This window comes from Mobiluncus holmesii ATCC 35242 (genome assembly GCF_000185445.1).
Lineage (GTDB): Bacteria > Actinomycetota > Actinomycetes > Actinomycetales > Actinomycetaceae > Mobiluncus > Mobiluncus curtisii.
Map to the genome: position 1 here is coordinate 1,195,026 of NZ_GL622346.1, position 57,671 is coordinate 1,252,696.

Below are 57,671 nucleotides of genomic sequence, written 5' to 3' on the forward strand. Positions count from 1 at the left end.
TCCCATCAATATTTTCCTTTCATCTCGCCGATTCAGACATAGAATCGACCTATTCAGGCTATCAGCTCGCTCCATAAACCGCAGAACAGCGATTTTGCACGCACCTTCCAACCCAGCACGATGGCAAGACCTCCGCTCACCCCAGCCAATCCCGAGACGGCAGAAATTCCCTGTTTCACCACCCTTTCGACTACGATAAGGAAAAACCTTGGCATAATCACGCCTCACCGGATTTTGAGCTAGATAAGGAAACCTCGTGACAACTCCTCACTCCTCTTCCGAGTCAACCGCGCCCAGCAGCACCGTACCGCCTGTGCCCGGTCACCACGGCGCTCAGACTGTGCACCGCTTCGCTACCCACTGGGGATTCATCCTGGCTTCGGTCGGTTCCGCTGTGGGTATGGCTAATGTGTGGGGCTTCCCCTATAAGCTCGGCAATAATGGCGGGGGCGCTTTCCTGCTTATCTATATTTTCTTTGTCTTGCTGTTCACCTACGTGGGTCTGCCCGCTGAGTTTGCTAACGGGAGGCGTGCTCGTACCGGAACGTTGGGTACTTACCGGTCCGCTTGGGCCACTCGTGGGGATCGGGCAGCCAAGGTCGGAAGTGCGTTGGGCTGGTTACCTTTGGTTGGCTCGCTGTGTATTGCAATCGGTTACGCCGTCATTGTGGCATACGTGTGCAAAGCTCTGTTTGATTCCCTGACCGGAAATCTGATGCAGACTAATACCGAAAAATGGTTTGAAAGTTTTTCAGGAACTGGCTTTTCGGTCGTGCCGTTCCACATCATCGTTGTGGTAGGTACACTGGTTACCCTGTTTCTCGGCGCGAAAAGCATCGAGAAAACCAACCGCATTATGATGCCAGTTTTCTTTGTAATCTTTGTGATTCTGGCGATTCGTGTGGCGCTGATGCCTGGCGTTGTCGAAGGGTATATCTTTATGTTCACCCCGCGCTGGGAGGCACTCATTAACCCTATCGTGTGGGTGTGGGCGATGGGACAAGCGTTCTTTTCCCTCTCCATTACCGGTAGCGGCATGATTGTTTACGGCGCCTACCTGCCTGATGACGAGGACGTGGTGAAAGTTTCGCAGCGTACCGGTTTCTTTGATACTCTCGCGGCTGTAGTGGCAGCACTGGTCATCATTCCCGCATGTTTTGCCTTTAACACCGACGTGGGTGCCGGACCAGGGCTGCTGTTCGTGACCCTGCCCGCCATCATGCAAGATATTCCGCTCGGTCAATTGTTCGCTGTGATTCTGTATGTTGCCATGATTTTTGCCGGGGTTAGCTCACTGCAGAATATGTTTGAAGTCGTGGGTGAATCACTGCTGCACCGTTTCCCACGCCTGAACCGCGTGGCGGTACTGGTTGTCTTGTGCGTGCTCGCTCTCGGGGTGGGCTTGGGCATGGAGGCGATTAGCTCCTGGGGTCCGTGGATGGATTTGGTGTCGATTTACATCATTCCCCTCGGGGCAACCTTGGGCGCAATCACCTGGTTCTGGGTCATGAAAAAGGACGAATTGTTGGAAGCGATTAATCGAGGCGCCGCGCGACCTCGAGGGACTTTCTGGCTATCGGTGGGGCGCTTCATCTACGTACCGGTGGCAGTGATTTTGTGCGCCATCGCTCTCATCGGCAAAGTCGCGTTCTAGAGATGTTAGCTTTTGGGGATATTCTGTCCGCCGCGTTCGCGATGGACAGAATATCGCTCTCACCAATTTAGACGCCACATTTTATTGATTGTCGTAGCCCTAAATTTAGGTTTATAAGCGCCACAAGTTTGGGGTTATAGCGTTCAAATTTTCTCTATTAAGCCAGGTGGGGCGGGATTTAGTGCCAGTTATCGCGGTGCAGTTGGGCGCGTGACGCCGGTTCCAACTGGACGGTGGTGTGGAAAATCGAGATGCCGTGATGATTCTGCAGGCAGTTCTCAATTTCGCTCAAAATCTCGAGACTATGTCCATCATGGAAACATTCATCAGCCAACACTACGTGAGCGCTCAACACCGGCAAATCCGAGGAAACTGCAGAAGCGTGCAGGTCATGTACGGCTAAGACATGCGGCAGCTCCAACAGGTGTGCCCGGACCTGATCCAAATCCAAATCCGGAGGAGTGGATTCCAACAAGATTGCCCCCGCCGGACGCAAAATCATGATGGCACGAGGCACGATAAGCGCAGCAATTACCAGCGCCGTCACGGAATCAATCTGAATCCACCCGGTCAAGCGCATCACCACTGCGCTGATGATAACCGCTACGGAACCGAGGGAATCATTCAAGACCTCCAGGAACGCAGCACGCAGATTCAGGTTATTTTGTCGAGAACTCAACAGGATAGTCAGGCTGATGAGGTTGCCCAGCAGACCAATAATACCCACTGCCAGCAGCGCCTGAGCTTCGATGGTTTCGGGGTGTATCAGGCGTTTAATGGCTTCGATAGACGCAAACACACCGATGCAAATCAGCAGCAGAGACTGCAATGCCGCAGAAATAACTTCCGCGCGCCGCCACCCCCACGTGAGACGATCCGTCGCTGGACGATGCTGCAAACTGGCTGCCACCAGCGCAAAAGTCAGACCCGCACAGTCGGTAAGCATATGCCCCAAATCCACCAGCAGGGTCAAGCTGCCGGTCAGGGCTGCGCCGACAATCTCTGCCAGCAACACCGTGAAAGTCACCGCCAGAGCTGCCCGGAGCTGTCCGCGACCGGCCTCGTGAGAGTGTGTATGAGTGTGAGCGTGAGAGTGGGCATGAGGGTGGGAATGCCCCGCTGAATGCCCGTTAGAACCGCACAACTCGTGAGGATTGCGAGAATCCTGACCTTCTTGATGATGACTCATGAACTACCGTCCTGTGTGTATCTGCGTGAGCAATAACTGCTTACTTAGTCTAACCTAAGTCACAGCGTGTGCTTTTCCCCAATCGGTTGTTTCAGTTCGGAAATCTCAGCGCTGGTGACCCCCCGGTCCTGCTCATTGTTTTCATTCACCATGTCAACACCCCACGAAGCCATGGTCACTGTCACGACACCATTAAGTGCCAAGCTGTAATATACTCCCGCATCTGCAGGTTTTTAGATTCATTCATGAGAACATCTCAACGCCGTAACGGATACAGATTTCGTGACCTCTGGAGAATCTGCCAGACTCATGACCCCTACCCAGATTTCCAAATCCAAAGCGGATGTGGGCGAAATCCGGCAATCGGGGCATGGTTCTTTGGTAAAGTGTTGCTCGTTAGGGGTAGCTAAGTGAGCAAGAAATCTAAGATTTGGATTGCCAGCATCCTGGCAGTCATTTCTGTCGCCGTCGCGGTCGGCGGAATCACCATGTATCTGACTAACAAGTGGGAAGTCGTCATTGCTTTAAAAGGCGATTCCACCAGCACTGTTGAATACGGCAACGCCTGGAAAGACCCCGGCGCCACCGCTTATGGGACCAGCACCCTGTTCACGTTTACTCACGATGACCTCAAGCTACATCGCACCGGCAAAGTCGATACTTCCAAAATCGGCACTTATGAAATCACTTATGCAGCGAAATACCACGGAACCGAGGGCAAAAAGACTCGCAAAGTTATCGTCCGGGATTCCCAGCCACCCGACATCACAATCGACGGTGGGGAAGAAATCAAACTACCTTATGGCATTCCCTGGCAGGACTCCTATTCCGCAACAGATAATGTGGACGGCGATTTGACCGCAAAAGTCCAGGTAGGCGGTCAGGTCAATGTAAACGTGGCGGGGTCATACACACTGCACTATCAAGTCTCTGACTCCAGCGGAAACCTAGGCACGGCAACCCGTCAGGTCACCGTGATGCCGTCTGCTGCCCCTAACGCCGACCCGGCGGCAGGCTTGGACAAAGCTATCTATCTGACTTTCGACGATGGACCTGGTCCGGCGACGGCACACCTGTTGGATATTTTGGCTGATAAAGGCGTGAAAGCAACGTTCTTTGTGACCAATATGATGGGGCACTCCGACCTGATTGGACGCGCCTATCGAGAAGGTCACTCGATAGGAATCCACACCTATACTCACCAGTATTCCCAGATTTACTCTAGCGAAGCTGCTTATTGGGCAGACTTCGACCGCATAGCACAGCTGATTCGCGACCAGACCGGGCAGGACACCAAGATTATGCGGTTCCCCGGAGGCAGCTCCAACACCGTGAGCCGCAACTACACGCCCGGAATCATGAGCCGCCTGACCAAACTCATGGGTGTGAAAGGCTACACCTATTTTGATTGGAACGTAGATAGTGGGGACGCTTCGGGTCACACCAACAGCGCTTCGGTCTTTCAAAAAATTACTGCCGGAGTGCCAGGAAAATCGGTGTCAGTAGTCCTCTGCCACGACACCCATCCCACCACCGTCGACGCCATGCCCCAGGTCATCGACTGGGGCAAGCAAAACGGATATACCTTCCTGCCGCTCGCCCCTGGCAGCTATCCCGCGCACCATCGGGTTGCAAACTAAGGTCATTCGTGGTGTTCACCAGGGCGGTTCGTGGATGCACCAGGGTAGTCACGGGCGTTCACCAGGATGTTCGCGCGGCTATCAGGGGAAAACCTCAGTTAAGTAATCTGTTGCCCCAAAAGCGTTCTGTAGACTGGTTCACGCTTAAGCTGTTCATGGGTTCCTCGTGCGACAACCCGACCATCGTCTAGAACGATGATGTAATCAGCGATGCGGATAGAAGCGAGCCGATGTGCGATAACGATAGTCGTGCGGTCAGCTCTGGCACGTCTGATGTTGGCTGCAATAGATGCTTCCAGGAACGGATCGATGTTGGCTAACGGCTCATCGAGTATGAGCATGTCCGGGTGGCGGAGGAAAGCACGGGCGATGCCGATACGTTGACGTTCCCCGCCAGAGAGAGTGGTGCCTCGGTCGCCGATTCTTGCGTCCAGCCCACCTAGCGCAGTGATTAGCTCACTAATGTCAGCTTCGCTCAGGGCTGCCCAAATATCCTCATCAGAGGCGTGGGGATTAGCTAAAGCTAGGTTGTCGCGGACAGTTCCCGCAAATATGTGGCAGTCTTGTGGAACCAGAGCGAGCCTTTCGCGATATTGGTTTGGTTGATAGGCACGAAGGCTCTTTCCATCAAAACGCAACTCACCTTGCTGCGGGTCAAGGTAGCGCATTGCGAGATTCGCGAGCGTAGTTTTTCCGGCTCCGGATTTACCGACGATGGCGATTGAACGGCAGGGAGTCGCCGTCAGACTCACTTTATGAATGACCGGAGTCTCATCCTGATACGCAAACTCCGCATCGTCAACGACAAGGTGATTTGCTTCTGACTCATGAATAGGGTGATTCGTTTCCGGCAGGGAAGGGATGGGATCCACCGCGTCGAGAATGAGATTGATCCGACGGGCGCACGCGCTGATTTCCCCGACCCGTCCCAACATTCCTACCAGCGTTGTCGCGGGAGTGGGGATTAACCCTGCCAAAACTACCGCTACTGGCAGCAAGGCCGAGTCTATTTTTCCTACCAGCACCCATCCGGTCAGGACTACCAGCAGTATCGTCGAACCTATCGTGGTTACGGTGGTGGAAAAGGCTGATTCCCAAGACTTCCGCATCGTTTGGGAATTTTTCGTATCCTGCACTTGCCGCGTCAAGTCGAGGATAAATTCATTCTGTTTATCCACCATCCCTAAAGAACGTAACTCGCGCTGCCCTTGAATAGAATCCAGTACGGCTACGCGCAGCTGCGCCAGCTGGTTGCGCAGTCTTTTGCCTTGTCTACGCTGAATGGACATCAGAGCGAAAGGAAATGCAATCATGGCTGCGGTTACCACCAGCATTATCAGCCCCAGCGGACCAATCAAAGTCACCAGCACAGCAGTGAATAATGTAGGTGTAAAGATAGCGCAAATCGCGGTGGAAGCCGTGTGTGCGTAAAACCATTCCAGCTGTTCCGCATCGTTCATGGCTGCCGAGGCGACGTCACCGGTGCGCTTTCCCTGCAGTCCCAGGGGGGCGATGCGTTCTATGGCGTTATAAATATGTACCCGCAAAGTATGCAGAATTCGATACGCCACTTCATGCGACCACCAAATCTCAAAAAGCGTACTCGCCGCATGTACCACTACCAGGGTGAACATCACCACGAATAGCAGGTGCAGGGGGGTCGTTGAGTTTAGTATGAATTTCGTCGAAATCCACACTGAACTAACCGCCACGCCCACTACGCTAATTTGTGCAAGCGCGGTCACGATGGTGGCAGCGATGAAAAGCGGGACGCACTCGCGCAACCGCTTCATCAGGACGAGGAAATCACTAAACACCGAGTTCATCGCGGGTTACTCTCCTAACTGCGCACTAATCAATCGTGACCAGGCATTATCTTCCTGGGACAGGGTCCGGGGATTACCCGCGCAAAGCACTTGACCCTCCCCCATTACCACGACATGGTCTGTTTGTTTCGCCGCATCAATCCGATGCGTGACGAGAATTAAAGTTAGATCGGGATAGGCGCGACGGATATTTGCCAGCACAGTTGTTTCCGTCTGGGTGTCGAGTCCAGAGGTTGATTCATCCAGCACCAACAGGGGGCATTGGCGAATGAGAGCTCGGGCAATTGCCAGGCGCTGTTTTTGCCCTCCTGACAGGTTTTTAGCGTGTTCTTCAATATTGAGATTAAGGATGCTGGCGCTCTCCCCCTCCGCATCGTAATCGGGATGCAAGTTTGTGGCGCAAGCCAGGTCGAGTGCCGTCATCATCTCGGTTTCGTTTGCCTTTGGGTTAGCTTCAGAGAGGATTGACCTTACCGTGCCGGGGAAAATAATGGGGTCTTGTGGAACCAAAGTGACCGTGCGGGCAATGTCTAAGCCATCTGCCGGAACACCTCCAATGGTGATGGTGCCACTATCGGGACGGTCGAACCCCATCAATAACCCTAGTGCGGTGGACTTCCCGGCACCCGATAGCCCCACTAATGCGGTGGTTTTTCCCGGAGGGGCAGCGAACGTGACTTTCACAAGTGCCGGTTTTGTGGCGCCCCGATACGTGTAAGAGGTGTTGGTAAAGGCGACGGCGCTACTTTCCGGGACGATTTGGTCAGTGTGAACTTTGACGGGCTGGGCTGAGGTTTGGTCAAATAGCTCGCTCATAGCGGGCAGGGCGGAAATTCCAAAAAAAGCCTCATGCCAACACGAAGATAATGCGGTAAATGGACGAAATAGCTCAATGGATAACAACGTAATCACAAACAGGTTACTGATTGGCATCGCTTCTGAGCGAATCAAAGAGATTGCTATCACCAGTCCGAGGGCAGGACCGAGCACTTTCATCATTCCGGACAGACCTGTCTCTCCCAACGAGAGTCGCAGCTGACCCATGGTTGTCTTCAACAGCTGACTCGATTGCTTCTCTAATTGTTCGCCATGATTTTTCGCTGCCCCGAATGATTTCAAAGTAGGCATTCCCATCATGGCATCTACGAAATCAGCATTGAGATTTTCGTATGCTATCCAATGCGATTGCCCACGGTCAGCCAAGGCTTTATCCCACAACCGCGGAATAGCGACAATAGCAATCCCGCAAGCTAACAGTACTCCCGCGATTACAGGGCTAATACTGGCTATAGCTCCAGTTAGCGCTATCGCAGTTATCGTCGTGACTGCTAATTGGGTGAAATATTTGACAAAATAGGGTTCTATCGCCTCAACCCCGTCAGTGAGCACCGACTGGATTTGCCCCGAACGCCCCAGCCCGCCCCGCATCGGACCGCGCGCATCAAGTTCCTTTAGCAGAGCTTGGCGTAATCGACTTTTTACCACCAAACCGGCTCGATTTTGCAAAATCTGACCTGAGACTTCTAGCATCGGGCGAATTATCAAGAGGATTGCTATAGCAATAATCAATCCCACAATGGTGGGAACGCGTCGGGTATCGAGAAGTTCATTGAATAGCGTCGCGTTGCAAATCGCGGTTGAAATATATATTGCGGAAACCAGGACTCCGACCAAGACGGCAGGGGTCAGCAGCCACACGGACACTCCTGCGGCGCGCATCACTAAACGTTGCTTGGTAAACACGATTGCCTATCTCTCTCCAACTCTAACGATTCCGAGCGCATCCATTACGCTTGCCTTTCTATCAACCCAACCTTACCTTTAAGTATTGCTTAGGTTATGCTAACCTTAGCGTAGCTCACGCAGTTTCTCCTAGACCTCGAGAGACACCACAACGTTTAGAACCAGAGGAGGTTCGGTGGGAAAACCGTTTTCACACCACGCGAGGACAGACCTATTGCCCATCTCCCACTATCGTTTGGGCGTAAACCGCATGTAATCCCCCGACACCATCGGTTACCAGTGTGATTTGCGATGCTGACCAATCGCCTGCATTGCCAATAAATTCGAAGGATATCCACGCAACATGTTGACGAAACACAGGCAACGTCTGATTTTGGGGATTGCACTGATAGTCGCCTTGACCTGCTCCATCGTAGTTGCGGTCATCGTAGGCGCCACCGACGTTTCCTTATCTGCCGCCCTGGAGGGCATCAATGCTACGCTCACGGGACGTGCCACGGATGATGTTGATACTCAAATCATCGGACAAGTGAGGTTCCCCCGAGCGGTTCTCGGGGCAATCGTTGGCGCCGGGTTGGGTACCTGCGGCGTAATCACCCAGTCATTGCTGCGTAATCCCCTCGGGGATCCCTACATTCTGGGTATTTCTTCGGGGGCTTCCACCGGTGCGGCAACTGTGATTGTATTCGGGGCGTCAAGCAGCATCCTTTCCGCACTGGGGATCACCATTGGTGCTTTCTTGGGGGCGCTAATCTCTATCTTCCTGGTGACGCTGCTGGCTTCTGCCGGGGGGAGAATCACTCCTACCCGCATCATTTTTGCCGGTATGGCGGTGACCTATTTCTTTTCTGCGGCAACCAGCCTCATTACTCTCATGGCTAAGACTGCCGCGGGAACCAAATCCGTAATGTTCTGGACTTTAGGATCACTTTCTAACGCAAGCTGGCATGACGTCGCCCTTGCCGGCATTGTGGTAGCGGCTGCAATAACGAGTTTCATGATTTGGGGCAGACGAGTCGACATCCTCAATTTGGGAGACGACGCGGCAATCTCGCTGGGGACCAGTCCACGGATTTATCGAAACCTGTTGTTTCTCATAGTGGCCCTGAGCATCGCTGTATTAGTCTCGCTGACCGGCGCAATCGGGTTCGTCGGACTTGTGGTTCCCCATGTCGCTAAACAACTTGTCGGCTCCTCCACCAGGGCGGCGTTACCTATCGCGGCTCTCTGTGGTGCGTTACTCGTAGTTATTGCAGACACCTGTACCCGCATAGTCATTCGCCCTGCTGAAATACCTATCGGAATTTTGACCGCGCTGGTGGGAACCCCGATGCTGATGGCTTTAATCAAGAAATACTCTAAATAGAAAGGAATATCCATGAATAAAACACAAATCGTTGGTGGCGCACTCGGCGTATGCCTTGCTGCCAGCATGATGGCAGGCTGCTCGGGAGCTCATCACTCCGCCAGCGGTAGCTCTGACGATTCTATAACCATCAAAAATTGTGGTGTTGAAACAACTTTTAAGACTCACCCGCAGAAGGTCGTCTCGATGGGTGTGACCGGTCTCGCCTACCTGTATGCTGCCGGGGCAGAGAAATCCATCATTGGTCGGGCTAATGAATGGGGTGAGGAACCTCCCGCGTGGATTGGAAAGAAAGCCGACCAGATTAAAGTGCTGTCTACGGAATCAATCTCCTTGGAAGGACTTATGAAGCGAAAGCCAGACCTGGCTTACGGTGGCGGATTCAGCTCCGAAAACACTGCCCCGAAATCCGTAGCAGAAAAGGGAATCCCTGCCGTCGTGGACGCGAGCGAGTGCTCCTATTTCTATCCAGATCAGAAAGATGACGAGTCGTTCGACACCATCTTGGGTGAAATTACCCAGCTCGGAAAAGTCATGGGAACTTCCGAAAAAGCTGATGCGACAGTTTCTGAACTCAAATCAAAGCTGGCGCAAATTAGCAAAGAGAAAATTGGTGACGGTCGCAAGGTTTCCTACGCCTACTACTACGGCGAGGACGCTGACCTATTCAGCTACGGCAATAAAGGGGTCATGGGAGAAATCAATAAGACACTTGATTTAACTACTGCCATCGACCCGAACTATCACCCGCACCAAGGTCCAATCGCGCCTGAGGCATTTGTTAAATCCGATCCCGATGTCATTGTCTTGCTCACGGGTATGGGTGGCGCCACCAAAGAAAGTTCGCTGGCACGACTGGAAAAGATTCCCGGCTTCAAAGACATGAAAGCCGTCAAAAATGGCAACATTATCTACGCTGAATCAGCAGTCGCATACGCCTCTCCCACGGCAATTTACGGAACGTTCGAACTGGCTGACCAGTTGAAAAAACTAGAGAAGTAAACAGATGATTGATTTTCCCCTCAAGATAGAAAATGCGAGCGTTCGCTTCGGCGAGAAGTTCGTCCTCAACCAAGTGTCCTTTGATGTCCCGCCCGGACAAATCTTGGGCATTGCGGGACCTAATGGTTCTGGGAAAACTACCCTGATGAGGACCATGTTCGCAGCGCAAAAGCTATCTGAGGGGAGAATCGTCCTCAATGGTCAGGATCTGGACAAGCTCCGCCCCGGTCAAGTCGCCAGGCGTATCGCGGTCGTCTCCCAGTTCGAGCCTGACATGGAAAGAACTCGCGTCATCGACGTAGTGTTACTCGGGCGCGCCCCACATCTTCGTGATGTACAGGGCTATTGTGCAGCTGACCATGAGATTGCGCAGGAGTCGCTTAGTGCGGTCGGCATGAATTACGCACCAGACCGTTACATCGACACGCTTTCCGGCGGGGAACGCCAACGCGTGCTCATCGCGCGCGCACTCGCTCAACAGTGCAAATGCATCCTCTTAGATGAACCCACCAACCATCTGGATGTGAAATATCAGCACCAAATTTTGAGCATTATTAAAACCGTGAGTGATACTGCGGTCATCATTTTGCACGACCTCAATCTCGTCGCTCGATACTGCGACCAGGCAATTATCATCAAAGACGGGCAGCTTTACACCAAAGGCGCTCCCAAAGAAATCCTCACCCCCGAGCTCATTCATGAAGTCTATGGAGTCACCGCGACCGAGGTCGACGAGGAAGGCACCAAACAGTTCACGTTCAAGCCTTGCCTAGGATAAATCCTGGCAGAGACGGTAAATAACCGCGCTGCTGGGTGCAAAGATTGCGCCGGCAGGCGGGAGCTGAAGTACGAGCCGGACGCGAGACTGTTGCACAAGTCACGTGCGGGGCTTGGGGTTGGGTGAATGCCGCGACCTTATGGGGTTTCTCCTCTACTCATCGCGGTGGCTGCGAACCTTCAAGGATTTGGCAGCGAACTTGTCGAAGTCGGACCGATAGCTGGCGTTTTGGGCAAAATCGGAAGTCATCTGGCGGAACTGGGTGGCGCGAATGGAGTTCACGCGGTAGCCGACCGAGATAATCGCGTCCAGGTTGTAGTGCTGAATCTGCCGCGCGACCTGGCGTGAGCCTTCTTGGCGAACTATTGGAAAAATTCCAATAGTTGCTTCTTCAGTCAGTGTTGTAATGCTTCGTCACATATGATTTACCATCACTGGCAGTTATCCGGAATTTCCGGATAACTGAATTTTCCTGCAATTCCCCGGAAACAAAAATGTTTCCCAAATGCTCACTGATAGTCCTCACATCCACATCAAATAGCTGTGCCTCAGCTTTTGCGTCTGCCAAATCGTGCCGTCTTGGTAACGCACTTCAATGCCCTCGCCCGCCTCAGCCGTGAAGACCAGGAACTGCCCAGAATCATGTTTTATCATTGTCTGAAACTCGGCGTTTCCGAAGCTCGTTTGAAGTTTAGTCGTCTGCACCATCGCGCTTCTCTCGGTCGTTCTTTGGTGGGGTTTTCCGCACTCAACACATCACTTATGATGTCTAAACCAAACCCCTCACACAAAAAGAGACCCTCTTAACCCGAACGGCAGCTACAAGAAGTGATCCGCAGCAGGTTTGCGCATGATTAGAATTAAAACCCGCATTGGATAGCGCAACGGAGGGGCAACGATGGTCTTACAAATTGTCTTAGAAGGGCTCGTTTTGGGCGCGCTACTGGTTCTGGTCTGCGTCGTCGGCATCCGCAAAAGCCCGGTGAATATGGTGTATCTTTACCCTCCCGAAGTGCGGGAACGGTGCGTGAAGTTGGGACTGACCACGCCCGAGAGAATCAAGCGCGACCGCGTGATTTTCAAAGCAACTTGTATTCCCGGCTACATCATTTACGCGCTGGTCTGCGTTTATGCAATCAACGGCGCCAGAGGGTTTCTGGCAGGATTCTGGCAGATAGCGGCAATATTGTTCATCATGGGCCTCATCGACCGTTTCTTTATCGATGAATACTGGGTGGGGCGTACCGATGCGTGGGTCATCCCCGGTACGGAGGATTTGAAGCCCTACATCAAAGCCCGCGACAAGTGCAAAAAGTGGCTGCTCAGCACGGTATGGGTAGTGTTTTTGGCGTCTGTCCTGTCCGGTATCGCCACACTCTTCACCCGCTGAAGCGGGGACCACACAGAACACCGAGAAAACCGTCGCGTACCTTTAATCGAATGTTGGCGACAAAATGGTCTCGCCAAACCAGCACAACATTTGATGATTGATGACGTGGTTCAGCTCGGGATTTAGTGGTTGAGGACGAAGTTGGCGATCAGGGAGTCAATACGGCGGACATCAATTTTCTTGCCGAGTTTGATTTTGATGTGTCCTGCACGTGTCCATAGTTCAACTTCAGAAGTTAAATCGAGAAGTTTTCCAGCGTTCTCGGTTGACCACATATTGATTACGCTATAAGGCAAGGAGTAAATCTCTACTTTCTTGCCTGTCATCCCCTGAGCATCTCGAACGATTAACCGCTTTGAAGTAAAGATTGCCGAATCTCTAAAGGTCTTAAATGCCGCATAAGGCTGTTCTCCTTGAATAAGCAGTTCGCCTACATCGGCGGGAATCGGCACTTCTTCAATGAACATCCACTCAGTAATCGCAGCAGTCTCCATCGGGCATCTCCTTAGTGTAAAAAGTGCTATTTATCAACCTGCATTTTCTCATAATCACGCAGGTAAAGTAGGGCAAAAACCATGGCTGAGGGTTTTGGTTTGAAGATTGGTCTGGATGGCGAGCGGGAGTTCATGTGCGCGATTACGGATATTAACCGTAAACGGGGTTAGGGCTAGAACGGCACACCAGTGCCGATTTCGATGTGGCGCGTGAGAGCATGAAGGGCTGCGGTGTCACTTTAGGAGCGTGAGGTATGGCTCACGGGCTTTCATGGCGTGAATAATCAGTTCGTTGCCGCTGTCGAAAGTTAAAACAACGACTTCCAAGACGCGCCCTTTGGTGTCGAAACCGAGACGCAGTTTCCGCTGCGGGTTTTCCTCATCGAGGGGCTAAATCCCGTGTGGAAACGTGGCAACTTGCAGGATGTCATCGTCGTTGATGAGCTGCTTTTTAGCGTGTTTGCGAGCGGTTTTCCAAATATTGAGGCTCACGCCAAGGCTGCCTCGCGAATCAGGGCCGAACGAGTCACATGCCTGGCTTCGGCGCGGGCATCAAGCCTCGCCAGTTCTTCGGGTGTGAATCGAACCGCAACCACCAGACTCGGGGCTTCACCGAGCCCGGGACGTCCCCGCCCCGGCTACTTCACCGTTCGCTTCATCGTGAGAGAAGCGAGAAAAAGAACGGCAAGCGAGACCACAAAGAGCCCTCCCAGGCGAATCCATTCCCCCCAGGCGAGAGCGTCGTCTTCAATGACGGTATTTACCACGTCAGCAGCCCAGGTCATCGGCAAGCACCGGGCAATCACCTCCAACACATCGGGCATGGAGTCCACGGGGGCAAAGAGTCCGCAGAGCAGCAGTTGCGGACCGATGAAAACCGGCATGAACTGCACTGCCTGGAACTCGGTGGTGGCAAAAGAGCTCGCCAACAGCCCGAACGACACGCCAAGCAGAGCGTCACCCACCGCTACCAGGAGCAACGTCCACCAGCTGCCTTCAATCTCCACCCCGAACACCCCGAGAATCAACACCTCGAGAATAACCGCTTGCGCCAACGCCAGCAGCGAAAATACCAGCGCATACGAGCCTATTAGATTCCACCTGCTCACCGGCGTGGTCAGCAATCGTTCCAAAGTACCCATGGTGCGTTCCCGCAGCATCACCACCGAAGTGATGATGAACATCATCAACATGGGAAGCACTGCGAGCATAATCGACCCAATCCGATCAAACGGTGCTGGCGCTCCCGGGGGCACTTGAACATCGACAAACACGAAATATAGCAACGTCAAGAGGAGTGCGGGTACGACCAGCACAAGCGCGACAGTGCGCGGGTCATGACGCAACTGGGCGTTAATCCTCGAAACGGTAGCGAGTTTCATCGGTTTGCCTCCTCGTGGTCTTGCTGTTTCACCAGCGCCAAGAAGGCGTCCTCCGCGTTGGTTGTTCGGGTTCGTTCTTGCAGGTGAGCAATAGGTTCGTGGGCGAGGAACTCCCCATCGCGCATCAGCAACACGCTGTCGCAATGCCGCGCTTCGTCCATCACGTGGCTCGAAACCAGCAAGGTCACCCCGCGATTGGCAAGATTGCGAAGCGTGGTCCACAGGGATTCACGAGTGAGCGGATCGAGGCCAACAGTCGGCTCGTCCAAGACTAACAGCTGCGGCTTTCCCACCAGGGCGCATGCCAGGGAAGTGCGCGAGGCTTGACCGCCCGAAAGCGTGGACACCAGCTGGTCGCGTTGCTCGTCGAGCCCCACCGTTTCGATAGCCTCAGTCACGCTGGAGCTGCCCGCCCCCGCCAGCCGGGCAAAATACGTGACATTATCGGCTACCGAGATATCCGGATAAATCGAGAGATTTTGACTCGTATAGGAAACCAGACGGCGCAGCCTAGGGGTGCCGGCAGACTCGCCCAGAACCCTCACGCTGCCCGAAGTGATGTGCTGGGCACCGACAACCGTGCGAATCAACGTCGTTTTGCCGCACCCTGACGGACCGAGCAGCCCCGTTATCGACCCGGTGGGCAGCTCACAAGAGATGCCGTGCAAAATTTCTTTGCGAGCTTTGCCTTTGCCGCGGGTAACCACTAAGTCATCCACGACCACAGCTGACACGACAGGTGTTTCACCGGTTTTCATTGCTGTCCTCCCCGGAATTAGCGCGTAATGCCCCAGCTAGTGCGCGCACTACGCCGCGCACACGGAAGTTTTCAAGTTCAGCGAGTGTGGCTCTGAGCGACACCAAAACCTCCATTGCAGACACGGAACGTTTCTTACTAATCATAACAGATTTAGAAACGATGCGTATCTATGTAGAAAAATCACCTACAATCGAGGTATGCAATCCAAACGCCGCACCGGAGAGGAACTGCTTGACGCGCTAGCCGCAGCAATCATGGCAGAACTTACCGAACACGGTTACCAAAACCTCACCTTCGAGGGAGTGGCACGCCGCGCGAAAACCAGCAAACCCGTCCTCTATCGGCGATTCACTACACGGTCGGAAATGGTGACATTTGCAGCAGTTCGCACCGCACCCGCCTTTCTGACCGAATTGCAGGATTCTACATCGCTGCGCAAGGACTTTATGAATCTGATTAACGTCATGAAACGCTGGATGGAACATATTGAAATCGTCACCGTGCTGGGCGTTCTTTCGGAGGCAAGCCCGCAACAACGTGAGCATTTCTCTGCCGTAACAGTTCACCCCGGATTTGTAGCCGTCACTCGTCTCTATCGGGCAGCAATAGCGCGCGGCGAACTGAGCGAAGCGGTGTTGGATCCGTCTTACATTCGATTCCCGATGCTGTTGCTGCTGGCGGACATCCTGACGCGCGGCAAAGTCGACAAAACCGAGTTGATGAAACTGGTAGACCGCGTCATCATCCCCCGGCTCACAACTCTTTGACTGCACCCAGCGGCACCTCACCAGGATAACCGGGGGCAAACCGGGCGGCGCGCTCCTCTACAACCGGAACTAGCCGAAAAGGGCATAAAAATCCGTGCTGAAATTGTTTTGACTTCAACAGGGGCGTGGTGGAGGTGGGGGAACGAGCGCGCAAGCACGCTTAGAGGCGCTCCGGCGGTGAAGGCAAATCGTTGCCTTCGCTTAATCGCCTCCGCACTGTTGCGCGGTGGCTCACGCGGCTTACCGCCGCTGCCATCGCGCTACGGGGGTTCAATTCCCCAAACTAAAACGTTCAAAACCTCAGCAAACGCTGAGGTTTTGAACGTTGTTACTTAGACGTTCATTTTGATACAAGTTCAGTTTTGGGTGCAGAGATGCAGTTTTGGGTGCAGGGGCATCTTTTTGGGTGCAAATTGTGTGGGCGTGGGTGCAGCTGAAAGTTCAGTTTAGTTGCATATTGATTTCCCAAATGCTCAGCTGGCGCTCTTCGCTCTTGGAGAGTACAGAAGACGCTAATCACGCGTGTCTAGTAGTCCGGCTTTCACGAAGTGTTTTTTGAGTAGGCGTAGGGCGAATAGAGATCCGATGAGTGCGGTTATTGTGGTCAGTGCCACCATTGCGCCGTAGAGCGGCCATGAGAACAGGTTGAGGTATTGGTTGAGCATTTCCTCAGATAGGTGCAGCATTTCTTTTCGGTCGGTTAGGTATTCAACACTCGAGTAGTACATGGGGAAGGTGAAGCCGGCCGATTGGATGGTGCAACCTACGGTGTAGGCTGCCACTAGGGTTTTGGTGCTTGCATATTTTCCTGCTGTGGCTACTGCTTCTGCTATGGCCCATCCAGCAATGCAAAGGACCACACCAATCAAGTTTCCTACCATGAGTCCGGGCAACACGTTTATTGTCCCCATGATTAGGAAAGTGCCCTTCTTTTTTACTTTGCCTGCGAGCAGCAGGTAGGGAATGGCTGTGAAAAGGCAGACGATGGGGATATTGGCTACGGTTCCGAAGATGGTCATGCCTGCGATGCCACCTATGATGATGAATATTGCTAGTGAGATTGCGGCGAAAACACCTACGGTGACTAAATCTTTGACACCTATGAAAGCTGTAGTTTTATTGTTGTCTGGCATTATTTCCTCTTTTCATTGGGTTATTTTGTTGTGTTAACTGGATTGCATTTGCAGCCACCCGACAGCAGCTGTCACTAGCAGGACGCAGGTTGATAGGGCAAGGTCCGCGATGGTGAAACCCATCGAGTAGATGATTGCGGGATTTTTGGTTTTCCCTAGTCCTCGGGTGAGTGCGGACGCGGTGAGTTCGTCGGAAATCTTGGTTGCGCGCATCAGTAGAGGGACAGCGACTAGTTCTATCCATCGCAGTGGATGGATAAATAACTTCAGCGGTGAATCGATGATTGCGCGGGTTTTGAGGCTGTCCGTTAGTGCGCGTATGTCGCTGCGGATGGTTGGCAGGAAACGGAACATTACCATCAGCGGCAAGGTGATTGTTCTAGGTGTTTTCATTTTCGCCAATGCTGCACTGATAGCTTCCAGGGTGGTTGTTTTAGATACAAACGATCCCAGTAGGACCAGTACTAAGAGTTTTTGTGTCATGTAGGCCAGCATGACAAGGGCTACGGACGCGGGGCCTCCCAGAAGCCAGGCAGCGTGTGAAAGGGATTGTGCCACGAGGTAGATTACTGCTGTGATGAGCGCGGTACGCCAGGTACCAAAAGCGAGCGCTAGCAGTGTTGCGAAAGCGAAAGTTATGTGAGCCGAGGTGGGGTGATTAGCGAAAACGGATAGGCTGCCGATAATGGCTGCGACGATTAGAACTGTGCGCGGATCGAGGGTTTTAGTCACGACAGCCCTCCTGTTTTCACTTTTTCGTTCCACTGCCCACGAAGCACAGCCATGGCCTGGTCACTCATAGATTGGTCTTTTATGATTTTTCCCTCGTGCATGACCCAGATTCTGGTTGCGCACGCGCAGAGGAACTCAAAGTCGTGAGATATAAGGAACACTAGGCGTCCGCTACTGGCCATGTCTTTGACCAGTTGTGCCACTACTGTCATGTTGTGTTTGTCTAGTCCACTGGTGGGTTCATCCAGGAAAAGGATTTGCGCCTGGCTGGCTATTGCGCACGCAATAGTAAGGCGTTGTTTTTGGCCACGAGAAAGCGCTTGCGGGTGGGTGTCGGTAAATTGTTCTAGGCCGAGCTGAGCCAGGATTTCTTGCCGGGTCTTTGTTAGTTTCTGCGTTCCCATAGATAATTCATCAGCAACAGAATCTGAGAATAGTTGGTAGTCGGAGTCTTGAACTACCAGTGTGGCTTTCCCTAGCCGATGGGTGGGAGTGTGGTGTTTGCCGTTGATGAGTATTTTTCCGTCGGATTCTTTTTCTAGACCGCAGCAGATTCTTGCCAGTGTTGTTTTCCCGGCTCCGTTATCACCAACAATGGCAATGACCTCACCGCTCACTGCTTTAGCGTTTATCGGCCCTAGTGTGAACGCTCTTGGTTTGTTGCTTCGCTGGGCGCGAGAAAAACGTAGATTGTCAATTCCGATGCCGTTTGCTTCGCTTGATAGTTGTGAAGTACCGGTCTGGGATTTAGAGGTTTTACAAGATAGTTTCCGAAGGTCAAAAATCCGCAATCCGTGATTCGCTAAGGATTGTTCGTCTAATGCGTGAGTCTGGGTGCGGGTATAGGTGGCTGAGATACCTCCGTGGTTAAACACGATGAACCTATCGAGCAGGTCAGTGAGATAAAACAGACGGTGCTCGATGACGATTATGGTTTTGCCTCTGTTTTTTAGGGTGCGTAAAACTTCGGCCAGTTTCTTTGTCGCCCCAAGATCAAGGTTGGCTGAAGGCTCATCAAACAGGTAAATATCCGGATTGGTTGCGTAGCAAGACCCGATAGCGATTTTTTGTAGCTGCCCACTGGAGAGCGTGAACAGGCTACGGTTTTTGAGATCTTCCATTGCCATTGTCTTATAGGCGGCGGCAACCCGCGTCAGCGTTTGTTCCCGGCTCATGCCCTGGTTCGCGCAGCCGAACGCGATTTCGCTGTCTGTGTTGGTCATGAAGAATTGCGAGCGCGGATCTTGGAACACTGTGGCTAACCTGGCACCAATTGTTCCAATATCTAAACTCGCGATCTCGTGCCCGTTGAGGCTAATGGTGCCAGAGATTTCACCTTCCCAGAAACGGGGAGCTAAACCGTTCAGGCAGCGGGCAAACGTGGTTTTTCCTGACCCGCTAGGCCCGGATATGACAATGAATTCACCTTTTTTGATGTCCAGGTTTATTCCTGAAATAGTGCTGGTCGATGAGTTTGCGTAACGAAACTCCAAGTCTTTACATGAAATTGCCAAAGCCTCGCTCATCGGGCACTCCCCAAGTTTTGGGGTTCTAAGGGTGCATGCTTGCCTGTGCGGGTTTTGTCCCACAGAAGACGGTAGGGTCCGTTGGGTGAGGCTAGGAGTTGTTGATGGGTGCCTTTTTGTATGATGCGTCCATCGTGAAGAACCAGTATCTGGTCTGCTGACTGAACAGTGGAAAGACGATGGGTGATGACAAGAACGGTTCGGTTTTTTGTTAAAGCAGTAATCGCTTCTTGCATCAAGGCTTCATTGATTGGGTCGACGTTGGCTGTGGGTTCGTCTAATACAACTATGGGAGCGTCTTTCAAGAAGGCTCTGGCCACGGACAGGCGTTGTCGTTGACCACCGGAAAGCCCCACCCCGTTTTCACCCAGAACCGTGTCATAGCCGTCAGGTAGGGTTGTAATGAAGTCATGTAGTCGAGCTGCCTTTGCTGCCTTGACAATATCCTCATCGCTTGCATCCGCCCTGCCGATACGAATATTGCCTGCCACCGTGTCGGCGAAAAGTTTCACGTCTTGCATGACAATGCTGGTCTGTTCAAGCAGGTCGTCATAGCGCATATTTCTCACGTCTACGCCACCTATTTTGATTGCACCAGCATCGACATCCCAGAAACGAAGCAGCAGATTCGTTATTGTTGTTTTCCCTGCCCCAGACTCACCAACCAAGGCGCACAGGCTTCCTTCCGGCACCGTGAAGCTCACGTCTGCTAATGTCGGAAGATTCTTTCCGTCGTAAGAAAACGTGACGTGGTCAAATTCGATATCGAAACTGTGTGGTTTAGTCGGGTTTTCAACCTCGCTCACGGCTGGAGCCTCGGTTACTTTCAAGATTCTTGTAAAAGAGTCAACAGCTTTCAGATAGTTCATCCAATGGCCTTCTAAGGCAAAGAACGGTTTGTACAGTTCAGGTGCCACAACGACGAAAACCAAGAAAGAAAAAATATCCAGTTTCCCCGCTAGTGCCATAAATAACCCGCCTGTGATGGCGATAACGAAGGATACGTCAACAATAAGGTTGTAGATGGAGAGCACGAAGACCCGATTACGTGCCGCACGGGTGCTGGCCACCCCGAAATCGGTTACAGAACTCGATAGCAGCTCATCCAAGCTACGGCTTCGTGAAAATGCTTTCAGCACGGGCATACCCCGCACGTATTCAACGAACAGACTAGCTACGTTTGCCCCAGCGTTGCCCACTTCTTTTTCCAAACGTCGTGCATGATGCAGCCCGACCACTAGCCAGACTATGCCCACCGGCAGCGCCGCAATCATAAGTAGCGTCATGCGCCAGTCAAAATAGCTAAGACCGGCAAGAATGGTTATGAAGACGATAATGTCGGCAAACATTCGCGTCCATAAATGCCCGACGACTAACTCCATATTGTCCACATCTTTGTGGATGATTTCGCTGATTTCTCCTAGTCTGCTTTTCGTGTAATACCCCAGGGAGAGTTTTTTGAGTTTAGCGACGATACGGCAGCGAATTTGGAAAGTTAAATCGAACCCAGCCTGATGTTTTTGCTTATCTGCAACGATTCCAGCACCTGTTTTTATTACAAGTAATCCCGCTATAATTGCGCTAATTATGGCAAGATTCATGGTGCCATCTAATGCTGATTTGATGGCGATAAGAGCGGTGAGCATAATCGCTACACCACACCATGCATAAATCACAAAACCTAAAACACTGCGGATGATCATTGCTCGTCCGCTGGCACTCATTGTTTGGAATATGCGTCTGACCATCATCGCACCTGCTTAATGTCCCAGGTATCAACAAGATGCTGAGCGGAAACCAGTTTTCGGTATTGCCCACAGTGCGCCAACAAATCTATATGAGTACCCGTAGCAAGTACCCGCCCAGCATCCATGACAACTATCTGATCTGCTGTTGCTACCGTGTCCAGATGGTGAGCGATGGTTATAATCGTTTTCTGTTTACCTAATTCGTCGATAGCCTCACGAATCAATGCCTCGTTATCGCAGTCAAGGGCGCTGGTTGCTTCATCTAAGATGATGATTGGGCAGTCTTTCAGTATCGCCCTAGCAATAAACAACCGCTGTTTTTGCCCACCAGAAAATCTGTTTCCTGCCTCACCTGCCAAGGTGGCATATCCCTTAGGCAAGCTTTCAATGAACTCATGAATCCGGGCCTTTTTAGCTGCCGCAACAATCTGGTCAAAAGTTGCTGCCTGATTGCCGATACGAATGTTGTCCTCCAAAGAGAGGTTAAACATGAACGCGTCCTGCTGCACGATAGCGAAAAGAGCCGACCAATCCTGCTGACTGGTTTGAGTACAATCGACTCCACCGAGCGTGATTCTCCCCTGGGTTGGATCCCAAAAGCCCATTAAAAGATGAGCTAACGTGGTTTTCCCAGACCCGGACGCCCCCACCAAAGCCGTGGTGGTTTTACTAGGAAAAACCAGGTTCACGTCACTCAAGGATTCAACGTCTTTGTTCGGGTAAGTAAAACTCACTCCATCAACAACCAGATCACCGTAGCTAGCAATCTTGGTTACTGTGGGGCGTTGACCGACAGGTGCCTCCACTATGGAGCTAATCGCTGACATCGCCTGGTTGTACATCACCCTATAATGCTGAAGCGTGGTCGTTTTAGCCACAGAGGAAGTGAAGGCACCAGCAAGCACTATCGCAACAATCAGGCTCTCCACACCAATGTGACCGTTTTGTAACAGCCAGGCACCTACAGCCACCACAGCCGCCAGCCCCGATTCCATACACAAACCAATAAGCCCCATCGGAACGGAAATCGTGTTCATAGACCTGGTCACCCAAGTCACGTAATCATCTGAAGCCTCAATAACCTTTGTTGTCTTATCCTCACTCTTAGAAAACGCCTTAATGACCGGGATGGTAGAAACGTATTCGGTTAAACGTTCTTGCAAGGTGGTGTTATATTTAGCGACTATTTCAAACCCTTTAGCCCACTTCGCAGCCGAAACCTTCTTGATGAACATCATGATTGGCAGACCACACACCATCGCTAGTGCTAACCGCAGGTCCAGCACCAACATCGCAATAGTCACCGCCACCGGAACAGCCATGGCCGACGCTGTCTCAGGCAGACCGTGAGCTAGATAAACCTCGACCTGTTCAACATCATTTTTCATCACAGTGGCAAGATCGCCGACTTTTCTAGTCTGGAAAAACCCCAGCGGCAACCGACGAAGATGCGAAAGAATCTCTTGTCGCAAATCAGTCAAACACCCATATGCAACCCGGTGTGCCTGCCACGTGGCCACAAACGTCACCAGCGCTTTTACCAGCAACACAAGTAGCAACACTCCAGCAGCCATCCACAGGTCAGGCGTGCTTAACTGCGCGCGCCAAAGCCTACCAATCAAATACACAACCGCAACTGCCGGGACAAGACCAAGAACCGTACTGACACAGGTCAGCAAGTTAGACAAAAGACTCTCAGAGCGAACCCTGTCAACTAATTTCTTGCTAGCAGACATACCCCACCCCTCAATAATGAATTAATATTCAGTTTTGAGGCAAAAAAATAAATCCTCCCACCATAGACAAGAGTTAAACACTTCAAAGGGAGTTCACCCCTTTGTAATAGCAGCCAATAACCAGCCCTAAAAGTTCTCTCGCCTGCTCAGGACTCTCGTAATGCCGAGCAATCTCTAGCAGCCCTGCAACAAAATTGCTAGCTAATATGTGGGGTAGCAGCGCCGGATAAGGCCCTTTTTTATTCTTTATGAACTCACGCTCAATATGTGACTGCACAGAAGCAATTAAAGATTCTTTAGCACCCTCGTAAGCCGTGCCCTGACTTTTGTCAATCAAAATTACAAACTCTCGATGGTGACGAAGAATAGTCTCGATATACCCTGCGGCTACCTCTTGATATTTATCGAAGGGTGAACCTTTTTCAATGGCTTCTTCCTCATGTGCTATTGCCTCAAAATCAAGCGGCAGCGGTGAGATAACAGTTTGGAACAGCGCCTCTTTATTCTTAAAATAAGAATAAGCCAGCCCTGTTGAAACTCCAGCCCTACTTGCAATGTCAGCAAGGCGCGCCCTAGCGAAACCTTTGGCGAAAAAGACTTCAGAGGCAGCAGCAACCAAGCCGTCACGCACCTCTTCCTTCAACACCTGTGGCACATACACCTCCTGACAATCTTGAATCATCGTTCAGTATTATAAGGCACGCTTTACCTAACTTGTCAAGGCGTAATAGCCACCGACACGACCTCAACATTTACGAGCACCACAAATGGCGATCTGTGCTTTGAACTGAAACTCACTATCCAAAGCCGCATAAACCGACGCGAGGATGCGAAACTACCGCCACAACCCCGTCAAACACCCCGAAACACGCTACAGTGACGCGCCGAACAGCACCCTAACAAGCACAAACACCGCTAGCACAACAAAAGACGCCCACCTCGATACTTTGTATCAAAATGAGCGTCCTAATGGTGGAGGTGGGGGAACGAGCGCGCAAGCACGCTTAGAGGCGCTCCGGCGGTGAAGGCAAATCGTTGCCTTCGCTTAATCGCCTCCGCAACTGTTGCGCGATGGCTCACGCGGCTTACCGCCGCTGCCATCGCGCTACGGGGGTTCAATTCCCCGCCGCTCTCACCTTAAACGGCTAAACCCGCAGGTCTTTGACCTGCGGGTTTAGCCGCTCGTGGAGGTGGGGGGAATTGAACCCCCGTCCGATCGGGAATACTTGCTTCTTCTCCGGGTGCAGTCTGTATTAGATTCTCGACCCCATGCCGCCCACAGACCGGGCTACATCGGGCTAAAGTTACCTAAAAATCTCGAATCAACCTAAGTAACCCAGGCGATTCCAGTGGCTCTAAAAACGACGCCAGGATCCGCAGCTAGAGCAACTGCGGGCTGACGGAATCAGTTCCCTTGGGTTAAGCAGCCAAGGCGAAGGATTCAGTACTGTTACGTTCAGCACTTATTGTTTCGTATCCGTCGTTTACGAGATGAGGACACCTCCTCGACCCGCTTCTCTCAAGACACTACCGACCGTCGAAACCGATCACCCCCGCTATTCAGTTATCTCTGCCAAAGGCAAGTATCCCATTGTATCTCCAGCGCGGAATTCTGTCCATCGGTCGGCACACCCGGCGCATATATGCCGCCACGATTCTCTGTATGTGCACGAACGACCGATTTCATTTCCCAGAATTCTCCTATTGTCACTGGCAAAATGCCCCTATCTGCACATACACAATTTGCAATCAGGATAAATTCTGCCTGAACACTCTAAAATCGGTCACTCGTGCAACCAACTCCACCAAGAAACCCCGGTCAGGCGGCGCCACCAGCGCGAAATGCCCCCAGTGCCGTCTGCATCAGCTAGGCTTTTACCATGAGTTCCGTCACCCGCCTGCACGCTGACCTCGTTGTTATCGGGGGTGGCGCTACCGGCGCTGGGGTGGCTCGCGATGCCGCAATGCGCGGCTACGATGTCATTCTGTTGGAACGAGCCGATATAGGGCAAGGAACGTCTGCCCGCTATCACGGACTACTGCACTCGGGTGGACGCTACGTCATCTCGGACCCCGAATCTGCGACTCAATGCGCCGATGAAAATGCTATTTTGCGCCGTATCAATGCTGATGCGCTGGAAGACGTCGGTGGTCTGTTCGTGCTGACCCCCGACGACCCCGAAGACTATGCAGACCGTTTCCTACCAGCCGCCCTCAAAGCAGGGGTAACCTGCGAAGAAATCCCACTCAGCACCGCTTTTAAGATGGAACCGCGACTCAATCCACAGATTAAACGCGCTTTCCGGGTCAATGATGGCGCAGTTGACGGATGGAAACTCATCTGGGGAGCCCTGGAATCCGCACGGGAATACGGGGCAAAAATTCTGCCGTACCATCGAGTCCAGACAATCGTCGTTAGAGACGGCGCAGTCTGCGCGGTGTCAGCACGAAACGAAAAGACCGGCGCGGAGGTTCACGTTGATTGTCGCTTCATAATTAACGCCGCCGGCCCCTGGGCTGGTCAGATCGCTAAACTGGCAGGTGCCGATAATATAGATATTATACCCGGTCGGGGTATAATGATTGGTTTTAATCAACGCTTGGTACATCATGTCATCAACCGTTGTGCCCTCTCCGGTGACGGCGACATCTTGGTGCCAGCTCACCCAATCTGCATCATTGGCACCACCGACCAGCCGGCGGATAAACCAGATTTCCTAGACATCAAGCCGGAAGAAGTCCAACAAATGCTCGACAAGGGTGAGCAGTTGGTTCCTGGTTTGCGTCAAGCTCGCACCCTGCACGTCTGGTCAGGCGCTCGCCCGCTGCTGCGTGATAGTCGCGTCAGCGCTAATGACACTCGGCACATGACGAGGGGTATGGCTATCCTCGACCACCAGGAACGCGATGACATCCGCGGTTTCCTGACCATCGCGGGTGGCAAACTCACAACTTACCGCCTAATGGCAGAAAAAGTCGTCAACATTATGTGTCACCAACTGGGCGATAATCGGGTCTGCACCACTGCCCAAGAGCCAGTCCCCTCCGCTCAAGCGCGCCGTTTCAGTCACCTGTCTGACCGGCTGCAAGCCCGAGAGACAGACCGCCACGACGACCCCATTATTTGTGAATGCGAACTGGTCAACCAACGGATGATTCTGGAGACCCTGGCTGAAAATCCTTTGGCTAACATCGACGATTTACGCCGCCATCTGCGCATCGGTATGGGACCTTGCCAAGGCAGTTTTTGCGGGGCACGCACCGCGGGCATTATCCACGATTTTCGCTTGCAGAATCTCCCAACACCGCCCACTTCTGCGGTGGCAACTCCCCCAGATTCTCCCACTTCCAATACCGTTATCTCTGCCGCTACCACCTGCCCCGCGGCACTGCGTGCCGACGTCAGCACCACCATGCTGAACCTGTTCCTGTCCAACCGCTTGGGAGGAATTACTCCGATTCTCTACGGAGCATTGGCGCGCGAAATGGCTCTGCAGAGATGGATTATGGGAACCTTAGACTTGGAACATCTGCCCGGTCCCACCCCGGAGTCTAGTCGAGCCACTGGCGACCTGGCTTTGAATCACGGCACAGATCATGCCGAACCGACAGGAGGTGCCCGATGAAAATCGCAGTAATCGGTGCCGGTCTGGCAGGTTTAAGCGCCGCGCTCATGGCTCGAGAAAAAGGATACCAAGTTACGGTATACACTAAAGGTATCGGCGGAATGACGCTTTCTGCTGGTACCGGTGACTTATTGGGTTACCTCCCTAATGGCCCCAACCCAATCGTTGACAACCCCTACCAAGCCGTTACGAATCTGCCAGACAACCATCCCTATCACCAAATCGGAACACCGCACTTGCGCGCCGGGATGGAGTGGTATCGTCAAGCCCTGCCCGATTTTTGGGCTGCTGCCAACACCGCGAATGCAAACACGTTCTTAGCTTCTGCCCTCGGTTCCGTCCGACCTACTTACTTGGTTCCCCAAACCTGCGCCGCGGGGGCGCTGCACGACCAGATGAAACTGCTGGTAGTAGGCTTGAAACAGTTCAAAGACTTTCCCGCAACTCTCATCGCAGACAACCTCAATCGTGCTGAGCGGTTCTCACTTTCCGCCCGCGCCGTGACCCTGGACTTCAGCGGTCGCGGAGATGAAGCCGATGTCACTGCCACAGACTATGCCCGAAACTTGGACATCGCTGACCTAGATCCGCAGCGAGCCGGTAAACTGCGTCAAAAATTTGCGACCCTGCTGAATAACACGGTCAAAAGCGGAGAAACAATCCTCATTCCTGCTCTGCTGGGATTGAACCCGCAAACTTTTCGCGAATTTCAAGCCCTGGTTCACGCGCCGGTCGCCGAAGTTCCCACCGTTCCACCGTCTATCTTGGGTCGGCGCGCCTACGACATCCTGGTAAACAGCTGTCGCGAGGCTCGGGTGGACATCCGCACCAACTGCGAGGTTTTGTCAGCAGCCAGTCAGAACGGTACTGTGTCCGCGCTGCGGGTCGCACGCGCCGGGGGCGTGGACGAAGTCAAAATTGACGCGGTTTTGGACGCAGCGGGTGGGCTGACGTCGGGCAACTTTGAGCGAGACTCACACTTAAATATCCAAGAAAAGGTCTTTAATCTTCCTGTATTCACCCCCGTTCCAGAGGCTACCGGCTACATCAATTCCATTCACCAAATTGACCGAATAAATCGCCAGGAGCTAGAGAGAATTCTGATGTCAGGAGTAGCGGTCGACGCCACGATGTGTCCCGTTGACGAATCCGGGCACCGACTTTACGAAAACGTGTTTTGCTTGGGAGAAATGCTAGGAGCCTGCGCTCCGTGGCGCGAGCTGTCCGGGGAAGGTCTCGCCTTAGGCAGTGCCTGGGCAGCTGTGCAAGCTTTGGCGTCCCCTGAGAGGAGCCATTCATGACGCACCACACTGCACTCGACTATGCCAAAGCGAACTTAGCGCGCACTTCTCTGGATCAGTGCCTGAAATGCACCATCTGCGAGACGCAATGCCCAGTCCTGCGGGTTACTCCGAACTTTTCCGGACCCAAGTTCGTGGGTCCGCAAGCGGAACGGTTCCGCAAGGGGCAGTCAGTGGATAAGTCCCTCGATTATTGTTCCGGCTGTTCCATCTGCACCACCGTCTGCCCACAGGGGGTGAAAATTGCCGAACTCAACGCCCAGGCTCGTGCCGTCATGAAAGCTGACCACATGCCTGTACGCGACCGACTGATTACCCAAACAGAACTGGAAGGCAAACTGCTAACTCCGCTGGCTCCCCTCGCGAACGCAGCGCTAGGGAACCGCCCGATTCGCAAACTTGTGCAAGCCCTCATCGGTGTTCACGCCGACGCTCCCACCCCGGTCGCTCAATCCACCAGCTTCTTGACCTGGTGGAGGAAACACGAAAAGGCGGTCTATGGAGGTCCCTATGTCCCGCATCGTGCCCAGTCAACCAGGTACCTGCCTTCTGAAGCCAGGTGGCATCGCGGTCCCATCGTGTTCTTCCATGGTTGCGCCGGAGCGTACTTTGAAGTGTCCACCTCCATTGCGACAGTCGAGGTGCTGGAATACCTGGGGTACCGCGTCATCGTCCCGAAACAGGGTTGCTGCGGGCTGGCATCGCAGTCCAATGGACTGTTCAATGAGGCTTCACGCAGTGTCTTGCAGCTGGCACGCCAACTGCAGCGCGCCGGGAAAGACCTACAAATTGTTTCTTCCTCCGGATCTTGCGCGGGAATGCTGCGCCACGAAGCCCGCGAAATCATGGGACTAAACGATGCCGTGTTACAAGACGTGGGCGCGCGCCTGTTTGAAACTTCCGAATTCATCGCGCACCTGATGGACGAGGGCGAATTCCCAGAAGCTGACTTGCGACCGCTGAATCTGACTCTGACCTATCACCAGCCCTGCCAAGTAAAATCCCAAGGCATTGGCAAACCCGCGATACGGATGCTGGAAACCATTCCCGGCGTACACGTGGTGGAATCTGGACAGCCCTGCTGCGGTATCGCCGGAACCTACGGTCTGAAAAAAGAAAAATTCGCCGTGGCGCAAGCCATCGGTAAGCCGTTATTTGCAAAAATTAAAGCCGTAAATCCCCACCTCGCGGCTTGTGACACCGAGACATGCCGGTGGCAAATCCGGAAAGGCACCGGGGCCGAAGTGGTTCACCCCATCGAGATTCTCGCTCGCGCGCTGGGCTTGCCAGGTCAAGGCGCAAGCGGTTCTCCCTGAATGCTCCCCCAAAACGCCTCAGTCTGACGAAAAAACAATATGAAAGGAAGACAACGATGTCTCAGAAAAAATATGTGATGGCGATTGACCAGGGCACGACTTCGTCTCGGGCCATTATTTTTGACCACTACGGTCGCATAGTTTCGGTCGGTCAGATGGAGCATGAACAGATTTTTCCCTCTCCCGGTTGGGTCGAACACGATGCTTCCGAAATCTGGTTCAACGTGCGGGAAGTCGTGGGGCGTGCCCTGGCTAATGCCACGAAACAAACTGGAATGGAGCTCAACCACCACGACATCGCCGCCCTGGGCATCACCAACCAGCGCGAAACCACGATTGTGTGGGACAAAAACACCGGTCAGCCCGTCTATAACGCGATTGTGTGGCAGGATACTCGTTCCCAAGACCTGGTGGATCGGTTGGCAGCAAACGGCGGGCCGGATCGGTGGCGTCCGATTGTTGGCGAGTCTCTGTCCACCTATGCGTCTATCACGAAAATTATGTGGATTTTGGAAAACGTGCCCGAAGCGCGGGAGCGTGCCGAACGAGGCGAGTTACTGTTCGGAAACCCGGACACCTGGGTAATTTGGAATATGACAGGGGGGATTAACGGCGGTCTGCACGTCACCGACGTGACAAATGCTTCGCGCACCATGCTGATGGATATTCACACTTTGCAGTGGCGCGAGGACATCTGCCAGGAGGCCGGGATTCCCTTGAGTATGCTGCCCCAGATTCGTTCCTCGTCAGAAGTTTACGGTCAGTGCCGTCAGGATGGTTTACTGGCAGGAGTGCCGGTCGCCGGAGATTTGGGGGATCAGCAGGCCGCGACCTTTGGTCAGGCATGTTTCGAACCAGGAATGGCAAAGAATACCTACGGCACCGGTTGTTTCATGCTGATGAATACCGGCACCACCCCGATGCCCTCGGAAAATGGCATGATCACCACGGTTTGCTACAAGATTGGCAACGAGCCGACCGTCTATGCGTTGGAGGGGTCCATCGCCGTGACCGGCTCGCTGATTCAATGGCTGCGCGACAATCTGAACATTATCGCGGCTTCCGATGACGTGGAAGATTTGGCTTCCTCCGTGAAAGACAACGGTGGAGTCTATTTCGTGCCGGCATTTTCCGGGCTGTTCGCGCCTTACTGGAAGGGCGATGCTCGCGGGACGATTGTTGGCATGACTCGCTATAACACGAAAGCACACTTGGCACGTGCCGCCCTGGAAGCCACCGCATTCCAGACCAGGGAAGTCTTGGACGCGATGGAGTCAGATTCTCAAGTGCGCCTCGGCGAGTTGCGTGTTGACGGCGGGATGACGGCAAACAACCTGCTGATGCAGTTTCAGTCCGATATTTTGGGCGTACCGGTGGTGTTGCCCACAGTCGCCGAAACAACGGCTCTCGGAGCAGCTTACGCCGCCGGTATCGCCGTCGGCTTTTGGAGTGGCACCGCGGACGTCACCAACAACTGGCAGGAACACTACCGGTGGAACCCCACTATGGACCCGACAGAACGAGACCGCACCCTGCGCTTGTGGAAGAAAGCCGTGACCCGGACTTTTGACTGGGTTGACGAGGACGCTCGGTGAACCTCGACGGCTACCGAAAGAATCGCTTACCAGTAGTAACGCTGGACGATGGCGTCCACGAAGTTATCCACGGCTTCGCCCGTTGATTCCAGATACAGGTTGCCTTCTACCAGCGATATTTCCATGACATAGTAGGAGCCTTTGCCGTCTGCTACCAAGTCAACTCGACCATAAAGTACTTGAGTATCGTGCGCTGAGGTCTGCTTAATGTAGTCGTGGACATAGCGGCGCACCCGTTCGCCCCAACCCCATTCTTCCTGGCTGGGATAACGAGCGGTGACAATCTGTTCCGGTTCGGGACCATCGCAGGCGGCGTGCAACATAGCCGTCTTTTGCACGGTGTGGGAAATGACCCCGTTGTAGTACACCAGGGAGACTTCGCCTTGCGTATCGACTTGCTCCAAGTAGCGTTGAATCATCACACCCGAACCGCTCGCCAGCAGATCCATAGCATGTTCGATAGCTTCGCGTCGGGAATCGGCGGAGGTCGAGGTGTAGCGCCCCACCCCGCGCCCCCCGCTAGAGATGGTCGGCTTCACCACGAAGTCACCAAAGGCGGGAAACCGGGAGTGTACCTGGTGTTTAGTTAAGTTCTGTTCAGGTTCCAGCCAAATGGTCGGGATGATGGGCATTCCCAGCTTTTCCAGCTCACGCAGGTAATGTTTATCTATGTTCCATTCCAGGATTTCGGGGCTGTTCAGCAACTTTGGCACGGAATGCGCCCACTTCAGGAATTCCTCATGGCAGTGCGAATAGTTCGGTGTCGAACGCAACACAGCGAAACGACCTTCTGACCAGTCCACACTGGGGTCGTCCCAGTTGCGCAAGACGGGTTCGATACCGTGGTCACGCAAGGCATCGCACAAGTACTGGTCACCTTCCAGCCCGTGGGGAGTCTCGGAGCTCATTACCAAAATGACTTTATTGTCTGACATCGTTGTCCTTTCGATTTACATTCATTCTATCTGTAGTTTTGGTTGACGGGTCCCCTCCGGGCGGGACAATAACTGGACCGCGGCTCACCTCAACCCTTGCGGATGAGCCAAAGCCAGCTCAATCAGCTCAGTGACTAGGTCGGTGTAGGACAGCCCGACGTTCTCCCACATTCCCGGATATAGGGAATAGGGCGTCATGCCGGGCATAGTGTTGACTTCGTTGAGGATAATTTCCCCGGTATCAGGCACGTAGAAAAAGTCCACTCGGCTCAGCCCCTCGCCACCCAGAATCTGGAAAGCCTGGCGGGCGTAGCTCTGAATTTGCGCCGCAACCCCGGCGGGAATCTGGGCGGGAATCTGCAGCTGCACCGCCTCATTCGCGAAATACTTGGATTGGAAATCGTACATTCCAGGGGTGGAAACCATCACGACCTCCCCCGGTGGAGTGGTTCGGGGGGCTCCTCCGGCACGACCTTCCAACACGGCACACTCAATTTCACGAGCGCCCTGCACCGCGGCTTCCACGATAACTTTCGGGTCATGACGGCGTGCCGCGACGACCGCAGCCTCAAAGTCCTGCCACGAGTCCACCCTGGTGACCCCCAGGGAAGACCCGGCACGTGCCGGCTTCACAAAGACCGGCAAACCCCAAGACAAAATCGGGGTCGGGACTTCGTCCGCACGGTGACGCCAATCGAAATCGCTGATGACGTGGTAGCGCCCCACCGGAATTCCCCCGTGCTCCAAGAGGACTTTCGCACACCCCTTGTCCATACCGTTAGAGGAGGCTCCCACCCCGCACCCGGTATAGGGAACGCCAACCATCTCACACAGACCCTGAATGGTCCCGTCCTCCCCATAAGGTCCGTGCAACAGTGGCATCACCACGTCAATGCGCCCCAGGTCCTTAATGGGAGAGCTGGGGGTGCGGGAATCCCAAAAGAATAGATGCTGGTTTTGTGGCACCAGTGCCACAAAAGTCCCGTTATCCTCAATTTCAGCGCCCTGACCATCCTGCAGACGCAGCGAATCGGACTCATCGGGCATCAACACCCACGCTCCGGCCTTAGTGATTCCAATCGGTACCGGTTCAAAACGTGTGCGGTCGATATGGTCGAGTACTCCCGCTGCGGTGGCGCAAGAAATCGAGTGTTCCCCGCTGCGTCCGCCAAAAATAACCGCTACCCTGGTCTTTTGTTCGCCTTTACTCATGGGTAAAACTTTAGTCCTTTCAGTGGATTTTCTTGAATTTCTCTAGGCTGGCTCAGTGACGGTAGGCGTGGGAGCCGGTTTGGGGGCAAAGTTTTCCAGCCAGCCGTCCAATTTAGATTCCTGTTTGGGACACAGGGACATCGCCGCGGATTGCTCGACCCCGATCCAGAATTGCACCTGCGTTGCGGGCATCGGCAGCTTGTCGGAGTCAAAGCCGCTGTCACTTTCGGAAATAAACGCCAACACCTGGGTCGGATTCCAACCGGATTCCAGCTTTCCGCACGCCCGCCACCCCATTTTGGTGACCTCTTTGCGCAGTTCGGGTGGGAAACCGGGGTTCAGGAAAGTAATCTGTTTCCAATAGGTCTGTTCCCGAGCGGAAACATCGGCGGAGCGCTGCTCTGGATGGTTGCCATTGAGATGACCAAATTCCCACGCCAGCAGCAATCCGGCAGCAAAGAAAACGAAAGCCCCAATCATGGTTTTTTTCATTTTCCGGTCCCAGATTTTAGCCTCGTCGGCGTCATCTTCGGAGTCTCGCAACACTCGCCCCCCCCCTTTCATCTCCGGATGTTTAGCAAGGTCAGGTCTAGCGCGATTTTTTCCCGCTCTTAGCGCGGTTTTTCTTACGTCCGTAGCGGTCGCCGTCAACCTTCATATCCCAGACTTTCGCGGGAGGTTCTTCACCGGGTCGCAGACTCCGCAACAGTCCCGTCAGGTCTGCCATAATCCGCCGGGTCGCCTCAGTAACAGCCTCGGGCTCGTCATGTTTCCCGTAGAGGTCGCTCAAGTCGACGGGCGGACCTGCCACCAGCGACACCCGACCGCGAGGCGGCCAGTGCAGTTTTCCATAAGGCGCCAAGGTCTTATGCGACCCCCACTGGGCGACGGGCACGACCGGGACGTGAGTTTCCAATGCCAAACGAGCCGCGCCGGTATGACCTTTCATCGGCCACAAGTCGGGGTCACGAGTGAGGGTACCTTCCGGGAACATTCCCACGCACTCTCCCACTTTCAGGGCAGCTTTGGCGGCAATCAAGGAATCCGCCGCATGGGAGGTCTCCCGGAACACCGGAATCATCCGGGAGTGTCGGGCACAAAAACCCACCACCGGCCAGTGCATCATTTCTTCTTTCACCAACATGCGCGGGGAATAGTGATTAGCCACCAAGAATTGCGCAAACGTGACCGAGTCGATTTCCGTAACGTGGTTGGACACAGCGATGAAACCACCGCTCTCAGGCAGGTGTTCCACCCCCGCGTAGTGCCGCTTCATCAGCGCTATCAGCGCTCCGCGCACCGGCAGCGAAGCCCAAAAATACACCCACCCCATCGCGGGACGACCCGCCCGATTCAGGCGAAAAGGACGGGAAAACTGCGCGACCAGCCTGGTGCGGTCAGGACCAGAAAATTTCGTCATGAGTGCAGCTCCACCTGGGCGTCCAACGCCCTGAGCTTGTTCATAAAGTTTTCATAGCCACGATTGATGATGTCCACTCCGGAAACATTCGATACGCCCTGCGCCGCCAAAGCTGCAATTAGGTGCGAGAAACCGCCACGCAAATCCGGAACCTCGATATCTGTGCCATGCAACGGGGTCGGTCCCGAGATGACCGCGGAATGGTAAAAGTTCCGCGCCCCGAAACGACACTGCAGTCCGCCCAAGCACTCGCGATAGACCTGAATATGCGCCCCCATCCGACGCAGCGCCTCGGTGAAACCGAAACGATTTTCATACACTGTCTCGTGCACAATCGACAAACCCTGAGCCTGCGTCAGCGCCACCACCAGAGGCTGCTGCCAGTCAGTCATGAAACCGGGATGGACATTAGTTTCCAGCACAATCGATTTCAAATCGCCCTGGGTACCGTGACGGAACCGAATCGAATCCTCAGTAATGTCGAAATCCCCGCCAACCTTGCGAAACGTGTTGAGGAAAGTCATCATGTCAGCCTGGCGGGCACCCTTGACCGTGATGTCTCCCCCAGTCACCAGCGCCGCGGAAGCCCAGGAAGCCGCCTCAATCCGATCCGGCAGGGCGGTATGGGTAAATCCGCGCAGCTCATCAACTCCCTCGATGCGGATGACTCGATCGGTGTCCACGGAAATAATCGCGCCCATTTTTTGCAGAATGGCGACCAAATCCATGATTTCGGGCTCCACCGCTGCCCCGCGCAGTTCAGTGATGCCCCGCGCCCGCACCGCAGTCAGCAGGGTCTGTTCGGTAGCTCCCACACTCGGGTAGGGCAACTCGACTTTCGTACCCTCCAACCCGTTGGGGGCGGAAAGGTGAATCCCATTAGGGAGTTTCTCTACTTCCGCCCCGAAGGCCCGCAACGTATTCAGATGAAAATCAATGGGACGTCCGCCGATATTGCAGCCGCCTAGATTAGGAATAATCGCCTCGCCCAACCGATGCAGCAGGGGTCCGCACAGCAAAATGGGAATACGCGACGAACCGGCGTGCCGGTCAATGTCATGTACGGAAGCCGCGACGACCTGTGCGGGATTCATCGTCAGCACACCCTCGGTTTTGTCGAAATCGACCTCGACCCCGTGCAAGTTCAGCAGTTTCGTGACCACTTCGACGTCACGAATGTCCGGCACCGACGCCAGCTGGGATGTTTCCGGGGAAAGTAACGAGGCCACCATAGCTTTGGGGACCAGGTTCTTGGCTCCCCGCACGGTTATTTCGCCCTGCAGCGGTCGCCCGCCATTCACCTGCAAAACCGACATCGGCTTCCTTCCGTCAACTCAATAGGGTCCCCCTATTTTACCCCGTGACGCTCGCACCCCGTGTTAGGGGCGCCGCGTCCGGCGCCTAGTTAACGGGGCGAGCAGACTGAACCGGCTGTGGCGGCAGGTGTTTCGCCGGCAGGGTCTGAGGTTTAAATGACGGACGGCGCGCTTCATAGGCAGCGATGGTCTCCTCATCGCGCAGGGTCAGCGAAATATCGTCCAGACCTTCCATTAGACGCCAGCGCGTGTAATCATCTATGGCAAAACTGCAGGTGAAATCGCCGACGCTGGCGGTGCGTGCCTCTAAATCTACGCAGACTTCCGCGCCTGGACGCGCTTGCAGAAGCTCCCAAAGCCGGTCGCAGTCATCTTGGCTGATGACCCCGGTCACCAAACCTTGTTTCCCGGCATTGCCGCGGAAAATATCAGCAAATTTCGGCGAGAGGATGACTTTGAAACCGTAATCGCGCAGCGCCCAGACTGCGTGCTCACGACTGGAACCGGTACCAAAGTCCTTACCTGCCACGAGCACGGTTCCCGGTCGGTAAGCCTCTTGGTTCAGCACAAACTTCGGGTCTGTGCGCCAGGCGGCAAAGAGCGCATCATCAAACCCGGTTTTTGTCACACGCTTCAAATAAACTGCCGGAATGATTTGGTCGGTGTCCACGTTCGTGACCTGCAGCGGAACTCCCACACCGGTATGCTTTGTAAACTTTTCCATTTGTTTCCCTCTTTTCCAGGCTGTTTCTATAGGTCGTTGGGGGCACTGAGCGTGCCACGAATCGCGGTAGCGGCGGCCACCAGCGGACTCACCAGGTGGGTGCGCCCGCCTTTGCCCTGCCGTCCCTCGAAGTTGCGGTTGGATGTCGAAGCTGAACGCTCGCCGGGTACGAGTTTGTCCGGGTTCATCGCCAAGCACATGGAACACCCCGCGTTGCGCCACTCGGCACCGAAATCGCGGAAAATTTGATCCAGACCTTCCCGTTCCGCCTGCAGCCGCACCCGCGCGGAGCCCGGAACCACCAGCACACGCACGTCCGGGCTCTTGTGACGACCCTTCACGACCTCGGCAGCGGCACGCAAATCCTCCAAACGCCCGTTCGTGCACGAGCCGATGAATACCGTGTCCACTTTCACGTCACGCATTTTTGTACCCGGCCGCAAATCCATGTATGCCAAGGCTTTTTCAGCCGTCAGCCGCGCCGTTTCATCGCTCAGAGTGGCAGGATCGGGCACTTCCCCGCTCAACGCCACCCCCATTCCGGGGTTAGTCCCCCAAGTCACAAACGGCTCCAGGGCGTCGGCATCAATCTCGATTTCGGCATCGTAGACCGCGTCGGCGTCGCTCGGCAGGGTTCGCCAGTACGCTACAGCTGCATCCCAGTCAGCTCCCGCGGGGGCGTGCGGGCGACCCTTCAGATAGGCAAAAGTCGTGTCGTCCGGCGCAATCATGCCGGCACGCGCCCCGGCTTCGATAGACATATTGCAAATCGTCATCCGCGCTTCCATCGACAAATCCTCGATAGCGGAACCGCGGTATTCCAGGACGTAACCTTGCCCACCGTTAGTGCCAATCTTCGCAATAATCGCCAAAATCAAGTCTTTCGAGGTCACACCCGGTTTCAAATGCCCGGAAACATTGATTGCCATGGTCTTAAAAGGCGCTAGGGGCAAGGTTTGGGTCGCTAACACGTGCTCGACTTCCGAAGTGCCGATTCCAAAAGCCAGCGCCCCAAAAGCCCCGTGGGTAGACGTATGCGAATCGCCGCAGACGATGGTCATTCCCGGCTGGGTCAGCCCCAGCTGCGGACCAACCACGTGGACGATGCCCTGGTCAGCGTCTCCCAGAGAGTGCAGGCGGATTCCGAACTCCGTGGCATTTTTCCGCAAGGTTTCAAGTTGCAGTGCGGAAGTCGGGTCGGCGATGGGACGGTCGATGTCTTGTGTCGGAGTGTTGTGATCCTCGGTCGCGAGCGTCAGTTCGGGGCGACGCACCTTACGTCCGGCTTGGCGCAGCCCGTCAAATGCCTGCGGACTGGTCACTTCATGGCACAGCTGCAGGTCAATATAGAGCAAGTCTGGTGCTCCGTTTTCACCTTTTTTCACCACGTGGTCGCGCCATACTTTTTGTGCAAGCGTCTCACCCATTTTGCCTCTTTTCGTCGCGCAGCTCGAACCGTTCGCCCGTTGGGGACGGCGCGGGGGTTCCGCTGGTTTTCCTCTTGTTACCAATATGTACCCGGCATTACCAGCCAACTTGCATTTCACAATGTGAGATGGCAATATCAAGGTATGGACAAGTCTAGCGCAAATTCCGGAGTAGGGGTACTCGACAAAGCAGTACTGATTCTTTCAACGTTAGAGGCCGGTCCCGCGACCCTAGCGCAACTGGTAGACACTACGCATCTGGCGAGACCCACGATTTATCGACTGGCGGTCGCTTTGGAGCATCATCGCTTCTTGACCCGCGATATCCAAGGTCGCTTTACCCTGGGTCCCCGTCTAGCGGAACTGGCAGGAGCAGCCGGGGACGACAGACTGTTGAGCGTCGCCACACCGGTGCTGACTGCCCTACGGGACCACACTCACGAGTCTTGCCAACTGTATCGACGTCAAGGCGACCAACGAATTTGTGTGGCTGCCGCCGAACGCCCCATTGGTTTGCGCGACTCGATTCCGGTGGGAGCCACCCTCACTATGCAGGCTGGATCAGCTGCCCAAATCTTGCTCGCGTGGGAGGAACCGGAACGCCTGCACCGCGGGCTGCGGGGAGCGGCGTTCAACGCCACTATGCTTTCAGAAGTGCGTCGGCGCGGCTGGGCACAATCGGTGGGAGAACGCGAGCCCGGCGTCGCCTCCGTGTCTGCCCCGGTACGCGGTGCGACCGGTCGCGTGGTTGCTGCCGTGTCTGTCTCGGGACCTATCGAGCGCTTGGGACGCCAGCCCGGTCGTGCCCACGGCACCGCCGTCGTCGCCGCCGCCAACCGCTTGAGCGAATTCCTGCGCCGCGACGAGGAATAAACCCGGTTAAATAACCCCACGTGTTAGCAGACTTCTTTGCCTTACCGATTCTCTTCCGTCTATCCAAAGATGACATGCCTGCACAGGTTTAGTGGTTTCAATTGGTTTCCACGTTGCAGCGCCGGGATTGGACGGAGTGGTATAACCAAAAACTGCGCGGAAACCGCGCAGTTTGGAACCACATATTCAGTTTGCAGACCTTTTTCAAGGCTGTACCCCCAACCGGATTTGAACCGGTGTTACCGCCGTGAGAGGGCGATGTCCTAGGCCGCTAGACGATGGGGGCGCTGGGGTACCAGGATTCGAACCTAGACTGAGTGAACCAGAATCACTAGTGCTGCCGTTACACCATACCCCATAACACTCGATACAAAAAACTCTGACGAGCTTTCCGCACCGAGTGTCAAGGTTACCCTAATAGCTAGGCATTTGGCAAGTCGTCAGATTTGCCTTTCTTTTCATAGACCAACAACGAGATGTTGTCATACATTCCTTGCGAGGCTTCCACCAGTTCGTCCGAAGCGTGCTGGAGGGTTTCCACACCCTTGCCGGCTTCCTGGGCAATCTGCTGGTACTGTGAAATGGTTTCCGCAATAGAAGCCGAACCGGTCGCCGCTTCCGCTACAGACCGGCTCATTTCGTTGGTCGTGGCAGTCTGTTCTTCCACGGCTGCGGCGATGGTGGTCTGGTAGTTGTTAATCTGGTTGATGATGTCAGAAATCTTTTCGATTGCTGCCACCGCTCCATCCGTATCCGCCTGAATAGCCGTAATCTTGGCGGTGATGTCGTCGGTAGCTTTACCGGTTTCCTGTGCCAAATCCTTAACCTCACCCGCTACCACGGCAAAGCCTTTGCCGGCATCACCGGCACGCGCCGCCTCAATAGTGGCGTTCAAAGCCAACAAGTTGGTCTGCTCAGCGATGGCAGTAATGGTATTTACCACGTCTCCAATCTCACGTGAGGAGACCCCCAGCTTAGAAACTGTTTCACTGGTCCGCTGCGCCACTTCCGTCGCCTCTCCAGCCACCCTGGCAGCTTCGTTAGCGTTGGAAGAAATTTCTCGAATCGAGGCACCCATTTCTTCCGCACCGGCAGCCACGGTTTGAATGGACTGGGTCACATCCCCGGCAGCGCCAGCCACCACCTGAGTCTGAGTGATAACTTCCTCAGTTTCCTTGTGACCCTCGTCGATACCGTCTCCGACCGCTTTCGCCACCGAATTGACCTTTTGCGCAGTCGCGGCAGCGGAACCGACGACCTGACGCAGATTCGCCAAACTTTCATTGAGCTTCATCGCTATGTCGCCGAGTTCATCATTCATCAGCATCTCGGCTTCGTCCGTCATGTCGCCCTTGGAGAGAGACTCAATAGAATCGCCGGTGTTCGCCACGGTCTTACGCAAGATGCGACGCACAAATACCCCGATCAGCAGCGCAATGGTCAGCACCACCAGGTAAACGACTGCCATAACAATCAAAACCACCGTTGCCACCGTTTCAGACTGCTCGGTAGCGGCATCCATCTTAGATTCCAAACCGTTAACAATCTGTGGAACCAGGTCGCTGAGCTGCTTACCCTGATCCAGCACGTCAATAGCCGCGGCTTCTTCGCCCTTACCCTGATTGACCAGCTCGGTAATCTTGGTTACTTCCGCCTCAAACTTCTTCATTACATCTGTAGCCTGAGCCACCAGCGGGGTGACAACCTGGTCATCAATCTTTGACATTTCTTCCAAGCGCTGATCCGTCAGTTCCATGAAGTGGTTAACGTCCTCGGTGGTCGCCTTTATTGAGGCTTCGCGCTCTGCAGGACTGATGGTCTGGGAAGTGCCGATGCGTTTCAATTCGCGTTCCGCAGCAATCAGACGTGTCATGTCATAGTGCAACGCTTGCGCCGACTCGACTTGAGTCTGCTCAACTACAAAGTCTCGCGTGGAATTGCCATAGAAGCGCACCCCCACCACGAAGATCAACAGCATCACCAACAGACCAGCGACACCGGATGCACCGATGGCACCAATTTGGACTACCAAGGGCAGCCGCGGCATTTTCTTGCCTTTGGCGTTAACCCGCGCTTTATCTGCTTTCTTAACCGCCGCATCACTCATTTTCTTTTCTCCAGTATTCGCGCTCGCTGTACTTTCTAAATCCGTAGTCACAGTCGTCCTCCCTAGTACTTGAACTCATTGAGTCGGGTCACCAGGTCGTGTGACTCCGTAGCCAGTACGCCCATCTTTTGGTCCACATCAGCGAACCGTTCCGCCAAATTGTTGGTGTTGCGGGCAATGTCAGCCACATTTTCCGCGATGGTGGTGGAACCATCAGCAGCCTCCGAAACCGACCGGCTCATTTCGTTGGTCGTGGCGGTCTGTTCCTCCACCGCGGCCGCAATAGTGGTCTGGTAATCGTTGATGGAGGCGATGATGTTGGAGATTTCTTCGATGGCAGCTACCGCGGCCTGAGTGTCTGTCTGAATCTGTTCGACCTTCACGGCGACTTCCTCAGTAGCGCGTCCTGTTTCCGCTGCCAAGTCCTTAACCTCGCTAGCGACCACGGCAAAGCCTCGCCCGGCATCTCCAGCTCGGGCGGCCTCAATAGTGGCGTTCAGAGCCAGCAGGTTCGTCTGTTCCGCTACCGCCGTAATCGTCTCGATAACCTCACCAACCTCGCGGGAGGACTCCCCGAGCTTAGCTACGGTTTCATTCGTTTGCTGGGCGACTTCCGAGGCTTCCTTGGCGACTCCGGCAGCCGCGTTGGCGTTGGAAGAAATCTCTTTGATAGAGACGCTCATTTCTTCCGCACCGGCAGCGACAGTTTGAATGGAGCGTGAAACCTGCTCTGCCGCTGCCGCTCCGCTGTTGATGTAGTCGGTAGCCTTCTGAGTCGCAGCCACCGCACCACGCGAGCCTTCTCCAATGCCTTCGGTAATCTTGCCAACATTCTCAGCTGCGCCAACGGTGACGGCGAGGCTTTGACGCAAGCCGCTCATAGCATCGTTGAAGCGGTCTCCCATATCGCCGGTTTCATCTCGGCTCTGACGTTGCACCTCGGCGGTAAAGTCGCCTTGCGTCAGTTTTTCCATCCCCGCGGAAAGAGCGTGAACAGACTTAATCATAGGAGCTACCAGCATACGAACCAGCATGAATACTAACGCGGCACCAATGGCGAGAATAATGATGGAAACAACGATAGTGGTGCTTTCAGTAGTCGCCTGTGCCCGCGCGGAAGCCTCACTTTCGGCTTCGTAAGTGTCCAACAGGGCACGGGACTTGTCCGCAAAAGTGAAACCGTTTTCTTCCTGGAACTGCGCAAAGACGTGCGCCGCCTGCAGAGCTTTAGCTTTATTCCCGGATGCGTTCTGAGTGAATTCACCCCAAGCAGCGGTATAGTTTTCCACTGCGCCATGCATATCCGCAAGCAGGGCTTTTTGCTCACTGCTAAAAGAGGCTTTTTCCATTTCGCTGAGACGATCATTAACTTTCCCCAGCAGTTCATTGACCTCGTTGATAGCATCGCCAGAACCGCTCAAGTTATCAATCTTTCCAGACTGCAGCTGAGTGAGCAGCATAATGTCTTGGGAACGGAGGTTAGACCAGTTAATCCTGGCGTCTTCCACCATTTCTACTTCATCGAAACTAGCAACTTCAGTTTGGAATATCCCCCGGTATGCCTGCAGCGATATGATCATATAGATGAGCATCAGACCCAACAGCACCGCTGCGAGCAGTGCTATGATATGGGTCTTCATCGAGACAGAAAGCTTCTTTGTTTTCACTTGTAACTCCTGATTATTCACATTTGTGCCAATCGGATAGTGCCAGACTATCGGAGTTAAGTATATTAAAATATTAGTGAAAATTAGGGCTTTTAGAGATTTACCAAGAAAAAAACTCCGCCTGTAAGGAAAGTTAACTTAAGAAATCGGTAAATTTTTTGATCCTTCGCAGGGTTTCTTCATTCCCCAAAATACACATGGAATCAAAAACTGGAATAGATACGTTAGTCCCGGTTATTGCCACGAACAGCGGTGCGAAAGCCACGCGCGGCTTGACACCCAAGCCGTCAATGAGAGCCGTGTTCAAGACCTCGTGAATCGTCTCCGCATCAGCAAAGGCAGGCGCGCCGGCAGTTTCCAATGCCTGCGCGGCTGCCTGCAGAATCGCAACAGGCTCACCTTTCAGTTTAGCGACAGCCTTTTCGTCGTATTCCACATCATCCCGGAACAGGAATCCAATCAGTGCGGGAAGTTGGTCTAGCTGCTGGACACGGGTTTGCGCCAGGGGGGCTGCCTGATCCAGCACAGCACGCTGCTCCGGGGTCAGGGAATCATATTCTGCAGCGTCGACCACACCCGCTTCTGCCAAGAAAGGCACCGTCCGACGGGTGAAATCGTCAGCGTCCAGCATGCGGATATGCTCGGCATTAATCGCGTTGCATTTCTTAATGTCAAAGCGCGCCGGATTCGGGTTGACCGCGCGGATGTCAAAAGCCTGAGCCATTTGTTCACGGCTGAAAATATCGTTGTCCGCAGCGTAAGACCAGCCCAGTAGCGCCAGGTAGTTGACCAAGCCCTCGGGAATGATGCCGTGCTGTTTGTGCAGCAGCAGGTTCGATTCCGGGTCTCGCTTGGAAAGCTTCTTGTTGCCCTCCCCCATGACGTACGGCAAGTGCCCAAAATAAGGCATGAATTTCGCCACTCCGAGTGCATAAAGCGCTCGATAAAGCACAATTTGACGCGGCGTGGAAGACAGCAAATCCTCACCACGCAGGACGTGAGTTATCTCCATCAGCGCATCATCGATAGGGTTCACCAGGGTGTAAAGCGGCTCTCCATTGGCGCGTACGATGACGTAGTCAGGTACGGAGCCAGCCTTAAAGGTAATGTCGCCGCGCACCAGGTCGGTGAAGGTAATATCCTCGTCCGGCATCCGCAGTCGCAGCACGGGTTTACGGCCTTCCTTGAGATAAGCCTCGCGCTGGGCAGCGGTAAGGTCGCGGTCGAAGCCGTCGTAGCCGAGCTTCGGGTCCTCGCCTCGTTCCCGGTGGCGTGCCTCCACTTCTTCGGGCGTCGAGAAAGATTCGTAAGCAAAGCCAGCCTCTAGCAGTTGACCAGCCACTTCGCGATAAATGTCCATGCGCTGTGATTGGCGATAGGGTCCGTGCGGACCGCCCACGTTGATGCCTTCGTCCCAATCCAATCCCAGCCAGTCCAAGGATTCCAGAATCTGGTTGAAAGATTCTTCGGAGTCCCGCGCCGAGTCGGTGTCCTCAATGCGGAACACGAAAGTTCCCCCCTGAGAACGCGCATAAGCCCAGTTGAACAGGCAGGTGCGCACCATGCCGACGTGGGGGGTGCCGGTCGGAGAAGGACAGAACCGCACGCGGGTCTTCGGTCCGTCCGCAGGCGGCACAGGGATTGCAGAGACTTCAGGCAAATCAGTATTCATCACAGAGTCAATCATATATCTCTGTGTCAATGCTTGTTTCAGAGCAACCCCAAATCGCGGTTCCGAGTAATTTTGACGGTTGCCGTTTGGTGGCTTTCGAGGCATCTGTGGATTATAGGGTGGGATTTGGGCAGTAGCTGCCATTATTGGCAGCTACTGCCCAAATCCCACTGTTTGTTTACGCTCAAGGCAAGTATCAGCCGCGTTCCGCGATTGATAAACTACCCTCATGCGAGTTATACGTTTTGATAAAGGCGACGATACCTACGGTTTTGGTGTGATGGAGGACGACTCCGATCGGATTACGGTTCTGGCGGAAAATCCCCTGTACAGTCCCGACAAAATCACTCCAACCGGTCAGATTCTGCAGTTAGAGGACGTGCGCCTGGTCGCCCCGGTCATTCCCGCCTCGAAAGTCGTGTGCGTGGGGAAAAACTACCTGAAACATATCCGCGAATTCGGTTCGGCCGTGCCTGATGCCCCAATCCTGTTCATCAAACCCAACACCTCGGTGATTGGTCCCGGCGCGCCTATCGTCCTGCCGAAGTGGTCCAACCATGTCGATCATGAAGTCGAGCTCGGTGTGGTCATCAAGCACGTCGCGAAAGACATTGACCCCAAGCACTGGAAAGACTATGTGTTTGGCTACACCATCGGTAATGACGTCTCCGCTCGCGACGCCCAGAAAGCCGACAAACAGTGGACCCGCGCCAAAGGCTTTGACACCGCTTGTCCGCTGGGACCCTGGATTACCGTGAACCCTGACCTCGACGTACAAAATCTGCGCATCCGCAGCGAAGTCGACGGCGAGGTCCGCCAAGACGACACGACTGCCAATATGATGCACCCGGTGGGCGAACTGGTGACGTACATTTCCCAAGCCATGACCCTGCTGCCCGGCGACGTTATCCTCACCGGCACCCCTGCCGGGGTCGGTCCGCTCACTGCGGGCTGCACTGTGACCTGCGAAATCGAGGGCTTGGGACAGCTGAGCAACCCGGTGCGCCGCTGATGGAGGCCCTCAATAAACTGCTGGACGATCTGGAGGATCGCGGCGCGCTCACGGACCCTGTGCAGGTCCTGCTGGCGTTTCAGGAATGGGCAGAGTCCACCGGTCGTCCCCTGTATCCTCACCAGCAGGAGGCTGCCGAGCGCCTGATTTTGGAGGATAAGCACCTCATCGCTCCCACACCCACCGGCTCAGGAAAGTCCCTGATTGGGGTGGCTGCGATTTTGTGGTCACTAGCCAGAGGCGGTGTTTCCTATTACACCGCACCTTTAAAAGCACTGGTCAGCGAGAAGTTTTTTGACCTGGTGGACCTGTTTGGTGCCGCTAACGTGGGTATGGTCACGGGCGATGGCTCAGTCAACGCCGATGCGCCAATTATTTGCGCCACAGCGGAAATCCTCGCGAATCAGGCGCTGCGCTGGGGAGACGACCTCAACGTCGATACCGTGGTGATGGACGAGTTTCACTACTATGCTGACCCGGAGCGGGGCTGGGCGTGGCAGGCTCCCCTGCTGACTCTGACGAAAACTCGGTTTGTGCTGATGAGCGCCACTTTGGGGGATACTTCGTGGTTTGCAAAGAATCTGCGGGAAGTCACCGGGCGCGAGGTCGCGGTTCTCGATTCTGCCAAACGCCCCGTGCCACTGGAGATGTCTTACGCGGCTGAGCCACTGGAAAAAATTCTGCAGGGGCTGGCTAATCAGGACCGGCTACCGGCTTACGTGGTGCACCCCAGTCAACGCGCCGCAGTGGAAGAAGCCGAGCGAATCGCCAGCCTAGATTTGCGCCTGGGTCTGGATTCCGACACTGCCGCCCGGCTAAAAGACCAGGTGAACACCGTGCGGTTTCATTCCTCGTTTGGAAAGACATTAAAACCACTGCTGTTAAAAGGTATCGGAATCCACCACGCGGGAATGTTGCCCCGCTACCGCCGGCTCGTCGAAAAACTCGCTCAGGCCGGGCTCTTGCGCGTCATCTCGGGGACCGACACCCTCGGGGTCGGTATCAACGTCCCCATCCGCACTGTCGTCATGACCTCCCTGGTGAAGTTTGACGGAAACAAGGAGCGTCACCTGAATTCTCGTGAGTTCCACCAGATTGCCGGGCGGGCAGGTCGCGCCGGGTTTGACACCGTGGGATACGTGGTGGCACAAGCCCCGGAGTGGGAAATCGACAACGCTATCGCGCTCGCTCGAGCGGATGGGAATGCGAAACAACTTGAGAAAATCAAGAAAAAGAAAGCCCCGGAAGGGCGTACTTCCTGGACGGAAGGAACGTTCCACCGTCTGGCACAAAGCTCCCCGGAAGCGATGGTGCCACGGTGGAAAATCACGCACGCAATGGTGCTGAATACCCTGCAAAGACCCGGCGACCAGGCGGAAAACCTCAACGCTTTGGCGTACCGCAACCACAACGTGCTTCGCGCCACCGGACCCGCAAAGGACCGCAATCGTTTTGCAGACACGCTGCAGCACATCCTGGAATCCCTAGAGGATTCCGGGGTCATTTCTGAGAGACAGCCTGTGCACGGAGACAGCAGCGAATCAGGTTCTGGCTCCGCTGGCGGTGAGGGGCATCCGCAGCACGGAAACTGGACTTTAACCGCGGATTTACCCGAGACTTTCGCCCTGAATCAAGACTTGGCGCCGTTTGCTCTGGATTATTTGCAGGCGTTTACATGCCGCACAGGCTCCTCCAGCGCGGATACGCCCGCTGTCGAGAGTGCTTTCGGAGACACCCTCGATGTTATTTCCGTGGTGGAGTCCGTTTTGGACAACCCCAACGCTATCTTGCGCGCCCAGGAACGCGCCGCCAAAGACCGGGTATTTTCGGAACTGAAAGCAAGCGGGGCGGACTATGACGAACGGCAAGCTGCCTTGGAAAAGACGACTTACCCAAAGCCCTTATGCCAGGAACTTGAAGCCGCGTTTGCAACCTACGTGAAAGCGAACCCGTGGGCGCGCGGATATTTCATCTCCCCGAAATCCGTCATCCGCGAGATGGTAGAAACGGGCCAAACATTCCAAGCTTTTGAAACCAGCTTAAAGATTGAGTTTTCCGAAGGCGTACTGCTGCGCTACCTGTCAGACGCGTGGCGCGCGCTGACCCAAATCGTGCCCGAACCGTTGAAAACCGAACGGTTCATCGAAGTTCTCGATTGGCTCAACGATACTATCGACAGAGTCGACTCATCCCTGCTGGATGAATGGAAATTCTTGGAAAACCCGGAACTGCGCAAAACGGCAAATCTGGACGGGACCACCTCCGCCAGCGGGCAGGACGAAACCGAACGGGCTTTTGGCGAACGTCCCGACGGAACTTTTGACTACCGCCTCAACCCCGCCAAACTCGGCACAGAGCTGCACCGAGAACTGTTTCCCTGGCTGGATATGCTCGGTGGGGATGAGTTCGAGCGGCTCAGTGCAATGGAGACGAAACTGCGCTCAACTCAGGGTGGCGTGTCTCGACCACTGGCAGAAATTCCTCCGATTACCGAAGCTGGCTGGGATCGACAGTTGGGAGCCTATTGGGATGCCCACGACTTCATGGAAACCGTCGGGGAAGCACGTCACCAGAGCAACTTCCGTATCATCACCCATCCCACCGAGGCTGACCTGCCCGCGGAGGCGAGCATTTCACCCAATGGTATCCCGGAAAATCTCTGGCTGGCAGAGTTAACCATCGTCGATGGAGAGGGCGACCGAGACTTTGGCTTTTACGCACTGGTAGATCCGGAGGCCTCCAACGAGGCATTTCATCCCATCTGGCTGCCGCTGGGACTGTGGGAACGACTCTGAACGACTACCGAACCCGGAACTAGCGCCGTGGTAGTGCCGAATTAGCGCTGGTTATCGTAATCGCTGAGCTGACCGATGCGCCGAGAGTGGCGTTCTTCATTGGAAAAGTCCGTAGTCAGGAACACTTCCACGAAGCGTTCGCAGTCCTCAATCGAATGTTGGCGGGCACCCAAGGAAATCACGTTGGCATTGTTATGCTGGCGGGCAAGACTCGCGATTTCTTCGTTCCACACCAGCGCCGCGCGGATACCTTTTACCTTGTTAGCAGCGATTTGTTCACCGTTGCCCGAACCGCCCAACACGATGCCCAAAGAGCCTTCATCAGCTATCACGCCTTGGGCACAAGCAATGCAGAAGCCTGGGTAGTCGTCATCAGGGTCGTAGGCGGCAGGTCCGTGGTCAACAACTTCATAGCCGCGTTCCCGCAGCCAAGTAACCAGATGCTGTTTCAACTCGAATCCGGCGTGGTCGGTACCAATGTGTACGCGCATGACTTTTCCTTTCGTGTCGAATCTGGCCCGCCTGGGCACAGCCAAGAACATTTATATCCTAGCGAGAATCTTTGGAGGTCACCTAAAACAGCTCAAATCACTGCCAACCCCCCTAATCGCCAAAGATTTCCCGCAATTCCGGGTAAAATCGTCCCTTGAAGTGTGTATGCGCAAAATCCGGCTCTGTTTGGAAAGCAGCCGGCTACGCTGCTGACAGTGAAGAATGGAAAGGACCGGCACATGAGCGAGGCTGCCCCGCAATTGCTGACCAGTGAAGATATTTTTTCTGCCCAGTTCCCTGCAACAAAATTTCGTGATGGGTACGACCAGAATCAGATTGACGACTACCTTGATGAAGTAGTGCGTGTCCTTTCGTACTATGAAGCGTTAAATGCTTCCCCGGAAGCCGAGGTGGATTTGGCTTATATCACGGTCCGCGGTCGAGACGTGCGCGAGGTCGATTTCGACTACACCCGGATGCGCGTGGGATACGACCAAGATGCCGTGGACGACTACTTGGACCAGGTAGCAGCTACTTTGGAGGCTTACGAAAAACTCTACGGCATCCCCCCTTCAGACCAGCGTTACCAGGTGCTACAGGTGGATGGAGCAGCATTAGAAGCGGAAGCCGCCGAACAAGCCGCTGCCTCTGGCGAACTACCCAGCAGCAGTGCGCCTAACGAAGATGCAGCTGTGACTCCTATTGAGATTGCGGCTGAAACTCCCCCGAGCCAACCCGCGGAGCAAACCGTTGCTAGCGCAGCCCCGCTCCCCGTGACCCCCGCTGCAACTCCGAGTGAGGACTTGGGGGTAAGTTCCTCTATCCTGGGTACTCCCACCGGGTCGATTCCGGTGACGCAGCCGGTTCCTTTCGAGCAGGCAGTGCTCACTAATCACGAGGACGGGTCGCCGGCTGGTCATGAATTTGACGCCACCAGCACGGCGAGTTCTCCCCTGTTTCCTCCCCTCAACGCGGCGATGTCACCCCAGTCGCAAATGCCCGAGACTGGTACAAATGCGTCCCCGGTCGAAAGCATCCCCGAACAGAATTTCGCCAGTGCCGCCCTGCCCGAAACGGAGACTCCGATAGCACCATCTATCGCAGCCAGCGGAGAAACCGCTCCGGCAGTTCCCCTCCCTGAGCCTGACGATGAATGGGGTGAAGTTCCGCAGTATCCTGTAGACGCGCCGGAGCCACAGACCCCGGACGCAACCGCTGCGCAAACCTATTCTGAGCCCGGATACGACCCTTACCAGCCCTACGAATATGACGCTTACGACCAACCGATGAGCACGGCTCCCGCTGAACATCAGGGCAGTTCCGAGCCATATCCGGAGGCTCCTGCCGAAGCTGGATACCCCTCGCCCTATGGCGCGGCAACACCGGAGGGCTACGACTACCCGCCACAGGCGGAGGGAGAAAACCAGGCGTTCATTCCCGAAGATACCACGATGGTGATACCGGTCACTCCCGCTGCACCGGTTGATACTGCACCCCCTACCGAGGTCCCGTCTGAGTATGCGCAAGACTATGAACCGGGAGAATACCCGGAAGGAGACGAATCATCCTCGGAGGAGACCCCTGATTACGACTCGACCTTTGCTGTGGATCAAGAAGAACCCTACGACCTAGAAGAATCTCTGGACGATGATTATCCCGAGGAAATCACGCTGGACGATGCCCCTGATTTACCGGTAGAAACGACCGACGTTCAGGCTGATTCCACCGCTTTGCAAGAGGATTTTTACGCTCCTGCTACCCCGGAAGAAACGCCGGTCGCCCCCGTCGCGGCGGAACCTGCCGAATATTATGCCCCAGAATCTGTACCCGAGTCGATGTCTCAACCCTATGTTGAACAGCCGCAACCCCCTTATGCGGCCCCGGAGTCACCCACGATTGACCCGTTAACTTATGCGACCCCGGAACAGCCTGACGCCACGGACTCGTGGCAGACACCAAATCCCTACCAGGCAGAGGGCTTAGCCCCGAGTGAGTGGGATGGGACCCCACAACCGACGGCTTACGAGCAGCTCGATGAGCAACCCAGCGTGCAACCCGACTTGCAGCCTACCGACCAGTACGGCGTCCCGGACTTTTCGGCAAATGAACCAGCCTATGCCACTGCCACTCCGGAAATGCCGGAGGAACTCGCGATGGAACAGCCTGAGCCGACGAGCGAAACTCTCGATGCCCCGACAGAACTGTCTGAGCCAGTTGAAGCTGCCGAACCCGCCGAGCCTAGCTTTTCGACTTTCCAAATGCCCCAGCTCGAAGCCGTGGAACTGGGCAAGGACGAAGTCGCGCCCGCGGAAGTTAACGATGCAGAGTTCGCCCCCGCTGATTACAGCACTCCGTCAGAAACTCCGAAAGCCCCACTGACCGACGTGGTGGCTCCTCCGCTGCCGACCCCCGGAGTGGGGCTGGATTTGGGTCAGATTCGCGAAAAACTTGCCCCTGAACAGGCAGATTCCTCGGCGGAATCGGAACAAAAGCTGGCTGATGTGCCGGGTGTGTTGATGACTCCCACCCGCAGCGCTACGGACTTGCCGCCTACCGAGTCGCCTACCGAGTCACCCGCCGCGGGAGCACTGACCGAACCGGAACCGACCGGGACTGTCACGGAACATCTTTCGGCGACGCGGCTAGAGGAACTGGCAGCGCAGAATGCTGCGTCGGTCCCTGAAACCGCAGCGGACATCCCCATGATTGATACCCAATCTGAGGATAATGAATCTACAAAGGGTCAACCGACACCGATTTTCCCTGAGGATTCCAACCCGCGCCCCATGCTGCAAGGCGAGGAGCCTCTGGCGGAAGTCGATCCGGACGGACGTTTCATCCCGCACTTCTTGGCTGGGTACCGCTCGAATTTGGACACATTCACTTCTGTGTATGGCTCCCTCGACGAGAGCGGTTCGCGGGTAAAACCGGCTTCTATTGCGAAACTCGAAGCCCAACAGCACCGTAAATCGATTACCACGGGATACCTGGTAACAGTAGCCACGTCGCGCCCCCTAGGCGCGGATGATCAGGTCTTTGTGCGTCTCCCGGATGGACGCGAAGTCCCTGTAACCTCAGCTTCTTCGGACTTTGACGGTGTGCATTTGACCATTCCAAAAATTTGAGAGTTTGTCTATCTGATGTCTTACACCCCGAAACATTACAATCCCTATTACGATGCCGCCAGCGAGCAGCGGCGCCGAGTCCGGCGTGGCTTAGTGGCACTAGGGATAACCCTGCTGACCGGGGGTCTGGTAACGGGCGCGGTAGCCGTGACCGTTACTCAGCTGGCTCGTCAGCCTCAGGTGAGCGCGTCGCCCAGCCCTTCCCTCACCTCGCAACGCCCAGAGGATTCTGCGGGTTCAGACACTAATTCAGCGGCAACTAATCCGCACAGTTCCGCTTCGCCTTCCACTCAAGATGCAAGCCCGAGCGATTCTCCCGCCCCCCAGTCTCCCGGTGGCGCCCAAGTCCAGGGCTGTGATGGCACGGTGCTGACGTCTCCCGCCGCCGGGCGACTCAGCAGCCAAGATTTGCGCGCGACATTCGAAAAAGTCGGTCGAGACACGGGCGCGACAATTTCTGTGGCTTGGTTTGACCCGACCAGCTCCAAGATTGAAACTGCCGGATCTGCACAAGCGTGGGTGGCATGGTCGACCTCGAAAGTTCCAGTTTCCGTGGCAGTCTCTCAGGCGGGGAAGGCGAGGGCTATGGCTGGCTCCATGTCAGCATCTTTGCGTCACTCGGATAATGGTGCCGCCGAGGCGCTGTGGCAATCTTTGGGCGCAAACGATGCCGCTCGGGCTCAGGTCACCACGCAAGTTTTACGTCAAACCGGGGATAACTCGACCACGGTTCCTTCCACACGGCTACGTTCCGGGTTCACAGTTTTTGGGCAAACTCCCTGGACCACCGCATCCCAAGTTGGTTTCATGATGAAACTGCCCTGTTTAGCAGGTTCAGGTCCAGTTGTGTCCAATATGGGGCAAGTCAGTGGCGACCAGCGCTGGGGAATGGGTCGGCTACCCGGCGCGACCTTCAAAGGCGGTTGGGGACCGGGCGTCAGCGGAGGCTACCTGGTTCGCCAAATGGGATGGTACCAAAACAGTGAAGGCAAGCGGGTACCCCTGGCTATCGCCGCCCAAGCCGGCTCTTTTGAGGGCGGTATCGGCGTGTTGAACAAGCTCGTCGCTGCCGTAGGCTGAGCTACTGTTGGATATAAACCACCGCGTTCTTGCCGCCGGTGCAAACCACCACGCTGGCCTGGGAAAGCTGGCAGTTCATTTTGTATTCTACGTTGGTGACTGGGCTGTACGCATAGACGGCTCCCGTACCACTTGACCGGTAGGCGTCCGCCACATTTTGCGCGAAATCGCAGCTGGTCACGTTGTTAACCGCGACAGTTGAGCCACACGTGGCAGTAGCGCCGCTGGGCGGCCAAGGAATCTGCCCCCCGCTCACATATTGGGTTTGGGTGGGTTGCTGCTGCACGGTTACGGTCGGCGCCGGGCTAACGGTAACAGTAGACGTTGGTTGGCTCTGTGGCTGTGCCGCATTAGTTTCAGCTCCAGACTTGTTGTGTCCGCCCAGAATTAGCACGACGAGGAATACTGCCAACGCCACGATGATAATTCCCAAACCGGCGGCAATACCGATTAAGACGGGGTTCGTTGAGGATTTTTGTGGCGTCGGGTACGCCATCGGCTGTTGAACGGGATATTGAGGAGGATTAGGGTACGTCATTGCTTTTCTCCTTAGGTATATCTCAGGAAAAATCGTACCACCTGAGTCCTCGCGAAATTACCCTTTTACATACCGAGCCGAGCCAGCAATCCTTTCACGTCACGAGCTGCGCCTTTATCGGCAGAGAGGGCGGTGGCTCCATAGAGCTTGAGAGCATCGGAGACTTTCCGGTCCCGGTGAGGTTGCCACGGGTGCGGGCTCGCCTCCATCGCTGCGCGACGTCGCGCGATTTCTTCGTCCGGCACATCCAGGGTCAGTTCCTCGCGGTTTACATCGATGATGATTTTGTCCCCGTCCTCAATCAGCCCAATCAGCCCGCCCGCGGCTGCTTCGGGGGAAATGTGACCAATGGAAATCCCGGAAGTGCCACCGGAAAATCGACCGTCGGTAATGAGCGCGCAGGTTTTACCCAATCCCCGACCTTTCAAGAAAGACGTAGGATAGAGCATTTCTTGCATTCCCGGACCACCCGCGGGACCTTCGTATCGAATCACGACCACATCTCCGGCCTGCACGGTCTTGTCGAGGATTTTTTCTACCGCTTCTTCCTGAGATTCCATCACGATGGCGCGACCTTCGAAGTGGAACAGCTCTGGGTCGATACCTGCAGCTTTCACGATAGCACCGTCTGGAGCGAGGTTTCCGCGCAGCACGGTCAGCCCGCCTTTCGCCACGTAGGCGTGCGCCACGTCGCGGATACAGCCCGTAGCCGCATCCGTGTCCAACGTGTCAAAGCGCGCGGTGGCAGAAAACGCGTGGATAGTGCGCTGGTTACCAGGTGCGGCGTGGAACAATTCGAGGGCTTCCGCGCTGGGTGTGCCACCGCGCACGTCCCAGTCTGCCAACCAGGTGGCAAGGTCTGGATAGCACACGGAGTGCACATTGTGTTGCAAGAGACCGGCGCGGTCGAGTTCGCCCAGTAGCGCTGGTACCCCGCCTGCCCGGTGGACGTCCTCCATGTGATAGTCGTTGTGATTAGGGGCAATCTTTGCCAAGGTCGGTACCGTGCGTCCAATCTGGGCAATGTCTGCCAGAGTGAAGTCTAGTTCGGCTGCCTGGGCAGCTGCCAGCAGGTGCAGCACCGTGTTGGAGGAGCCGCCCATCGCCATATCCAGGCTCATCGCGTTGGCGAACGCCTCCTTAGTCGCAATGGAGCGGGGCAGCACGGAGTCGTCCTCGTCTTCGTAATAGCGCTTCGCGAGTTGCACCACGAGTTGTCCGGCGCGGGCAAAGAGTCCCCGGCGCGCCACGTGGGTCGCGAGGGTGGAGCCGTTGCCCGGCTGCGCTAAGCCCAGCGCCTCGGTCAGGCAGTTCATCGAGTTTGCGGTAAACATTCCTGAGCAAGATCCGCAGGTCGGACACGATATTTCTTCCACCCGGTGCAGTTCCGCATCGTCGATGTCGTCATTCGCGGTAGCGTTCATCACGGTAATTAGGCTCCCCCGACCTCCTCGTGACGGTCCGACGATGTCTTCTGCCGGGACACCCTTGCCGGCTTCCATCGGACCACCCGAGACGAACACGGTGGGAATATTGAGTTTTAACGCCGCATTGAGCATTCCGGGGGTGATTTTATCGCAGTTAGAGATGCACACCAGGGCATCCGCGGTGTGCGCACGCACCATGTATTCCACTGAGTCAGTGATGATTTCGCGACTGGGCAAGGAATAAAGCATCCCCCCGTGACCCATCGCAATCCCGTCATCTATGGCGATGGTGTTGAATTCGCGCGGCACGCCACCAGCTTGGCGCACCGCTTCAGCTACGACCTTCGCAACCTCGCGCAGGTGAATGTGACCGGGCACAAACTCAGTAAAGGAGTTCGCAATCGCGACAATCGGCTTGCCAAAATCGTCATCTTTCATGCCGGTAGCGCGCCACAGGGAGCGAGCGCCTGCCATGTTCCGCCCGGTAGTAGACGTTGCGCTGTTGAGTTTGCGAGTCATGGTGTCTCCTTAACGAGTTGCTTTAATACTCGGAGTTATTTTAATTATCCGTCGCGTATTCGGCGAAACCAGAGGGGTCTTTGCCCACATAGTGAGCACAATGTGGCAGAAATAATTATACGGATTCAGGTATAGCCGTGCTGCAAGGGTACGGAAAATCAGCTCCGCCCCTGATAAAATCTCACGTAGCAGCGCGATAGGACGTTAGAAACCCAGACGGTTTAACATTTTAGGATTGCGCTGCCATTCTTTAGCGGTCCGCACATGCAAATCTAAATACACGTGATGTCCCACCAAGGATTCAATTTGCGGACGAGCCTTAGTACCGATTTCTTTGAGCCGCGCACCCTTACGTCCGATGACGATGGCTTTTTGGCTGTCACGCTCCACAAACAGATTGACGTGAATCTTCCAGAATTCCCCATCCCCGGAGCGTCCGGGTTGCTTGATAATCTCCTCCACCTGCACCGCGAGAGAGTGAGGCAGTTCCTGGCTCAGGCTTTCCAACGCAGCTTCTCGAATCAGCTCGGAAATCATCGCGGTGTCGTCCTCATCGGTGACCTGGTCTCGGGGATACAGTGGCGGTGACAAGGGCAGGCGCTGCCCCAGCAAGTCAATCAGCGTTTGCACCTGGGTACCTTGGTGGGCTGAAATGGGCACGATTTCGGCGAAGTCGTGCAATTGTGAAACTGCCAATAGTTGTTCGGCAATCTGTTCTCGGGAGGCGGCGTCGGTTTTGGTGACGACAGCAATAGCGGGAAAATGCGCAGTTTTCAGTTGGGTTTCCACAATGCGCCGGTCGCCCGGACCGATAGGCTGGTCTGCAGGAACGCAAAAGACCGCGACATCGACTTCCGAAAAAGCGTCGTCCACCATGTCGTTCAGACGCTGTCCCAGCAGGGTGCGAGGTCGGTGAATGCCGGGGGTATCAACCAAAATCAGCTGAAAATCCGGGCGATGCACAATTCCGCGCGCCACTCGCCGCGTCGTCTCCGGACGGTCGGAAGTGATGGCAATCTTGCGCCCCACCATCGCGTTAATCAAAGTGGACTTGCCCACATTGGGTCGCCCAATCACCGCGGCGAAACCAGCACGGAAATCCTCGGGCCAATCTCGAGTGAAGAGACCCGAAGCTGCCAAATCAGATGTATCGTTGTCTCCCATGGTATCCATGGCATCCAAATCCGGGAAATTTATCTGATTCATGGTTTAAATCCTCTTGCCTTTCAAACTTTGGTTTTGGTAGCTATTCTTCATCCGGCGCTGGAGGGACGAGCCGAACGGAGATAGCTGAGACCTGGCGGCGGCGCCCTTCTGCCTCGACCGCACACAGTTCCAATCCCTCAACAGTGGCACTCGCCCCCACCAGTGGCACCACTCCGACGGCTTTGGTCAGCAGACCGCCCACGGTATCCACGTCTTCATCGTCAATCTCGGTGCCCAGCAAATCGTTGAGGTCGACCAGAGGCAGCCGCGCCGGGACAATCCAACTGCCGTCGGGCTGCAATTCGGGCTCCTTCTCTGCGTGGTCATGCTCGTCCGAGACTTCTCCAATGACTTCCTCGACCAGGTCTTCCAAAGTGACCAGACCCGCGATGAGACCATACTCATCCACCAGCACCGCCATGTGATAGCTGTTCTGCTGCATGTCGCGCAGGGTGTCATCCACCAGGTTCATCTCGGGAATGAACTTGGCTTCGCGCATAGCTTGTTCCGCGGTCATCTGTCGCGCCGCCGAATCTGAGTTGACGCGACGCAATACATCTTTTAGGTATAGGATTCCGCGGATGTCATCCGCGTCTTCGCCAATGACCGGCACTCGTGAATAGCTGGAACGCACAAACAACGTCAAAGCCTTGTCCAGGGTCTTTTCCGATTCAATCGTAACCATGTCTACTCGCGGTACCATGACTTCGCGCACCAAAGTGCGCCCCATCTCGAAAACAGACCAAATCATCTCTCGGTCAGCATCCTCGATGGTGTCAGGCTCTCCCATTTGATCCACCATTTCGCGCAGGTCTTCGGCGACTTCATCGCGAGCTTCCTGGTCGGTCTGGCTGGAGGGACCCCGCGCGATACTCAATAGCATCCCGAAGGGTTTCCCTGCATTCCATGCCGTCACCAGGAACGGCGCCAGGTAACGCACTGTCACGTTCGGATAGCGCCGCCCCAACCGATTCCAGGGCAGAGTCATCACCACCAGCAATAATGTCCCCACACCGACGACCAGAATCGCCACCAGCCACCAGCTAAGAGGCAGCTGTGACCCCAGCAACGCTCCGCATCCCACCGCCGCGGTCGTCACGAAAGCACGGCAAGCCCGCAAGGATGAGAGCACTACCCGGCGATTCTCCGCCAGCAGCTCTATTTCCCTAGAGTGCTTCGCGCCTTCTTCAGCCAAATCTTCCGCCGAGGCGATGCTGAGCCGCGACACGGCACCTCCTCCCAAGCTCAGTGGCATCGCCAGCCCGAAAGACACTGCCGCGATGAGGGTGAGCACCACCCCAGCTATGTAGGAAAACTGCATGAGTGCCCCTACCGATTCGCCAGAAAGTTCAACAGCAGCTTGCGTTGCAGGGTAAACATGGTTTTTTCTTCTTCCGGCTCGGCGTGATCGAATCCCAAC

50 protein-coding genes, 2 tRNA genes and 1 other RNA gene (2 of these 53 cut by a window edge) are annotated in these 57,671 nt (G+C 54.9%); 16 read left to right on the forward strand and 37 right to left on the reverse strand.

Annotation, left to right across the window (positions count from 1 at the left end; genetic code table 11):
- Both HMPREF0576_RS05230 and HMPREF0576_RS09400 read right to left on the reverse strand, forming a co-directional pair.
- Positions 1 to 6, reverse strand: partial view of a GlsB/YeaQ/YmgE family stress response membrane protein gene (locus HMPREF0576_RS05230; RefSeq protein WP_004007162.1) — the beginning only. Its footprint begins 258 nt before the window's first position; only the first 6 of its 264 coding nucleotides appear in the window; it begins with the start codon at positions 4 to 6; the stop codon falls past the left edge of the window.
- Between the two features lie 47 nt (positions 7 to 53).
- Entirely contained in the window at positions 54 to 215 is a 162-nt protein-coding gene (locus HMPREF0576_RS09400) for a hypothetical protein (protein WP_004007163.1), read from the reverse strand.
- Between the two features lie 41 nt (positions 216 to 256).
- Here HMPREF0576_RS09400 and HMPREF0576_RS05235 point away from each other — a divergent pair, with 41 nt between their 5' ends.
- Entirely contained in the window at positions 257 to 1,654 is a 1,398-nt protein-coding gene (locus HMPREF0576_RS05235; RefSeq protein WP_036324279.1) for a sodium-dependent transporter, read from the forward strand.
- Positions 1,655 to 1,832: 178 nt separating this feature from the next.
- Here the strand turns inward: HMPREF0576_RS05235 and HMPREF0576_RS05240 are convergent, their stop codons facing one another.
- A complete protein-coding gene (locus tag HMPREF0576_RS05240; RefSeq protein WP_004011002.1) occupies positions 1,833 to 2,843 on the reverse strand; it encodes a cation diffusion facilitator family transporter in 1,011 nt (336 codons plus the stop codon).
- A 59-nt stretch (positions 2,844 to 2,902) separates the two neighbouring features.
- A complete protein-coding gene (locus HMPREF0576_RS09610) occupies positions 2,903 to 3,028 on the reverse strand; it encodes a hypothetical protein (RefSeq protein WP_281023758.1) in 126 nt (41 codons plus the stop codon).
- A gap of 225 nt (positions 3,029 to 3,253) precedes the next feature.
- Here HMPREF0576_RS09610 and HMPREF0576_RS05245 point away from each other — a divergent pair, with 225 nt between their 5' ends.
- Entirely contained in the window at positions 3,254 to 4,483 is a 1,230-nt protein-coding gene (locus tag HMPREF0576_RS05245) for a polysaccharide deacetylase family protein (RefSeq protein WP_004011004.1), read from the forward strand.
- Positions 4,484 to 4,581: 98 nt separating this feature from the next.
- Here the strand turns inward: HMPREF0576_RS05245 and HMPREF0576_RS05250 are convergent, their stop codons facing one another.
- Together HMPREF0576_RS05250 and HMPREF0576_RS05255 are read right to left on the reverse strand one after the other, a co-directional pair.
- Positions 4,582 to 6,309: an ABC transporter ATP-binding protein gene (locus HMPREF0576_RS05250; RefSeq protein WP_004011005.1), complete on the reverse strand. Its 1,728-nt coding sequence runs from the start codon at positions 6,307 to 6,309 to the stop codon at positions 4,582 to 4,584.
- A gap of 6 nt (positions 6,310 to 6,315) precedes the next feature.
- On the reverse strand, positions 6,316 to 8,052 hold the full coding sequence (locus HMPREF0576_RS05255; protein WP_004011006.1) for an ABC transporter ATP-binding protein/permease: 1,737 nt from the start codon (positions 8,050 to 8,052) through the stop codon (positions 6,316 to 6,318).
- A gap of 343 nt (positions 8,053 to 8,395) precedes the next feature.
- Here HMPREF0576_RS05255 and HMPREF0576_RS05260 point away from each other — a divergent pair, with 343 nt between their 5' ends.
- The 3 genes from HMPREF0576_RS05260 to HMPREF0576_RS05270 are packed head-to-tail and all read left to right on the forward strand — an operon-like array spanning position 8,396 to position 11,198.
- Complete coding sequence (locus HMPREF0576_RS05260; protein WP_004011007.1) at positions 8,396 to 9,418, forward strand: FecCD family ABC transporter permease; 1,023 nt, start codon at positions 8,396 to 8,398, stop codon at positions 9,416 to 9,418.
- Between the two features lie 12 nt (positions 9,419 to 9,430).
- Positions 9,431 to 10,420: an ABC transporter substrate-binding protein gene (locus HMPREF0576_RS05265; RefSeq protein WP_004011008.1), complete on the forward strand. Its 990-nt coding sequence runs from the start codon at positions 9,431 to 9,433 to the stop codon at positions 10,418 to 10,420.
- 4 nt (positions 10,421 to 10,424) lie between these two features.
- Positions 10,425 to 11,198 (forward strand): ABC transporter ATP-binding protein, encoded by a 774-nt coding sequence (locus HMPREF0576_RS05270; RefSeq protein ID WP_004011009.1) that lies wholly within the window; start codon positions 10,425 to 10,427, stop codon positions 11,196 to 11,198.
- 153 nt (positions 11,199 to 11,351) lie between these two features.
- Here the strand turns inward: HMPREF0576_RS05270 and rhuM are convergent, their stop codons facing one another.
- Positions 11,352 to 11,606: a RhuM family protein gene (gene rhuM / locus HMPREF0576_RS09655; protein WP_425357322.1), complete on the reverse strand. Its 255-nt coding sequence runs from the start codon at positions 11,604 to 11,606 to the stop codon at positions 11,352 to 11,354.
- Between the two features lie 114 nt (positions 11,607 to 11,720).
- Positions 11,721 to 11,906: a virulence RhuM family protein gene (locus tag HMPREF0576_RS09660; RefSeq protein WP_004011011.1), complete on the reverse strand. Its 186-nt coding sequence runs from the start codon at positions 11,904 to 11,906 to the stop codon at positions 11,721 to 11,723.
- A 190-nt stretch (positions 11,907 to 12,096) separates the two neighbouring features.
- Here HMPREF0576_RS09660 and HMPREF0576_RS05285 point away from each other — a divergent pair, with 190 nt between their 5' ends.
- Positions 12,097 to 12,588: a hypothetical protein gene (locus HMPREF0576_RS05285; protein ID WP_004011012.1), complete on the forward strand. Its 492-nt coding sequence runs from the start codon at positions 12,097 to 12,099 to the stop codon at positions 12,586 to 12,588.
- A gap of 122 nt (positions 12,589 to 12,710) precedes the next feature.
- On the opposite strand, the gene HMPREF0576_RS05290 is transcribed toward HMPREF0576_RS05285, so the two are convergent.
- The 4 genes from HMPREF0576_RS05290 to HMPREF0576_RS05305 all read right to left on the reverse strand — a co-directional run bounded on the left by HMPREF0576_RS05290 (position 12,711) and on the right by HMPREF0576_RS05305 (position 15,222).
- Positions 12,711 to 13,082: a PH domain-containing protein gene (locus HMPREF0576_RS05290; RefSeq protein WP_004007226.1), complete on the reverse strand. Its 372-nt coding sequence runs from the start codon at positions 13,080 to 13,082 to the stop codon at positions 12,711 to 12,713.
- A 488-nt stretch (positions 13,083 to 13,570) separates the two neighbouring features.
- Positions 13,571 to 13,678 carry a plasmid mobilization protein gene (locus HMPREF0576_RS09175; RefSeq protein ID WP_245527343.1) on the reverse strand — a complete coding sequence of 36 codons (108 nt, stop codon included), beginning with the start codon at positions 13,676 to 13,678 and terminating at the stop codon, positions 13,571 to 13,573.
- Positions 13,679 to 13,720: 42 nt separating this feature from the next.
- Positions 13,721 to 14,464, reverse strand: coding sequence for an ABC transporter permease (locus tag HMPREF0576_RS05300; RefSeq protein ID WP_004011013.1), 744 nt, complete (start codon positions 14,462 to 14,464; stop codon positions 13,721 to 13,723).
- Positions 14,461 to 15,222, reverse strand: coding sequence for an ABC transporter ATP-binding protein (locus HMPREF0576_RS05305; protein WP_004007229.1), 762 nt, complete (start codon positions 15,220 to 15,222; stop codon positions 14,461 to 14,463). The genes HMPREF0576_RS05300 and HMPREF0576_RS05305 overlap by 4 nt, the downstream gene beginning before the upstream one ends.
- A 199-nt stretch (positions 15,223 to 15,421) precedes the next feature.
- On the opposite strand from HMPREF0576_RS05305, the gene HMPREF0576_RS05310 reads away from it, so the two are divergent.
- Positions 15,422 to 15,991 carry a TetR/AcrR family transcriptional regulator gene (locus tag HMPREF0576_RS05310; RefSeq protein ID WP_004011015.1) on the forward strand — a complete coding sequence of 190 codons (570 nt, stop codon included), beginning with the start codon at positions 15,422 to 15,424 and terminating at the stop codon, positions 15,989 to 15,991.
- A 512-nt stretch (positions 15,992 to 16,503) separates the two neighbouring features.
- On the opposite strand, the gene HMPREF0576_RS05315 is transcribed toward HMPREF0576_RS05310, so the two are convergent.
- From HMPREF0576_RS05315 to ssrA, 7 genes are all read right to left on the reverse strand, one after another.
- Positions 16,504 to 17,124, reverse strand: a complete 621-nt coding sequence (locus HMPREF0576_RS05315) for an MptD family putative ECF transporter S component (RefSeq protein WP_004011016.1) — start codon at positions 17,122 to 17,124, stop codon at positions 16,504 to 16,506.
- A 33-nt stretch (positions 17,125 to 17,157) separates the two neighbouring features.
- Positions 17,158 to 17,856, reverse strand: coding sequence for an energy-coupling factor transporter transmembrane component T (locus HMPREF0576_RS05320; RefSeq protein WP_004011017.1), 699 nt, complete (start codon positions 17,854 to 17,856; stop codon positions 17,158 to 17,160).
- Positions 17,853 to 19,382, reverse strand: coding sequence for an ABC transporter ATP-binding protein (locus tag HMPREF0576_RS05325; protein ID WP_004011018.1), 1,530 nt, complete (start codon positions 19,380 to 19,382; stop codon positions 17,853 to 17,855). Before HMPREF0576_RS05325 ends, HMPREF0576_RS05320 begins: the two co-directional genes overlap by 4 nt.
- A complete protein-coding gene (locus tag HMPREF0576_RS05330; protein WP_245527344.1) occupies positions 19,379 to 21,106 on the reverse strand; it encodes an ABC transporter ATP-binding protein in 1,728 nt (575 codons plus the stop codon). The genes HMPREF0576_RS05325 and HMPREF0576_RS05330 overlap by 4 nt, the downstream gene beginning before the upstream one ends.
- 23 nt (positions 21,107 to 21,129) lie before the next feature.
- The gene (locus HMPREF0576_RS05335; RefSeq protein ID WP_004011020.1) at positions 21,130 to 22,866 is read right to left on the reverse strand and encodes an ABC transporter ATP-binding protein; all 1,737 of its coding nucleotides are present in this window, start codon (positions 22,864 to 22,866) and stop codon (positions 21,130 to 21,132) included.
- Between the two features lie 82 nt (positions 22,867 to 22,948).
- Positions 22,949 to 23,548: a TetR/AcrR family transcriptional regulator gene (locus HMPREF0576_RS05340; RefSeq protein WP_004011021.1), complete on the reverse strand. Its 600-nt coding sequence runs from the start codon at positions 23,546 to 23,548 to the stop codon at positions 22,949 to 22,951.
- Positions 23,549 to 24,048: 500 nt separating this feature from the next.
- Positions 24,049 to 24,421, reverse strand: a transfer-messenger RNA (tmRNA) gene (gene ssrA / locus HMPREF0576_RS09180).
- A 325-nt stretch (positions 24,422 to 24,746) separates the two neighbouring features.
- Here ssrA and glpA point away from each other — a divergent pair.
- Genes glpA through glpK form a run of 4 tightly spaced genes read left to right on the forward strand, consistent with a single transcriptional unit; the run spans position 24,747 to position 30,704 of the window.
- The gene (gene glpA / locus HMPREF0576_RS05345) at positions 24,747 to 26,492 is read left to right on the forward strand and encodes an anaerobic glycerol-3-phosphate dehydrogenase subunit GlpA (protein ID WP_004011022.1); all 1,746 of its coding nucleotides are present in this window, start codon (positions 24,747 to 24,749) and stop codon (positions 26,490 to 26,492) included.
- A complete protein-coding gene (gene glpB / locus HMPREF0576_RS05350) occupies positions 26,489 to 27,793 on the forward strand; it encodes a glycerol-3-phosphate dehydrogenase subunit GlpB (RefSeq protein WP_004011023.1) in 1,305 nt (434 codons plus the stop codon). Before glpA ends, glpB begins: the two co-directional genes overlap by 4 nt.
- Positions 27,790 to 29,109: an anaerobic glycerol-3-phosphate dehydrogenase subunit C gene (locus HMPREF0576_RS05355; RefSeq protein WP_004011024.1), complete on the forward strand. Its 1,320-nt coding sequence runs from the start codon at positions 27,790 to 27,792 to the stop codon at positions 29,107 to 29,109. Before glpB ends, HMPREF0576_RS05355 begins: the two co-directional genes overlap by 4 nt.
- Positions 29,110 to 29,165: 56 nt before the next feature.
- On the forward strand, positions 29,166 to 30,704 hold the full coding sequence (glpK, locus tag HMPREF0576_RS05360; protein WP_004011025.1) for a glycerol kinase GlpK: 1,539 nt from the start codon (positions 29,166 to 29,168) through the stop codon (positions 30,702 to 30,704).
- Positions 30,705 to 30,730: 26 nt separating this feature from the next.
- Here the strand turns inward: glpK and HMPREF0576_RS05365 are convergent, their stop codons facing one another.
- From HMPREF0576_RS05365 to leuC, 7 genes are all read right to left on the reverse strand, one after another.
- Entirely contained in the window at positions 30,731 to 31,639 is a 909-nt protein-coding gene (locus tag HMPREF0576_RS05365; protein WP_004011026.1) for an ATP-grasp domain-containing protein, read from the reverse strand.
- Between the two features lie 84 nt (positions 31,640 to 31,723).
- A complete protein-coding gene (locus HMPREF0576_RS05370; protein ID WP_004007243.1) occupies positions 31,724 to 32,851 on the reverse strand; it encodes a D-alanine--D-alanine ligase family protein in 1,128 nt (375 codons plus the stop codon).
- A gap of 42 nt (positions 32,852 to 32,893) precedes the next feature.
- Positions 32,894 to 33,415, reverse strand: coding sequence for a DUF732 domain-containing protein (locus HMPREF0576_RS05375; RefSeq protein WP_004011027.1), 522 nt, complete (start codon positions 33,413 to 33,415; stop codon positions 32,894 to 32,896).
- Between the two features lie 25 nt (positions 33,416 to 33,440).
- Positions 33,441 to 34,271: a lysophospholipid acyltransferase family protein gene (locus tag HMPREF0576_RS05380; RefSeq protein WP_004011028.1), complete on the reverse strand. Its 831-nt coding sequence runs from the start codon at positions 34,269 to 34,271 to the stop codon at positions 33,441 to 33,443.
- Positions 34,268 to 35,587, reverse strand: a complete 1,320-nt coding sequence (gene murA / locus HMPREF0576_RS05385) for a UDP-N-acetylglucosamine 1-carboxyvinyltransferase (protein WP_004009137.1) — start codon at positions 35,585 to 35,587, stop codon at positions 34,268 to 34,270. Before murA ends, HMPREF0576_RS05380 begins: the two co-directional genes overlap by 4 nt.
- Positions 35,588 to 35,672: 85 nt before the next feature.
- Entirely contained in the window at positions 35,673 to 36,311 is a 639-nt protein-coding gene (leuD, locus tag HMPREF0576_RS05390) for a 3-isopropylmalate dehydratase small subunit (protein WP_004009136.1), read from the reverse strand.
- A 26-nt stretch (positions 36,312 to 36,337) separates the two neighbouring features.
- A complete protein-coding gene (leuC, locus tag HMPREF0576_RS05395) occupies positions 36,338 to 37,738 on the reverse strand; it encodes a 3-isopropylmalate dehydratase large subunit (protein ID WP_004007248.1) in 1,401 nt (466 codons plus the stop codon).
- 144 nt (positions 37,739 to 37,882) lie between these two features.
- On the opposite strand from leuC, the gene HMPREF0576_RS05400 reads away from it, so the two are divergent.
- Positions 37,883 to 38,611: an IclR family transcriptional regulator gene (locus HMPREF0576_RS05400; protein WP_004007249.1), complete on the forward strand. Its 729-nt coding sequence runs from the start codon at positions 37,883 to 37,885 to the stop codon at positions 38,609 to 38,611.
- A gap of 213 nt (positions 38,612 to 38,824) precedes the next feature.
- Here HMPREF0576_RS05400 and HMPREF0576_RS05405 read toward each other — a convergent pair.
- The 5 genes from HMPREF0576_RS05405 to gltX form a co-directional block, all read right to left on the reverse strand.
- A tRNA-Glu gene (locus tag HMPREF0576_RS05405) sits at positions 38,825 to 38,897 on the reverse strand.
- A gap of 1 nt (position 38,898) precedes the next feature.
- Positions 38,899 to 38,969 (reverse strand) — tRNA-Gln (locus HMPREF0576_RS05410).
- A 63-nt stretch (positions 38,970 to 39,032) separates the two neighbouring features.
- A complete protein-coding gene (locus tag HMPREF0576_RS05415) occupies positions 39,033 to 40,718 on the reverse strand; it encodes a methyl-accepting chemotaxis protein (protein ID WP_004011029.1) in 1,686 nt (561 codons plus the stop codon).
- 62 nt (positions 40,719 to 40,780) lie between these two features.
- Positions 40,781 to 42,406, reverse strand: a complete 1,626-nt coding sequence (locus HMPREF0576_RS05420; RefSeq protein ID WP_004011030.1) for a methyl-accepting chemotaxis protein — start codon at positions 42,404 to 42,406, stop codon at positions 40,781 to 40,783.
- Positions 42,407 to 42,518: 112 nt separating this feature from the next.
- Positions 42,519 to 44,057 (reverse strand): glutamate--tRNA ligase, encoded by a 1,539-nt coding sequence (gltX, locus tag HMPREF0576_RS05425; protein ID WP_392390507.1) that lies wholly within the window; start codon positions 44,055 to 44,057, stop codon positions 42,519 to 42,521.
- A 229-nt stretch (positions 44,058 to 44,286) separates the two neighbouring features.
- Between gltX and HMPREF0576_RS05430 the strand changes: the two genes are divergently transcribed.
- Positions 44,287 to 45,069, forward strand: coding sequence for a fumarylacetoacetate hydrolase family protein (locus tag HMPREF0576_RS05430; RefSeq protein ID WP_004011032.1), 783 nt, complete (start codon positions 44,287 to 44,289; stop codon positions 45,067 to 45,069).
- Positions 45,069 to 47,864, forward strand: coding sequence for a DEAD/DEAH box helicase (locus HMPREF0576_RS05435; RefSeq protein ID WP_004011033.1), 2,796 nt, complete (start codon positions 45,069 to 45,071; stop codon positions 47,862 to 47,864). Before HMPREF0576_RS05430 ends, HMPREF0576_RS05435 begins: the two co-directional genes overlap by 1 nt.
- Positions 47,865 to 47,905: 41 nt before the next feature.
- Here the strand turns inward: HMPREF0576_RS05435 and HMPREF0576_RS05440 are convergent, their stop codons facing one another.
- Positions 47,906 to 48,406 (reverse strand): ribose-5-phosphate isomerase, encoded by a 501-nt coding sequence (locus tag HMPREF0576_RS05440; RefSeq protein WP_004011034.1) that lies wholly within the window; start codon positions 48,404 to 48,406, stop codon positions 47,906 to 47,908.
- Positions 48,407 to 48,517: 111 nt separating this feature from the next.
- Here HMPREF0576_RS05440 and HMPREF0576_RS05445 point away from each other — a divergent pair, with 111 nt between their 5' ends.
- Complete coding sequence (locus HMPREF0576_RS05445) at positions 48,518 to 51,481, forward strand: DivIVA domain-containing protein (RefSeq protein WP_004011035.1); 2,964 nt, start codon at positions 48,518 to 48,520, stop codon at positions 51,479 to 51,481.
- A gap of 15 nt (positions 51,482 to 51,496) precedes the next feature.
- Entirely contained in the window at positions 51,497 to 52,561 is a 1,065-nt protein-coding gene (locus HMPREF0576_RS05450) for a superantigen-like protein SSL4 (RefSeq protein ID WP_004011036.1), read from the forward strand.
- A 1-nt stretch (position 52,562) separates the two neighbouring features.
- Here HMPREF0576_RS05450 and HMPREF0576_RS05455 read toward each other — a convergent pair whose 3' ends face one another.
- From HMPREF0576_RS05455 to ybeY, 5 genes are all read right to left on the reverse strand, one after another.
- Entirely contained in the window at positions 52,563 to 53,099 is a 537-nt protein-coding gene (locus HMPREF0576_RS05455) for a hypothetical protein (RefSeq protein ID WP_231294121.1), read from the reverse strand.
- 65 nt (positions 53,100 to 53,164) lie between these two features.
- Complete coding sequence (ilvD, locus tag HMPREF0576_RS05460) at positions 53,165 to 55,045, reverse strand: dihydroxy-acid dehydratase (protein WP_004011037.1); 1,881 nt, start codon at positions 55,043 to 55,045, stop codon at positions 53,165 to 53,167.
- Between the two features lie 204 nt (positions 55,046 to 55,249).
- Entirely contained in the window at positions 55,250 to 56,251 is a 1,002-nt protein-coding gene (gene era, locus HMPREF0576_RS05465) for a GTPase Era (protein ID WP_004007260.1), read from the reverse strand.
- Positions 56,252 to 56,291: 40 nt separating this feature from the next.
- Positions 56,292 to 57,572 carry a hemolysin family protein gene (locus tag HMPREF0576_RS05470; protein WP_004011038.1) on the reverse strand — a complete coding sequence of 427 codons (1,281 nt, stop codon included), beginning with the start codon at positions 57,570 to 57,572 and terminating at the stop codon, positions 56,292 to 56,294.
- 8 nt (positions 57,573 to 57,580) lie between these two features.
- On the reverse strand, positions 57,581 to 57,671 hold the 3' portion of the coding sequence (gene ybeY, locus HMPREF0576_RS05475) for an rRNA maturation RNase YbeY (protein ID WP_004007262.1). 362 nt of this gene lie beyond the right edge of the window; the window shows 91 of its 453 coding nt (coding positions 363-453); its start codon lies beyond the right edge, outside the window; the stop codon is at positions 57,581 to 57,583.

Coding starts and splice junctions, on each gene's coding strand:
- HMPREF0576_RS09400 (WP_004007163.1), bottom strand. CDS start 215: ATGCCAAGGTTTTTCCTTATCGTAGTCGAAAGGGTGGTGAAACAGGGA.
- HMPREF0576_RS05240 (WP_004011002.1), bottom strand. CDS start 2,843: ATGAGTCATCATCAAGAAGGTCAGGATTCTCGCAATCCTCACGAGTTG.
- HMPREF0576_RS05250 (WP_004011005.1), bottom strand. CDS start 6,309: ATGAACTCGGTGTTTAGTGATTTCCTCGTCCTGATGAAGCGGTTGCGC.
- HMPREF0576_RS05260 (WP_004011007.1), top strand. CDS start 8,396: ATGTTGACGAAACACAGGCAACGTCTGATTTTGGGGATTGCACTGATA.
- HMPREF0576_RS05265 (WP_004011008.1), top strand. CDS start 9,431: ATGAATAAAACACAAATCGTTGGTGGCGCACTCGGCGTATGCCTTGCT.
- HMPREF0576_RS05270 (WP_004011009.1), top strand. CDS start 10,425: ATGATTGATTTTCCCCTCAAGATAGAAAATGCGAGCGTTCGCTTCGGC.
- HMPREF0576_RS09660 (WP_004011011.1), bottom strand. CDS start 11,906: ATGGTGCAGACGACTAAACTTCAAACGAGCTTCGGAAACGCCGAGTTT.
- HMPREF0576_RS05285 (WP_004011012.1), top strand. CDS start 12,097: ATGGTCTTACAAATTGTCTTAGAAGGGCTCGTTTTGGGCGCGCTACTG.
- HMPREF0576_RS05290 (WP_004007226.1), bottom strand. CDS start 13,082: ATGGAGACTGCTGCGATTACTGAGTGGATGTTCATTGAAGAAGTGCCG.
- HMPREF0576_RS05300 (WP_004011013.1), bottom strand. CDS start 14,464: ATGAAACTCGCTACCGTTTCGAGGATTAACGCCCAGTTGCGTCATGAC.
- HMPREF0576_RS05305 (WP_004007229.1), bottom strand. CDS start 15,222: ATGAAAACCGGTGAAACACCTGTCGTGTCAGCTGTGGTCGTGGATGAC.
- HMPREF0576_RS05310 (WP_004011015.1), top strand. CDS start 15,422: ATGCAATCCAAACGCCGCACCGGAGAGGAACTGCTTGACGCGCTAGCC.
- HMPREF0576_RS05315 (WP_004011016.1), bottom strand. CDS start 17,124: ATGCCAGACAACAATAAAACTACAGCTTTCATAGGTGTCAAAGATTTA.
- HMPREF0576_RS05325 (WP_004011018.1), bottom strand. CDS start 19,382: ATGAGCGAGGCTTTGGCAATTTCATGTAAAGACTTGGAGTTTCGTTAC.
- HMPREF0576_RS05330 (WP_245527344.1), bottom strand. CDS start 21,106: ATGAGTGCCAGCGGACGAGCAATGATCATCCGCAGTGTTTTAGGTTTT.
- HMPREF0576_RS05335 (WP_004011020.1), bottom strand. CDS start 22,866: ATGTCTGCTAGCAAGAAATTAGTTGACAGGGTTCGCTCTGAGAGTCTT.
- HMPREF0576_RS05340 (WP_004011021.1), bottom strand. CDS start 23,548: ATGATTCAAGATTGTCAGGAGGTGTATGTGCCACAGGTGTTGAAGGAA.
- glpA (WP_004011022.1), top strand. CDS start 24,747: ATGAGTTCCGTCACCCGCCTGCACGCTGACCTCGTTGTTATCGGGGGT.
- glpB (WP_004011023.1), top strand. CDS start 26,489: ATGAAAATCGCAGTAATCGGTGCCGGTCTGGCAGGTTTAAGCGCCGCG.
- HMPREF0576_RS05355 (WP_004011024.1), top strand. CDS start 27,790: ATGACGCACCACACTGCACTCGACTATGCCAAAGCGAACTTAGCGCGC.
- glpK (WP_004011025.1), top strand. CDS start 29,166: ATGTCTCAGAAAAAATATGTGATGGCGATTGACCAGGGCACGACTTCG.
- HMPREF0576_RS05365 (WP_004011026.1), bottom strand. CDS start 31,639: ATGTCAGACAATAAAGTCATTTTGGTAATGAGCTCCGAGACTCCCCAC.
- HMPREF0576_RS05370 (WP_004007243.1), bottom strand. CDS start 32,851: ATGAGTAAAGGCGAACAAAAGACCAGGGTAGCGGTTATTTTTGGCGGA.
- HMPREF0576_RS05375 (WP_004011027.1), bottom strand. CDS start 33,415: ATGAAAGGGGGGGGGCGAGTGTTGCGAGACTCCGAAGATGACGCCGAC.
- HMPREF0576_RS05380 (WP_004011028.1), bottom strand. CDS start 34,271: ATGACGAAATTTTCTGGTCCTGACCGCACCAGGCTGGTCGCGCAGTTT.
- murA (WP_004009137.1), bottom strand. CDS start 35,587: ATGTCGGTTTTGCAGGTGAATGGCGGGCGACCGCTGCAGGGCGAAATA.
- leuD (WP_004009136.1), bottom strand. CDS start 36,311: ATGGAAAAGTTTACAAAGCATACCGGTGTGGGAGTTCCGCTGCAGGTC.
- leuC (WP_004007248.1), bottom strand. CDS start 37,738: ATGGGTGAGACGCTTGCACAAAAAGTATGGCGCGACCACGTGGTGAAA.
- HMPREF0576_RS05400 (WP_004007249.1), top strand. CDS start 37,883: ATGGACAAGTCTAGCGCAAATTCCGGAGTAGGGGTACTCGACAAAGCA.
- HMPREF0576_RS05415 (WP_004011029.1), bottom strand. CDS start 40,718: ATGAGTGATGCGGCGGTTAAGAAAGCAGATAAAGCGCGGGTTAACGCC.
- gltX (WP_392390507.1), bottom strand. CDS start 44,057: ATGAATACTGATTTGCCTGAAGTCTCTGCAATCCCTGTGCCGCCTGCG.
- HMPREF0576_RS05430 (WP_004011032.1), top strand. CDS start 44,287: ATGCGAGTTATACGTTTTGATAAAGGCGACGATACCTACGGTTTTGGT.
- HMPREF0576_RS05435 (WP_004011033.1), top strand. CDS start 45,069: ATGGAGGCCCTCAATAAACTGCTGGACGATCTGGAGGATCGCGGCGCG.
- HMPREF0576_RS05440 (WP_004011034.1), bottom strand. CDS start 48,406: ATGTTCTTGGCTGTGCCCAGGCGGGCCAGATTCGACACGAAAGGAAAA.
- HMPREF0576_RS05450 (WP_004011036.1), top strand. CDS start 51,497: ATGTCTTACACCCCGAAACATTACAATCCCTATTACGATGCCGCCAGC.
- HMPREF0576_RS05455 (WP_231294121.1), bottom strand. CDS start 53,099: ATGACGTACCCTAATCCTCCTCAATATCCCGTTCAACAGCCGATGGCG.
- ilvD (WP_004011037.1), bottom strand. CDS start 55,045: ATGACTCGCAAACTCAACAGCGCAACGTCTACTACCGGGCGGAACATG.
- era (WP_004007260.1), bottom strand. CDS start 56,251: ATGAATCAGATAAATTTCCCGGATTTGGATGCCATGGATACCATGGGA.
- HMPREF0576_RS05470 (WP_004011038.1), bottom strand. CDS start 57,572: ATGCAGTTTTCCTACATAGCTGGGGTGGTGCTCACCCTCATCGCGGCA.